35 protein-coding genes and 3 tRNA genes (1 of these 38 running past the window's edge) are annotated in these 48256 nt (G+C 71.0%); 25 read left to right on the forward strand and 13 right to left on the reverse strand.

Going from position 1 to position 48256, the window contains the following annotated elements; all coding sequences use genetic code 11:
• A protein-coding gene (locus tag ABZ622_RS15410) for a metal ABC transporter substrate-binding protein (RefSeq protein WP_360543212.1) crosses the window boundary here: on the reverse strand, window positions 1-16 show its start. 938 nt of this gene lie to the left of the window's left edge; the window shows 16 of its 954 coding nt (coding positions 1-16); it begins with the start codon at window positions 14-16; the stop codon falls past the left edge of the window.
• 206 nt (window positions 17-222) lie between these two features.
• On the opposite strand from ABZ622_RS15410, the gene ABZ622_RS15415 reads away from it, so the two are divergent.
• Both ABZ622_RS15415 and ABZ622_RS15420 read left to right on the forward strand, forming a co-directional pair.
• Window positions 223-1605: a glycine--tRNA ligase gene (locus ABZ622_RS15415; RefSeq protein ID WP_360543214.1), complete on the forward strand. Its 1383-nt coding sequence runs from the start codon at window positions 223-225 to the stop codon at window positions 1603-1605.
• Between the two features lie 481 nt (window positions 1606-2086).
• Entirely contained in the window at window positions 2087-2323 is a 237-nt protein-coding gene (locus tag ABZ622_RS15420) for a DUF6243 family protein (RefSeq protein ID WP_360543216.1), read from the forward strand.
• A gap of 89 nt (window positions 2324-2412) precedes the next feature.
• Here ABZ622_RS15420 and ABZ622_RS15425 read toward each other — a convergent pair whose 3' ends face one another.
• A complete protein-coding gene (locus tag ABZ622_RS15425) occupies window positions 2413-3834 on the reverse strand; it encodes an MFS transporter (RefSeq protein WP_360543293.1) in 1422 nt (473 codons plus the stop codon).
• Window positions 3835-3983: 149 nt separating this feature from the next.
• Between ABZ622_RS15425 and ABZ622_RS15430 the strand changes: the two genes are divergently transcribed.
• Window positions 3984-4901, forward strand: coding sequence for a helix-turn-helix domain-containing protein (locus tag ABZ622_RS15430; protein WP_360543218.1), 918 nt, complete (start codon window positions 3984-3986; stop codon window positions 4899-4901).
• Here ABZ622_RS15430 and ABZ622_RS15435 read toward each other — a convergent pair.
• Complete coding sequence (locus ABZ622_RS15435; protein ID WP_360543220.1) at window positions 4874-6358, reverse strand: MFS transporter; 1485 nt, start codon at window positions 6356-6358, stop codon at window positions 4874-4876. The genes ABZ622_RS15430 and ABZ622_RS15435 overlap by 28 nt on opposite strands.
• A 70-nt stretch (window positions 6359-6428) precedes the next feature.
• Between ABZ622_RS15435 and dusB the strand changes: the two genes are divergently transcribed.
• The 4 genes from dusB (at window position 6429) to ABZ622_RS15455 (ending at window position 13048) form a co-directional block, all read left to right on the forward strand.
• Window positions 6429-7577, forward strand: coding sequence for a tRNA dihydrouridine synthase DusB (dusB, locus tag ABZ622_RS15440; RefSeq protein ID WP_360543222.1), 1149 nt, complete (start codon window positions 6429-6431; stop codon window positions 7575-7577).
• A gap of 651 nt (window positions 7578-8228) precedes the next feature.
• On the forward strand, window positions 8229-10976 hold the full coding sequence (ppdK, locus tag ABZ622_RS15445; protein ID WP_360543224.1) for a pyruvate, phosphate dikinase: 2748 nt from the start codon (window positions 8229-8231) through the stop codon (window positions 10974-10976).
• 540 nt (window positions 10977-11516) lie between these two features.
• Window positions 11517-12491, forward strand: a complete 975-nt coding sequence (locus tag ABZ622_RS15450; RefSeq protein WP_360543226.1) for a helix-turn-helix domain-containing protein — start codon at window positions 11517-11519, stop codon at window positions 12489-12491.
• A 143-nt stretch (window positions 12492-12634) separates the two neighbouring features.
• A complete protein-coding gene (locus ABZ622_RS15455) occupies window positions 12635-13048 on the forward strand; it encodes a VOC family protein (protein ID WP_360543228.1) in 414 nt (137 codons plus the stop codon).
• A gap of 31 nt (window positions 13049-13079) precedes the next feature.
• Here the strand turns inward: ABZ622_RS15455 and ABZ622_RS15460 are convergent, their stop codons facing one another.
• Window positions 13080-14009 (reverse strand): oxidoreductase, encoded by a 930-nt coding sequence (locus ABZ622_RS15460; RefSeq protein WP_360543230.1) that lies wholly within the window; start codon window positions 14007-14009, stop codon window positions 13080-13082.
• A 183-nt stretch (window positions 14010-14192) separates the two neighbouring features.
• On the opposite strand from ABZ622_RS15460, the gene ABZ622_RS15465 reads away from it, so the two are divergent.
• The gene (locus ABZ622_RS15465; protein ID WP_360543232.1) at window positions 14193-14981 is read left to right on the forward strand and encodes a TSUP family transporter; all 789 of its coding nucleotides are present in this window, start codon (window positions 14193-14195) and stop codon (window positions 14979-14981) included.
• Window positions 14982-15005: 24 nt separating this feature from the next.
• Here the strand turns inward: ABZ622_RS15465 and ABZ622_RS15470 are convergent, their stop codons facing one another.
• A complete protein-coding gene (locus ABZ622_RS15470) occupies window positions 15006-15629 on the reverse strand; it encodes a class F sortase (protein ID WP_360543234.1) in 624 nt (207 codons plus the stop codon).
• A gap of 99 nt (window positions 15630-15728) precedes the next feature.
• Window positions 15729-16637 (reverse strand): hypothetical protein, encoded by a 909-nt coding sequence (locus ABZ622_RS15475; protein ID WP_360543299.1) that lies wholly within the window; start codon window positions 16635-16637, stop codon window positions 15729-15731.
• Window positions 16638-17259: 622 nt separating this feature from the next.
• Between ABZ622_RS15475 and ABZ622_RS15480 the strand changes: the two genes are divergently transcribed.
• The 4 genes from ABZ622_RS15480 (at window position 17260) to ABZ622_RS15495 (ending at window position 23076) form a co-directional block, all read left to right on the forward strand.
• Window positions 17260-18243, forward strand: coding sequence for an ABC transporter permease (locus ABZ622_RS15480; RefSeq protein ID WP_360543236.1), 984 nt, complete (start codon window positions 17260-17262; stop codon window positions 18241-18243).
• A gap of 1 nt (window position 18244) precedes the next feature.
• Window positions 18245-19249 (forward strand): ABC transporter permease, encoded by a 1005-nt coding sequence (locus ABZ622_RS15485; RefSeq protein WP_360543238.1) that lies wholly within the window; start codon window positions 18245-18247, stop codon window positions 19247-19249.
• Window positions 19246-21327, forward strand: coding sequence for an ABC transporter ATP-binding protein (locus ABZ622_RS15490; protein WP_360543240.1), 2082 nt, complete (start codon window positions 19246-19248; stop codon window positions 21325-21327). The genes ABZ622_RS15485 and ABZ622_RS15490 overlap by 4 nt, the downstream gene beginning before the upstream one ends.
• A 66-nt stretch (window positions 21328-21393) precedes the next feature.
• Window positions 21394-23076, forward strand: coding sequence for an ABC transporter family substrate-binding protein (locus ABZ622_RS15495; protein ID WP_360543242.1), 1683 nt, complete (start codon window positions 21394-21396; stop codon window positions 23074-23076).
• A 60-nt stretch (window positions 23077-23136) separates the two neighbouring features.
• On the opposite strand, the gene ABZ622_RS15500 is transcribed toward ABZ622_RS15495, so the two are convergent.
• On the reverse strand, window positions 23137-23937 hold the full coding sequence (locus tag ABZ622_RS15500) for an aminotransferase class IV family protein (protein WP_360543244.1): 801 nt from the start codon (window positions 23935-23937) through the stop codon (window positions 23137-23139).
• A gap of 91 nt (window positions 23938-24028) precedes the next feature.
• Window positions 24029-28267, reverse strand: coding sequence for a serine protease (locus tag ABZ622_RS15505; RefSeq protein ID WP_360543246.1), 4239 nt, complete (start codon window positions 28265-28267; stop codon window positions 24029-24031).
• Between the two features lie 235 nt (window positions 28268-28502).
• Here ABZ622_RS15505 and ABZ622_RS15510 point away from each other — a divergent pair, with 235 nt between their 5' ends.
• Entirely contained in the window at window positions 28503-29129 is a 627-nt protein-coding gene (locus ABZ622_RS15510) for an NAD(P)H-dependent oxidoreductase (RefSeq protein WP_360543248.1), read from the forward strand.
• Window positions 29130-29215: 86 nt separating this feature from the next.
• The gene (gene cutA, locus ABZ622_RS15515) at window positions 29216-29554 is read left to right on the forward strand and encodes a divalent-cation tolerance protein CutA (RefSeq protein ID WP_360543250.1); all 339 of its coding nucleotides are present in this window, start codon (window positions 29216-29218) and stop codon (window positions 29552-29554) included.
• 34 nt (window positions 29555-29588) lie between these two features.
• Here cutA and ABZ622_RS15520 read toward each other — a convergent pair whose 3' ends face one another.
• Window positions 29589-30299 carry an ElyC/SanA/YdcF family protein gene (locus ABZ622_RS15520; RefSeq protein ID WP_360543252.1) on the reverse strand — a complete coding sequence of 237 codons (711 nt, stop codon included), beginning with the start codon at window positions 30297-30299 and terminating at the stop codon, window positions 29589-29591.
• Between the two features lie 154 nt (window positions 30300-30453).
• On the opposite strand from ABZ622_RS15520, the gene ABZ622_RS15525 reads away from it, so the two are divergent.
• The 6 genes from ABZ622_RS15525 to ABZ622_RS15550 all read left to right on the forward strand — a co-directional run bounded on the left by ABZ622_RS15525 (window position 30454) and on the right by ABZ622_RS15550 (window position 37790).
• Window positions 30454-31266 (forward strand): Cof-type HAD-IIB family hydrolase, encoded by an 813-nt coding sequence (locus tag ABZ622_RS15525; protein ID WP_360543254.1) that lies wholly within the window; start codon window positions 30454-30456, stop codon window positions 31264-31266.
• 68 nt (window positions 31267-31334) lie between these two features.
• Window positions 31335-31526, forward strand: coding sequence for a hypothetical protein (locus tag ABZ622_RS15530; RefSeq protein WP_360543256.1), 192 nt, complete (start codon window positions 31335-31337; stop codon window positions 31524-31526).
• A gap of 137 nt (window positions 31527-31663) precedes the next feature.
• Window positions 31664-32992 carry a deoxyguanosinetriphosphate triphosphohydrolase gene (locus ABZ622_RS15535; RefSeq protein ID WP_360543295.1) on the forward strand — a complete coding sequence of 443 codons (1329 nt, stop codon included), beginning with the start codon at window positions 31664-31666 and terminating at the stop codon, window positions 32990-32992.
• 183 nt (window positions 32993-33175) lie between these two features.
• Window positions 33176-34435, forward strand: coding sequence for an FAD-dependent oxidoreductase (locus ABZ622_RS15540; RefSeq protein ID WP_360543258.1), 1260 nt, complete (start codon window positions 33176-33178; stop codon window positions 34433-34435).
• Between the two features lie 126 nt (window positions 34436-34561).
• Window positions 34562-36472, forward strand: coding sequence for a DNA primase (gene dnaG / locus ABZ622_RS15545; RefSeq protein ID WP_360543260.1), 1911 nt, complete (start codon window positions 34562-34564; stop codon window positions 36470-36472).
• 214 nt (window positions 36473-36686) lie between these two features.
• Window positions 36687-37790, forward strand: a complete 1104-nt coding sequence (locus ABZ622_RS15550; protein ID WP_360543262.1) for an RNA polymerase sigma factor — start codon at window positions 36687-36689, stop codon at window positions 37788-37790.
• Between the two features lie 62 nt (window positions 37791-37852).
• Here ABZ622_RS15550 and ABZ622_RS15555 read toward each other — a convergent pair whose 3' ends face one another.
• From ABZ622_RS15555 to ABZ622_RS15570, 4 genes are all read right to left on the reverse strand, one after another.
• Window positions 37853-39784: an ABC transporter ATP-binding protein gene (locus tag ABZ622_RS15555; RefSeq protein ID WP_360543264.1), complete on the reverse strand. Its 1932-nt coding sequence runs from the start codon at window positions 39782-39784 to the stop codon at window positions 37853-37855.
• Complete coding sequence (locus ABZ622_RS15560; RefSeq protein ID WP_360543266.1) at window positions 39784-41517, reverse strand: ABC transporter ATP-binding protein; 1734 nt, start codon at window positions 41515-41517, stop codon at window positions 39784-39786. The genes ABZ622_RS15555 and ABZ622_RS15560 overlap by 1 nt, the downstream gene beginning before the upstream one ends.
• Before the next feature lie 168 nt (window positions 41518-41685).
• A complete protein-coding gene (locus ABZ622_RS15565; RefSeq protein WP_360543268.1) occupies window positions 41686-43131 on the reverse strand; it encodes an FGGY family carbohydrate kinase in 1446 nt (481 codons plus the stop codon).
• A gap of 58 nt (window positions 43132-43189) precedes the next feature.
• On the reverse strand, window positions 43190-43489 hold the full coding sequence (locus ABZ622_RS15570; RefSeq protein ID WP_360543270.1) for a YtxH domain-containing protein: 300 nt from the start codon (window positions 43487-43489) through the stop codon (window positions 43190-43192).
• A gap of 204 nt (window positions 43490-43693) precedes the next feature.
• On the opposite strand from ABZ622_RS15570, the gene ABZ622_RS15575 reads away from it, so the two are divergent.
• From ABZ622_RS15575 to ABZ622_RS15595, 5 genes are all read left to right on the forward strand, one after another.
• Window positions 43694-43766: transfer RNA gene (locus ABZ622_RS15575), tRNA-Asn, on the forward strand.
• Window positions 43767-43771: 5 nt separating this feature from the next.
• Window positions 43772-43844, forward strand: a tRNA-Asn gene (locus ABZ622_RS15580).
• 233 nt (window positions 43845-44077) lie between these two features.
• A tRNA-Ile gene (locus ABZ622_RS15585) sits at window positions 44078-44151 on the forward strand.
• Between the two features lie 764 nt (window positions 44152-44915).
• The gene (locus tag ABZ622_RS15590) at window positions 44916-46712 is read left to right on the forward strand and encodes an ABC transporter ATP-binding protein (RefSeq protein WP_360543297.1); all 1797 of its coding nucleotides are present in this window, start codon (window positions 44916-44918) and stop codon (window positions 46710-46712) included.
• Between the two features lie 94 nt (window positions 46713-46806).
• Window positions 46807-48072, forward strand: a complete 1266-nt coding sequence (locus tag ABZ622_RS15595; protein WP_360543272.1) for an MFS transporter — start codon at window positions 46807-46809, stop codon at window positions 48070-48072.
• Window positions 48073-48256 lie beyond the last annotated feature (184 nt).

Raw genomic sequence — 48256 nt, forward strand, 5'->3', positions numbered from 1 at the left:
GGCGGCTGACGTTCATGACAGTCATTTTCAACAAAACTGGAAACGATTGTCAACAAGGCTTATGAGATGACTTTCGGGCCGACGGCGCCGATACCGATTTGATCCAAGGGCCGTGCCCGCCGGTAATCTGAGGCATTCGCCCGCCCGTCTCCGGATCACCACCCCCCCACTGAGGCGCTTCGCGCCGCCCCTGTCCCATTTCGTCGCAATGAAGAGAGCACCGTGGCCGCCGACAAGATCGACTCCATCGTCAGCCTGAGCAAGCGCCGTGGCTTCGTCTACCCGTGCAGTGAGATCTACGGCGGTCAGCGCGCCGCCTGGGACTACGGGCCGCTGGGTGTCGAGATGAAGGAGAACCTCAAGCGCCAGTGGTGGCGCTACATGGTCACCTCGCGCGAGGACGTGGTCGGTCTCGACTCGTCGGTCATCCTCGCCCCCGAGGTCTGGTCCGCCTCCGGCCACGTCGCCACGTTCACCGACCCGCTGACCGAGTGCACCTCCTGCCACAAGCGCTTCCGCGCCGACCACCTGGAGGAGGCGTACGAGGAGAAGCACGGTCACGCTCCCGCGAACGGCCTGACCGAGCTCAACTGCCCCAACTGCGGCAACAAGGGCACCTTCACCGAGCCCAAGCAGTTCTCGGGCCTGCTCTCCACCCACCTCGGCCCGACCCAGGACTCCGGCTCGGTCGCGTATCTGCGTCCCGAGACCGCCCAGGGCATCTTCACCAACTTCGGCCAGGTGCTGCAGACCTCGCGCAAGAAGCCGCCGTTCGGCATCGCCCAGATGGGCAAGTCGTTCCGGAACGAGATCACGCCGGGCAACTTCATCTTCCGCACCCGCGAGTTCGAGCAGATGGAGATGGAGTTCTTCGTCAAGCCGGGCGACGACGAGGAGTGGCAGCAGTACTGGATGGACCAGCGCTGGAGCTGGTACACGGGCCTCGGCATGCGCGAGGAGAACATGCGCTGGTACGAGCACCCGGCGGAGAAGCTCTCCCACTACTCCAAGCGCACCGCCGACATCGAGTACCGCTTCCGCTTCGGCGGCAGCGGGTGGGGTGAGCTGGAGGGCGTCGCCAACCGCACGGACTACGACCTCAAGGCGCACTCCAAGGCCTCGGGCACCGACCTGGTGTTCTTCGACCAGGAGGCCGGTGAGCGCTGGACCCCGTACGTCATCGAGCCGGCGGCCGGTGTCGGCCGCGCGATGCTCGCCTTCCTCCTCGACGCCTACATCGAGGACGAGGCGCCCAACGCCAAGGGCGTCATGGAGAAGCGCACCGTGATGCGTCTCGACCCGCGCCTGGCGCCGGTCAAGGTCGCCGTCCTGCCGCTGTCCCGCAACCCGCAGCTGTCGCCGAAGGCCAAGGGCCTCGCGGCCGACCTGCGCAAGAACTGGAACATCGAGTTCGACGACGCGGGCGCCATCGGCCGCCGCTACCGCCGTCAGGACGAGATCGGTACGCCGTTCTGCGTCACCGTCGACTTCGACACCCTCGACGACAACGCGGTGACCGTGCGCGAGCGCGACACCATGAAGCAGGAGCGCGTCTCCCTGGACCAGATCCAGGCCTACCTCGGCGCCCGTCTGCTCGGCTGCTGACGTATCGACCGCACCGACGAAGCCCCCGGTTCCCCGTACGGAACCGGGGGCTTCGTCGCTCGCACCGGGCACCCCCACCCAGGAGGTCCGATGCCGTCAATGACCAGCAGCAGGGTCACCCGATGGGACCGGAAGGGCCGGTGAACACACCGCCCATGTGCGGAAGCCGGGGGTGCGGCGGCGGCTGAGCCGCGACACCTGCGGCCGGGGCGAACGGGTGGGGTTCCTGCCCCGGCTCAAGGCCGGGGAGCACCTGGCCGAGGCCCGTCGGGCGACGGCCGACCCGTCCGCCCGAGCACCCGGCGCGGGCCCCGGGCCCAAAAGCCGGTGCGGGTGCGCGCCGGACCGGGGTACGGTTCCGGCATGTCTTCGTTCTTCCAGATCTACGAGTGAGAGCGCGGCGGGTTCGACCACCCGCCGCCCACCGGACCCCTTCCAGGTCGCCTGAGACCTCACTTCGCACTACGAACCGGAGAACGCCGTGGCCAAGAGCCGTAACAACCTTCTCGGTGTGGGCGGACAGCGCAAGAAGCTGTCCCGCGCCGATCAGCAGGGCGCGGGCGCCGCCCGCGACACCGACCGCAAGGCGGCGGCCGACCAGAAGCAGGAGCTGCTGCGCAGGATGCGCGAGCGTGCCCAGTCCGGCACCGCCCCCGAGGCGGCCCCGGCGGACGGCGCCGCGGACGCGTCCGGGCAGGACGCCCCGGCCCAGAGCTGACACCTCCTCACCACCCGTACGACCGTGGGCCCGGATCACCCCGTGATCCGGGCCCACGTCCGTGTCCGCGCCCCGTGTCCGCCCCGCGCTCACGCCACCCTGCGCGGCAGCCGCAGGCTCAGCAGCGTCGTCAGCACCACCGCGGCCAGCTGCACCAGCAGCGTCACGGCCAGCGCGTCCCGCATTCCGGCGCCCGGGACCAGGGCGAGGAACAGCGTGCCGAGCGTGGCGACCCCGAGGGCCAGCGCGGCCTGCTGGGTCGTCGTCATCACCCCGCCGCCCACCCCGGCCCGCGCGGCCGGTACGTCGGAGAGCACGATCCGGAACAGGACGGGCAGCTGGAGCCCCTGCCCGAACCCCGCGATCGCGACCCCCGGCAGCAGTCCCAGCGCCCCGAGACCGGACCACTCGCGCCACACGGTGATCGCCAGCACCAGCACCCCCGTCGCCTGGATCAGCCCGCCGGCCGTCACGACCCGGCTGCCGTACCGCAGGATCAGCCGCGGACCGGCCAGCGACGCCACGAAGAACGCCGCCGCCATCGGCGCCATCGACAGCCCGGCCGCGGCCGGACCCAGTGCCAGCCCCTGCTGGAGGGCCACCGCGATGACGAACATGAAGCCGCCGAAGCCGATCGAGAACGGCACCACCAGCGCCAGCCCGCGGCGCAGCGACTCCAGCCGCAGCAGACTCGGCGGCACCAGCGGGGTCAGCCCACGACGGTCGGCCCGCCGCTCCACCCGGTAGAAGGCGTAACCGGCGAACGGGAACAGGGCCAGCGAGACCCAGGTCCACACCGGCCAGCCCGCGGCCCGCCCCTCGGTCAGCGGGGCGAGCAGCGTCACCAGCGACACGGTCAGCAGCAGCGTGCCCGGTACGTCGACCGGCGCGGGCCGCTCGGAGCGGGTCTCCGGCACGACCCGGGCGGCCAGCACCAGCCCCACCGCCGCCACCGGAACGTTCACCAGGAACACCGACCGCCAGCCCGCGCTCTCGCCGAACACCGACGACAGCGGCGCGGCGGCGACGAGGACACCGCCGAGGATCTGGCCCGCGACCATGGAGAGCCCGGCCGTCGCCCCGTACAGGCCCATCGCACGGGCCCGCCGGTGGCCCGAGGTGGCCGCCTGGATGGTCGCGAGCACCTGCGGCAGCATCAGCGCGGCCGCGGCGCCCTGTGCCACCCGCGCCGCCACCAGCGTCCAGGCGTCCGGGGCGAGGCCGCAGGCGAGCGAGGTGACCCCGAAGGCGGCCATGCCCAGCAGGAAGAGCCGGCGCCGCCCGGCCATGTCGCCGAGCCGGCCGCCGAGGACGAGCAGCACGGCGTAGGAGAGGCCGTAGCCCGCGACGACCAGTTCGAGCAGGGCGGGGCCCGCGGCCAGATCGTGGTCGATCGTCGGCAGGGCGACGTTCACGATGAAGAAGTCGATGAGCGGCAGCGCCGCACCGAGCAGCACGGTGAACAGTCCGAGCGCGCCGAGCACCGGAGCGGGGTGGTCGTGCCGCACCACGGCGTCGGCGGTGGCGGATGGTTGCGTCCGTACAGTTGATTCACTCACGCCATCGAGAATCGCGGCCTTGTCAGCCTGGTACCAGAGTGTCTTTATCCTGGTACAAGGAGCACCTGGCAGAGCGCCGGGCAGTTCGGCAGGCTGGAGGCATGGCGACGATGGCGAGCGAACTGCCCGAGGTGCGCGTGGTACCCGGGGTTCCGCCGGCCCAGGGGCGCGGCGGGCCCTTCGAGCCCGATGTCCGGCGGCACGAACTCGCGGACTTCCTGCGCAGCCGCCGCGAGCGCATCACCCCCGAACAGGTCGGCCTGCCCCGGGGCCGCCGCAGGCGCACCCCCGGCCTGCGCCGCGAGGAGGTCGCCCAGCTCTCCGCCGTGGGCGTCACCTGGTACACCTGGCTGGAACAGGCCCGCGACATCCAGGTCTCGCCCCAGGTGCTCGACGCGCTGGCCCGCGCCCTGCTGCTCGACCGCAGCGAGCGCGGCCACCTCTTCTCGCTCGCCGGCGCCATCGACCCGTCACCTGACGCGGACTGCCCGAGCGTGACCCCGGGGCTGCGCGAGATGCTGCGGCAGCTGGACCCCATCCCGGCCTGCATCCAGAACAGCCGCTACGACATCCTCGCGTACAACCGGACCTACGGCAGACTGCTCTGCGACCTGGAGGCGGTCGCCCCCGAGGACCGCAACTGCATGATCCTCGCCTACACCAACGCGCAGTGGCGCTCCTCCGTCGTCGACCTCCCCGGGGTGCTCCGGCTGATGGCCGCCAAGTTCCGCGGGGCGATGGCCGAGCACCTGGCCGAGCCCGCCTGGAAGTCGCTCCTGGGGCGGCTGGAGGAGTCGTCCGCGGAGTTCCGGGAGATCTGGGCCCGGCACGAGGTGGTCGGCGCGGGCAGCCGGACGAAGGTCTTCCGCAACGCCCGCGTCGGACTGCTCCGCGTCGAACACACCGACCTGTGGCTCGGCCCGTCGCGCGGGCCGCGGATGGTGACGTACGCGCCCGCCGACGAGGAGACCAGGGAGCGCCTGGAGCGGCTTCAGGCCCTGGAGCCCGCCGACGCCTGATCCCCGGCCGGGACGTCCGCCGGCCGCTCCAGCCGCTCGGCCGTCCGGCGCGCCGTCTCCCGCGCCCAGCGCCCGCTGGTCAGCGCCCCCACCAGCAGGACGCACAGCCCGCACCCGGCGAGGATCCACCAGGCGGGCTTGCTCGCGTCCACGAAGGCCTCGGCGTAGGCGGCGCCGCGCGGCGACCCGGTGCCGGCCACCCCGGCCGCCAGCACCGCACCGATCACGGCGACCCCGAGCGTCCCGCCGATCTGCCGGCTGGTCGAGGCCACCGCGGCCGCCACCCCGGCCTGCGAGCGGGGCATCCCGGAGACGGCCGTGTTGGTGATCGGCGCGTTCACCATGCCGAAGCCGAGGCCGAACAGCACATAGCCGGTGAACAGCAGGACGTTGTCCGTCTCCGCGTCGAACGCGGCGAACAGCAGCCCGCACGCCGTCATGGCCACACCCGCCACGAGCAGCGAGAGCCGGGGGCCGCGGCTGCCGACGAGCCGCCCGGACAGCGGTGCGCAGACGAAGGTCAGGGCGGCCATCGGCAGCATGTACAGACCGGCGTGCAGCGCGCTCAGCCCGCGCACGTTCTGCAGGTACAGGGTGTTGAGGAAGAGGAACCCGCTCAGCGCGGCGAAGGCGCAGACCGCTATGACGGTGGCACCGCTGAACGGGGCGCTGTGGAAGAACCGCAGATCGATCAGGGGCTCGGCCCGCCGGGACTCGTACAGCAGCAGGCCGATGAGCGAGCACGCGGCGAGCGCCGCGAAGGCCAGGATGCGTGCCGAGGTCCACCCGGCCGAGGGCGCCTCGATGATCGCGTACGTCAGTGAACCGAGCAGCGCCATCACCAGCAGCTGCCCCACCGGGTCGGGGCGGCGCGGCTTCGGGGCGCGGGACTCGGGGACGTAGCGCCAGGTGAGCAGGAGCGCGGCGAGGCCGACCGGCAGATTGATCCAGAAGATCGACCGCCAGCCCACCGAGTCCACCAGCAGCCCGCCGACCACCGGTCCCGCCGCCATGGAGATGCCGACGACACCGCCCCACACCCCGATGGCGCGGGCCCGCTCGCGCGGGTCGGTGAAGGTGTTGGTGATGATCGACATCGCGACCGGGTTGAGCATCGAACCGCCCACCGCCTGCACCATCCGGAACGCCACCAGCGACTCCAGGTTCGGCGCCACGGAGCAGAGCAGCGAACCGAGGGTGAACAGGACGAGCCCGATCTTGAAGATCTTCCGGCGCCCGATCCGGTCGGCGGTGGAGCCCGCGAGCATCAGCAGCGAGGCCAGTACGAGGGTGTATGCGTCGATCGTCCACTGCATGCCCGCGACGGTGGCGTGCAGTTCCTTCTGCATGGAAGGGAGGGCGACATTGAGCACGGTGTTGTCGAGACTGACGATCAGCAGACTCATGCAGCAGATCGCCAGTACCAACTGCCGGCGGCGGTGGCTGAGCTCGGACATACATGGATAGTACGGTTAACTAACGAACTCCGCTGCCGGGGAGCCGTGCTCCGTACGCGACAATGGAGCAATGACCACGCTCGCCCCCTCGCTCCCGCTGCTCCGGATCGGCCCGCACACCGTGCAGCCGCCGGTGGTGCTCGCCCCCATGGCCGGCATCACCAACGCCCCGTTCCGCACCCTGTGCCGGGAGTTCTCCGGCGGCAAGGGGCTGTTCGTCAGTGAGATGATCACCACGCGGGCGCTGGTCGAGCGCAACGAGAAGACCATGCAGCTGGTCCACTTCGACGCGAGCGAGACCCCGCGCTCGATCCAGCTGTACGGAGTGGACCCGGTCACCGTCGGCAAGGCCGTCCGCATGATCGTCGACGAGAACCTCGCCGACCACATCGACCTGAACTTCGGCTGCCCGGTCCCCAAGGTGACCCGCAAGGGCGGTGGCTCGGCGCTCCCGTACAAGCGGCCGCTGCTGCGCGCGATCCTCAATCAGGCGGTCTCCAACGCGGGTGATCTGCCGGTCACCATCAAGATGCGCAAGGGCATCGACGACGACCACATGACCTACCTGGACGCGGGCCGGATCGCGGTCGAGGAGGGCGTCACGGCCGTCGCCCTGCACGGCAGGACGGCCGCCCAGCACTACGGCGGCACCGCCGACTGGGACGCCATCGCGCGCCTGAAGGAGCACGTCCCGGAGATTCCGGTCCTCGGCAACGGCGACATCTGGTGCGCGGACGACGCCCGCCGGATGATGCGCGAGACCGGCTGCGACGGTGTGGTCGTGGGCCGGGGCTGCCTGGGCCGTCCCTGGCTCTTCGGCGACCTGGTGAGCGAGTTCGAGGGCAGCGGGACGCGGCAGGCGCCGGGGCTCCGCGAGGTCGCCGACGTGATGCTGCGGCACGCGACGCTGCTGGGGGAGTGGATCGGCGACGAGGCACGCGGCGTGATCGATTTCCGCAAGCACGTGGCCTGGTACCTCAAGGGCTTCTCGGTCGGCTCGGAGATGCGCAAGAGGCTCGCGGTCACCTCCTCGCTGGAGGAGCTCGGCGGACAGCTGCGGGAGCTGGACCTGGACCAGCCGTGGCCGGACGGCGCGGACGGGCCGCGCGGGCGCACCTCGGGCAACAACCGCGTGGTGCTGCCGGACGGCTGGCTGAAGGACCCGTACGACTGCGCGGGCGTGAGCCCGGACGCGGAGCTGGACACCTCCGGCGGCTGAGAGCCTGCCGGGTGGCCGCCCGGTCAGAGGCCACCCGGCAGACTCTGAGGGGATCCGCCCGGTCTTCGGGGCAGCTCTCGGGCACGCGGCGCTACAGGCACCGCGTGCCTCTTCTTTTGCCTCGCTCATGTGAGCGCAGCATTCGGCCGGAATCGGTGGTGGTTCGGTCGGGACACGACTCGAACGAGCCGGAAACGGTCATCGCGCGGCGACTCCACCCCTCCCTGATTCCGTACTGGTGATCACCGAGTGACGGATAGTTGCTGAACGGGCGTCCGGATGGTGACATCTGAGCGCCAACCGTAGAGTGATTCTCGCCACCCTGAGAGTCGACGCGCTCAGATGAGCGCAATTTTGCGAGCTGCATTTCTCAAATGATGGCACTGGGTGCCAAGGGCCTCCACTTTGATCGATCGACGCTTCCACTGCATAGCGTCACCAGAATGGCGGGTATTGATGGCTCTCGGTGTTTTTGCGTTCAAGAAGTGAATGAATGTTGCCGATCGGGCTACGGATCGCGTCACTTTCGATCTGCTGGCGGACGGGTGGTTGAGGCCTCATGACGCGCAAGTGGACGTACCCAGACACCTTCGATCTGGGTATGTTCCTCGCCGTCAGGGCAGCCACCGCGTCCTCGAGGAGTCGAGACCCGTGTCGGAAAACAAAGATCCCCACGTAGCCACCCCGGAATCCCCGGAGCTCAAGGGCGAGAAGTTCGTTTATGACTTCACCGAGGGCAACAAGGATCTGAAGGACCTCCTCGGAGGCAAGGGCGCGAACCTCGCCGAGATGACCAACCTCGGGCTTCCCGTCCCTCCGGGATTCACCATCACCACCGAGGCGTGCAAGGTCTACCTGGACAGCGGCGAGGAGCCGACCGCGCTCCGCGCCGAGGTCAGCGCACATCTCGACGCCCTCGAAGCGCGGATGGGCAAGAAGCTCGGCCAGGCCGACGATCCGCTGCTGGTCTCGGTCCGCTCCGGCGCGAAGTTCTCGATGCCCGGCATGATGGACACGGTCCTCAACATCGGCCTCTCCGACGAGTCCGTGGTCGGTCTCACCGCCCAGGCCGGCGACGAGCGGTTCGCGTGGGACTCCTACCGCCGCCTCATCCAGATGTTCGGCAAGACCGTCCTCGGCGTCGACGGCGAGCTCTTCGAGGAGGCGCTGGAGGCGGCGAAGGAGGCCAAGGGCGTCACCGTCGACGTCGACCTCGACGCGGCCGACCTGAAGAAGCTGGTCAAGCAGTTCAAGAAGATCGTCGCGCGGGACGCCGGACGCGACTTCCCGCAGGACCCGCGCGAGCAGATGGACCTGGCCATAAAGGCCGTCTTCGACTCGTGGAACACCGACCGGGCCAAGCTCTACCGCCGCCAGGAGCGCATCCCCGGCGACCTGGGCACGGCCGTCAACGTCTGCTCGATGGTCTTCGGCAACCTCGGCCCCGACTCCGGCACGGGCGTCGCGTTCACCCGCGACCCGGCCAGCGGCCACCAGGGCGTGTACGGCGACTACCTGCAGAACGCGCAGGGCGAGGACGTCGTCGCCGGTATCCGCAACACGGTGCCGCTCGCCGAGCTGGAGTCGATCGACAAGAAGTCGTACGACCAGCTGATGCAGATCATGGAGACGCTGGAGACCCACTACAAGGATCTCTGCGACATCGAGTTCACCATCGAGCGCGGCCAGCTGTGGATGCTCCAGACCCGGGTCGGCAAGCGCACCGCCGGTGCCGCCTTCCGGATCGCGACCCAGCTCGTCGACCAGGGACTCATCGACGAGGCCGAGGCGCTCCAGCGGGTCAACGGCGCGCAGCTCGCGCAGCTGATGTTCCCGCGCTTCGACGACGACGCGAAGACCGAGCTGCTGGGCCGCGGCATCGCGGCGTCCCCGGGCGCCGCGGTCGGCAAGGCCGTCTTCGACTCGTACACCGCGGTCAAGTGGTCCCGGTCCGGCGAGAAGGTCATCCTGATCCGCCGCGAGACCAACCCCGACGACCTCGACGGCATGATCGCGGCCGAGGGCATCCTGACCTCGCGCGGCGGCAAGACCTCGCACGCCGCCGTCGTCGCCCGCGGCATGGGCAAGACCTGTGTCTGCGGCGCCGAGGACCTGGAGGTCGACACCAAGCGCCGCCGGATGACGGTGGGCGGCCGGGTCATCGAGGAGGGCGACGTCGTCTCCATCGACGGCTCCACCGGCAAGGTGTACCTCGGTGAGGTCCCCGTCGTGCCGTCGCCGGTCGTCGAGTACTTCGAGGGCCGGATGCACGCCGGCGCCGACGACGCCGACGAGCTGGTCGCCGCCGTGCACCGGATCATGGCGTACGCGGACCGGGTACGCCGGCTGCGGGTGCGGGCCAACGCCGACAACGCCGAGGACGCGCTGCGGGCCCGCCGTTTCGGTGCCCAGGGCATCGGCCTGTGCCGCACCGAGCACATGTTCCTCGGCGAGCGCCGCGAGATGGTCGAGAAGCTGATCCTCGCGGACACCGACGCCGAGCGCGAGACCGCGCTGGAGGAACTGCTCCCGCTCCAGAAGGCCGACTTCATCGAGCTGTTCGAGGCGATGGACGGACTGCCCGTCACCGTACGGCTGCTCGACCCGCCGCTGCACGAGTTCCTGCCCGACATCACCGAGCTCTCGGTACGGGTCGCGCTCGCCGAGTCCCGCAAGGACGCCAACGAGAACGACCTGCGCCTGCTCCAGGCCGTGCACAAGCTGCACGAGCAGAACCCGATGCTGGGCCTGCGCGGGGTGCGCCTCGGGCTCGTCATCCCCGGCCTGTTCGCCATGCAGGTACGGGCGATCGCCGAGGCCGCGGCCGAGCGCAAGAACGCCAAGGGCGACCCGCGCGCGGAGATCATGATTCCGCTCGTCGGCACGGTCCAGGAGCTGGAGATCGTCCGCGAGGAGGCCGACCAGGTCATCGCCGAGGTCGAGGCCGCCACCGGCACCCGGCTGAAGCTCACCATCGGCACGATGATCGAGCTGCCGCGCGCCGCGCTGACCGCGGGCCAGATCGCCGAGGCCGCGCAGTTCTTCTCCTTCGGCACGAACGACCTGACCCAGACGGTCTGGGGCTTCTCCCGCGACGACGTGGAGGCGTCCTTCTTCACCGCGTACCTGGAGAAGGGCATCTTCGGGGTGTCGCCGTTCGAGACGATCGACAAGGACGGCGTCGGCTCGCTGGTCCGCAGCGCCGTCGCGGCCGGCCGGGCCACCCGCCCGGACCTGAAGCTCGGCGTCTGCGGCGAGCACGGCGGAGACCCGGAGTCGGTGCACTTCTTCCACGAGGTGGGTCTGGACTACGTCTCCTGCTCCCCGTTCCGCATCCCTGTCGCCCGGCTCGAAGCGGGCCGTGCGGCGGCGGGCTCGACCGGCAGCGACAGCCGCTGACCGGGCACCCGACTCCGTGACTCCCTGACTCCCTGACCCTTTGACCCGGAGCGCCGTCGGCCGGGCGCGACCCTCACCGGCCGACGGCAACTCCGGAACACCCGAGGACGGCGGCACCCTGTGCGGGGGTGCCGCCGTTCCGTCCTGTTCTGGGGAAAATCGTTGTGCGGCGTTGTGCCTTTTCTTTGCGCATTACGCATCTTCGCGCATTACGCAAAGTTCGTTCAATACGCAAAGAGCCGGGCCGGGAACGGACCGGGATGCGGTCCATGGATCCCCATCCATGGACCGCACCCGGGTTACCCCCGTCGGGCACGGAGCCGCACCGGCATCCACCGCCGCCGGGCCAGCAAAACCCCCCACGGCCTTCACTCGCCCTTCCGGTGGTGCCGGATTCGTACCCGACGTCGTACAGCTTTTCGGGTGACGCCGTGCGGGTGCGAGGCGTTTCACCTCTGGCCGAAACCCCGTGGTGACGTGCTGTTACGGATCACCTACCCTGGGGTGGGGGTGATTGCAGGTGCAACAGGTGGGGGACCGGTGCTGCGTATCCATATGTCCGGAGTGGACCTTTCCAAGCTGCGGATGGCCACCCGGCCCGACGCGCTGTGGGAAACCGCTCTGAGTTTCCACCGGCTGCGGGACCGGCGCGGTTCCGCGGTGTTCGGGAAATGGCGTACGGAAACCCGGCCTCGGTTGAATGGTGAAGTACGTCTGCTGTCCGCCGTGATTCCACCGCGCGGCTATTTCCCGGATTTCCTGACGCCTTCTCAGGAAAGCGGCGAGCCGTACGGCATCGACGCGGGAATGCAGGCATTGCGCGAGACCCCGCCCGGCCGGGTCCGGGCCGAACTCGCCCTGCTCGGCGCCGAACGCCGCGACGTGTACGGCTCCCCGGACGGCCGTACCGAAGCGCCGGGCCGGCTCGTCGACGCGCTGCGCGCCTACCACCGCGCCGCCATCGAGCCCTACTGGCCGCACATCCGGGCCAGCGTCGAGGCCGACCGCGCCGTCCGCGGCCGCGCCCTCCTGGACGGCGGCGCGCACGAACTGCTCGCCTCCCTCCCGCCGATGATCCGCTGGCGGCCCCCCGTGCTGGAGGCGGACTACCCCGTCGACCGGGAGGTCCGCCTGGACGGGCGGGGACTGCTGCTCCAGCCGTCCTTCTTCTGCCGCGTCACCCCGGTCGTCTACCGCGACCCGAGACTCCCGCCGGTCCTCGTCTACCCGGTCACCCACTCCCGCGCCCCGGTCTTCGCCGGACCGGGCCCCTGGCTCGGCCGGCTCCTCGGCAACACCCGCTCGACGGTCCTGAGCGCCATCGGCAACGGCTGCACGACCAGCGAGCTCGCACTGCGGGCCGGGGTGTCCCTCGCCTCGGCGAGCCAGCACGCCTGTGTGCTGCGCGAGGCGGGCCTGATACACACCCTGCGCCACGGCGGCTCGGTCCTGCACACACTGACGCCGCTGGGCGGCTCGCTGCTCCGGGGCGGCGCCCCGCTCGCCCTGTCCTGAGAGCGGGGGGCCGGGTGGCCGGGACCGGGCGGCGAGGGGAGGCTGGGGGCGGCGAAAGTTCTTTCGCCGACGGCGATGAGTTCCCGCAGGCCGCGCCGTCTACCTCTCGTACACGTTCGAACAACAGAGAGAGCGAAGCGACCATGCCTCAGATGATCTTCGTCAACCTGCCGGTCAAGGACCTCGAAGCGACCAAGGACTTCTTCGGCAAGCTGGGCTTCTCGTGCAACCCGCAGTTCTCCGACGAGAAAGCGGCGTGCCTCGTCATCAGCGACACCATCTTCGCGATGCTCCTCACCGAGCCGCGCTTCAAGGACTTCACCAAGAAGGAGATCGCCGACTCCGCGAAGTCCACCGAGGTGATCCTCGCCCTGAGCGCCGAGAGCAGGGAGAAGGTGGACGAGCTGGTCGACGCCGCCCTCGCCTCCGGCGGATCGCCCGCCAACGAGCCGATGGACTACGGCCACATGTACGGCCGTTCCTTCCAGGACCCGAACCACCACATCTGGGAGGTCGTGTGGATGGACCCGGCCGCCTTCGAGGGTCAGCAGGGCTGAGCCGGCCGGTCACCCGGCCGGCGGCCGGGCCTCAGGGGGTGAGGCTCGGATACGTCACCCCGGTGAGCTGCTCGGACGCCATCCAGAGCCGCTCGCTCGTGATGTCGTCCCGCGTCCAGCCCGCCCGCCAGGACGGCGCGGGCGCACCGCGCCAGCCCAGCAGCCCCGGACCGGTGAACGAATCGGGGCGCACGCCGGGCGCGGTGGCCGCGTACAGCGTGGGCAGCGCACCGGCCGACGCGGGCTGGGCGACGATCCGGTTGCCCAGACCGAAGAGCCGCTCCACCGCCCTGCGGTTCTCCAGCCGGGCGGCGGCGGACTGAAGGTTGGTCGCCGCGTATCCCGGGTGCGCGGCGGCGGCCACCAGCCGGGAGCCGGCCTTCGTGAGCCGCCCGGCCAGCTCGTGGACGAAGAGCAGATTGGCGGTCTTCGAGCGGCCGTAGGCGATCCAGCGACGGTAGTTCCGCTCGCCGTTGAGATCCCCCATGTCGATGTCGGACAGCGCGTGCAATCCGCTGGAGACGGTCACCACCCGCGCCCCGGGGGTGTCGAGGAGGCGGGGGAGCAGCAGCCCGGTCAGGGCGAAGTGCCCCAGGTGATTGACGCCGAACTGCCTCTCGAAGCCGTCGGCCGTCGTCCCGTACGGGAGGGCCATCACGCCCGCGTTGTTGATCAGCAGGTCGATCCGGTCGGGCGCACGGTTCGCGGCGAACTCGCGCACCGAGCCCAGATCGGCCAGATCCAGCGGTACGAACGCCACGTCCGCGCCGGTCACGGCCTTCCGGATCCGGGACTCGGCCTCCCTGCCGCGCGTCTCGTCCCGGCAGGCGAGCAGGACCCGTGCCCCGTGCCGGGCCAGCTCCCGCGCGGTGTGCAGGCCGAGGCCGCTGTTGGCTCCGGTGACCACGGCCGTGCGGCCGCTCTGGTCCGGGATGTCGTTGGCGCTCCAGCCGTGGCTCATGGGCCCAGCGTACGACCGCGATGTGCGGCCCGGACCTGCCGGACCGGTCCGGATCCGCGCCCGGTCGCGCCCGGCGGCGCAGGGGCGCACCGAGGGGCGTGAACCTCAGGAGTCGCTCAACTTTTCCGTGATCCGGCCGCAGGGGTTGGACGGCGTGCGGATCGCGTCCATAAGGTCATGATCATGCCGGACATAGCGCTCACCACCCTGATCGTCCTCTGTCTCGCCGCGGCCGCGGCGGGCTGGATCGACGCGGTGGTCGGCGGCGGCGGACTCCTTCTGCTGCCCGCGCTGCTCCTGGGCCTGCCGCACGTCCCGGCCGCGCAGGTGCTGGGCACCAACAAGGCGGTCGCGATCGTCGGTACGTCGGGCGCGGCCGTGACATACGTACGCAAGGCGCCGGTGAAGGTCGGGACCGCGCTGCGGATCGGGCTCGCGGCGCTGGCCGGATCGATGGCCGGCGCGTTCTTCGCCGCCGGGATCAGCAGCGAGGTGCTGCGGCCGGTGATCATGGTGGTGCTGCTGGCCGTCGCGGCGTTCGTGATGCTGCGGCCCTCGTTCGGCAAGGACACCGGCGACGGTACGCGGCAGCGGATCACCCGGGCCCGCACCGTCACCGCGATCGTGCTGGTCGGCGGCGGCATCGGCTTCTACGACGGGCTGTTCGGCCCCGGCACGGGCACGTTCCTGGTGCTGGCGCTGACCGCGGTGCTCCACCTCGACCTGGTGACGGCGTCCGCCACCGCGAAGATCGTCAATGTCTGCACCAACGCCGGCGCGCTGGCGATGTTCGCCCACCAGGGCAGCGTGCTGTGGCAACTGGCCGCGCTGATGGCGGTGTTCAACCTGGCGGGCGGGCTCGTCGGGGCGCGGATGGCGCTCCGCAAGGGCAGCGAGTTCGTCCGCGGGGTGCTGCTGGTCGTGGTGTTCTCGCTGGTCGCGAAGCTGGCCTTCGACCAGTGGACGGCCTGAACGGCCCACGGGCGGCGGCCGTGTTCACCGCACGGAGGTCAGGTGCGCGTACGCCACCACATTGCCCTCGTACCCCGTCTCCTTCGAGAAGCCGCCGCCACAGGTGATCAGCCGCAGCGAGGCGAAGGACGCGGCGCCGTACACCCGCCGGTCGGGGAAGTCGTCGTTCTCGTAGACCTCGATCGCGTCCAGGGAGAAGACGGCGGTACGGCCGTCCTGGCGGACCACCTCGACCGTGCTGCCCTTCCGCAGGGCGCCCAGGTCGTAGAAGACCGACCGCCCCTGCGCGTTGTCCACATGGCCGGCCACGATCGCGCTGCCCCTGGAGCCCGGGGGAGTGCCGTCCCGGTACCAGCCGACGACGTTGCGGTTGCCGGCCGGGGGCACGTCGAGACTGCCGTCCGGCCCCAGGCCCAGGCGCATCATCGGGGCGTCCACCCGGATGCTCGGGATGCGGATGCGTACGGGGGCCGAGGGCTTCAGCGGGTCGGCGACCGGGGACCCCGGCTGCGGTACCGGGCCGTCGGCGAAGGCCTGGGCGGCGGCCGGCCGGGGCGGGACCAGCTGGGTGCCGGCGCCGTTGCGGATCAGCCAGACACCGGCCAGCGCCGCGATGACCAGCAGCCAGCCCTTGGCCTTCTCGGACACGGTCGTCCTCCGGGTGACGGAACGGGGACGGTCCCGTCCCGGTGGCACGCGGCCACCGGGACGGAGACCAGGCGGGACGGAGACGTGAATCCGTCTCCGTCAGCCGGCTTTCTGCGTGCCGCTCGCCCGGCGACGCAGGAGCCAGGCTCCGCCGACGGCGGTCGCGGCGAGAACGCCGGCGCCCGCCGCGATCTGGGTGGTGTCGGGCCGGACGCTGCCGCCGACTCCGGTTTTGACGTGCCCGGTGGGACCGGTGGGGCCCGAGGGGCGGTGGCCGGACGACGAGCTGTCGTACCCGGACGAGGACGAGCTGTCATGGCCCGACGAGGAGGAACTGTCGTGCCCGGACGACGAACTGTCATGTCCGGACGACGAGCCGTCCTGCTTGCCCGAGCCCTCCTCGGAGGGGTTCCAGCTCTCGCGCCCGCCCGAGCTGTCCTGCCCGGACGAGGACGAGTCTCCGCGCCCGGACGACGAGCCGTCGCCCCGGTCGGAGCCCTCGCCCCGGTCCGTGTCCTCGTCCCCGGGCGGGGTGTCGCGCGCGCCCGGTATGTCGAGGCCGGAGAAGGCGTCGAGCCCGCCCGCCGAGTCGAGCAGCGAGGGCGCGTCGAGCCCGGAGAGCTTGTCGAGGCTGAACGGGGTGTCCGTACCGGCCCCGGACTCGGTCCCCGACCCGGCGCTGTCGCCAGATGCCCCGTCCTCCGCGGCCTCGTCGCCGGTGGTCCGTGCTCCGAGGCCGTCGGTGGTCCGCGACGCGAGGCCGTCGGTGGTCTGCGACGCGAGGCCGTCGGTGGTCTGCGACGCGAGGCCGTCGGTGGTCCGCGACGCGAGACCGTCGGTGTTCCGTGCTCCGAGGCCGTCGGTGGTCCGCGACGCGGCGTCGGCCGAGCTGATCCGCTGTGCGCCGGCCTCGTCCGCGTACGCGGTGGGGCAAGCGGTGAGGAAGCCGAGCGTGGCTATGGTCACCGCGGATGCGGCGGTACCGGTCACTAGGCGGACAGGACGCATGGGGGTTTCCTCCGGCGATGGCGCGAGTAGGTGTGTCCTGCCCCCGAGCTAACGGGCGGGCCGCCACCCATGCCTGCTGACACCGAGTCAGCTTTCACTCGAACGGACCGGCGCGGCCTCCTTGCCAAGGGGTGATCGCGCAGGTCACAGCGGTGATCGAGGCCGGTGGTGTCGGTCTCGCGGCACCCGGTGCCGATCGGGTGATGGATCGCGAGTGGAAAGTGGCGTACGTCACATGCATGACCTCGCGGGTGCCGGGCACACGTCTGTCACCCCCCACGGGACGGTGCACGAGGCCGCCCCCGGCCGCCGCCCTCACCGGGCCCACCCCCCCCCTGGACCCGGTGAGGGCGGATTCGCGCCGAGAGGGGGCGGGGCGGAGCGGAGGGCACCCGTCCATACGCGCTCCGTCACTTTTGTTGGCCGAATACTGCGGCAGTATTTCGGCCTCGTGGCGAGAACGATCAAGGGCTGGCGCCGGCCCGCAGGTGCGGACCAGGCTGGAACCCGCACATTCGTGCTCACGCTCCGTACCCAGAAAGTCCCCGCCGCAGATGCACACGTCCCCCAGACCCGGCACCTTCGAGGTGCGCCTCCCACATGCGGGGAGGAGGTGCCGGGCATGGTGCGCCATGTGATCCGCAAGGCGACCGGCTGGCTCCTGATGATCGTGGTCGCGACCAACGCCACGTACTTCCTGGCCAGTTGGTTCCTGGACCCGCGGTCGAACTTCAAGGAGCTGCGCCCGGTCCGCAGCGAGGCCCAGATCGACCGGGCCCTCGCCCCGTACAACCTGAGCCCGCAGGAGCCGCTGGTCCACCGGTGGTGGGACTGGTTCACCTCGGTGGTGCTCCACTTCGACTGGGGCAGGTCCCCCACCGGCGTCTCCGTCAACGGCGAGATCGGCTACCGGGCGCTCGTCAGCGGCGAACTGGTCATCATCGCGACCGTCCTGTCCGTGGTCATCGGCGTCACGCTGGCCGTCTTCACCGCGTCGCGGCAGTACGGCTGGGCCGACCGGATCTCGCAGGCCGTGTCCATCGCGGTGTTCAACATCCCGACCTCCGTCGCCGCGCTCGCCGTGGTCTTCGTCGCCATCTGGCTGAACCAGAACGCCGGGCTGCACTTCCTCTACGTCGCCGGTGAGAACTCGCCGGGCGTCGAGGGGCTGTTCCCGACGATCGGCGACCGCCTGCTGCATCTGATCCTGCCGACCCTGAGCCTGACGCTGATGGGTTACGTCGGCTACCACCTGACACAGCGTTCGCTGCTGTTGGACACGATCAACGCGGACTTCGTACGCACCGCCCAGGCCACCGGGCTCACCCGGTCCAGGGCGATCCGCAGGCACGCCCTGCGCGCCGCGCTCATTCCGACGGCCACCTCCGTGGCGTTCAGCATCCCGGCCATGTTCACCGGCGCCGTCATCACCGAGACGATCTTCGGCTGGAACGGCATGGGCCGCTACTTCATCCAGACCATCGCCAAGAACGACGTGCACGGCACGGTCGCCACCGCGGCCTTCGCCGCCACGCTGACCGCGATCGGCGCGATCCTCGCGGATGTCGCCACCGTCTTCCTGGACCCCCGAGTGAGGGTGAACTGACGTGGCCACGGACATGACGACCGACACCGCGTCCGGTGCGACGCCGACGGATCCTCCCGCACGGCAGGCGGATCCTCCCGCACGGCAGGCGGACCCCACCGCGCGGCAGGCGGATCCCCTCGCGCGGCAGGCGGACACGCCCCATCTCGGCCTCGGCCGGCTCTACCTGCGGCGCTTCCTGCGCAACCGGCTCGCCGTCGTCGGGGTGGTGATCTTCGTGCTGCTGGTGCTGTTCAGCCTGTTCGGCGGGCTGTTCACCTCCTACGCGTACTCCGACGCCGACTTCGCCGCGCTCACCCAACCACCGAGCGCCACCCACTGGTTCGGCACCAACCAGGGCGGCAACGACGTCTACGCCTCGGCGGTGCACGGACTCCGCCGCTCCCTGGCGATCGCCGTGAGCGTCTCCGCGCTGACCATCGTCGTCGCCGCGGTCATCGGCTCCAGCGCCGCGTACTTCGGGGGCCGGGTGGAGAAGGCGACGCTCGGCGTCATCCACTTCCTGCTGGTCGTCCCCTCGTTCCTCATCCTCGCCCTGGTCTCGCACCGCCTCGCCGGGGACTGGCGGGTCCTGATCGTCGTGCTCACGGTGTTCGGCTGGATGTCCACCGCGCGGGTCATCTGGTCCGTCTCGACCTCGCTGCGGGAGCGGGACTACGTGACGGCCGCCGAGTTCATGGGCATCAGCGCACCGCGCATCATCCTGCGCCACATCATCCCCAACCTCGGCTCGCTGCTGATCGTCAACCTGACGCTCGGCGTCGTCGCGACCGTGCTCAGCGAAACCGCCCTGTCCTTCCTCGGGTTCGGCGTCCAGACCCCGGACGTCTCCCTCGGCACGATGCTCGCGGACGGTGCGAGCACCGTCACGAGCGCCCCGTGGCTCTTCGCCTTCCCCGCGGGTCTGGTCGTGCTGCTCACCATGTCGATGACCTTCGTCGGCGACGGGCTGCGCGACGCCCTCGACCCCACGTCCGTGACCGGTACGGCAGGAGGCCGACGATGACCCTCACCACCCTGGCCGGATCCCCGGCGGCCACCGGCGCCACCCCCGTGCTCTCGGTGCGGGACCTGCGGGTCACCTTCCCCTCGGAGGCCGGCCCCGTCGAGGCGGTGCGCGGCGTCGGCTTCGACCTCCTGCCGGGCCGGACCCTCGGCATCGTCGGCGAGTCCGGCTCGGGCAAGTCGGCCACCGCGATGGCCGTGATGGGCCTGCTGCCGCCCGCCGCCGAACTGCGGGGCCGGGTGCTGCTCGGCGGACAGGACCTGATCGGCCTCGGCGACAAGGAACTCTCCGCGGTACGCGGCAACTCCATCGGCATGGTCTTCCAGGACCCGCTGTCCGCGCTCACACCGATCTTCTCCGTGGGCCGGCTGCTCTCCGACGCCCTGCGCGTCCACCAGGACCTCACGAAGCGGGCGGCCTGGGAACAGGCCGTCGAACTGCTCGATCTCGTCGGCATACCCGACCCGCGGGGCCGGGCCAGGTCGTTTCCGCACGAGTTCTCCGGCGGCATGCGCCAGCGCGTCGTCATCGCCATGGCGATCGCCAACAAGCCGTCCGTCCTCGTCGCCGACGAGCCCACCACCGCCCTCGACGTCACCGTGCAGGCCCAGATCCTGGACGTCCTGAAGCTGGCGCAGAAGGAGACCGGGGCCGGCCTCGTCCTGATCACCCACGACCTCGGGGTCGTGGCCGGCCACGCGGACGACATCGCCGTCATGTACGCGGGCCGGTTCGTGGAACGGGCGGGCGTCGACGAGCTGTTCCGCCGCCCGGTCATGCCGTACACCGCGAGGCTGCTGGCCGCCGTGCCCACCGTGGACAGCGGGGTCCACCGCCCCCTGGTCCCGATCGGCGGGGAGCCGCCCGCCCTCGTGGACCTGCCCGGCGGCTGCCCCTTCGCGAGCCGCTGCGCCGTCGCGAAGGACGCCTGCCGGGCCGACGAGCCCGAGCTGCGCGAGATCACCGGACACGGGCACGTGGCCTGCCTGCGCGCGGACGAGATCGCCGACGGAACCCTGGACCCGGCCGGGGAGACCGGGCCGGGCGACCGGCCGGGCGGCTCCGGGTCCACCGCGACCGGCGATGTGGTGCTCCGGGTCGAGGACCTGGTCAAGACCTTCCCGGTCACCAAGGGCGCCCTCCTCAAGCGCCGGGTCGGCACCCTGCACGCCGTCAACCGGGTGAGCTTCGAGCTGCGCGCCGGGGAGACCCTGGGGCTGGTGGGCGAATCGGGCAGCGGCAAGACCACGACACTGCTGGAGGTCCTGAGGCTGAAGCAGCCCGAGGGCGGCCGGATCGAGATCGCCGGCACCGACGTCGCGACGGTCGGCTCCGCCGCGCGGGTACGGGAGTTGCGGCGGGACGTACAGATCGTCATGCAGGACCCGCTGGGGGCCCTGAACCCCCGGCTGCCGGTCTTCCAGCTGCTCGCCGAACCTCTCCGGGCCATCGGGCAGGACCGCGAGTCGATCCGCTCCCGGTTCCACGAACTGCTCACGCTGGTCGGCCTGGACGCCTCGGTGAGCGGCCGCTTCCCGGCCGCGCTCTCCGGCGGCCAGCGCCAGCGGGTCGGCATCGCCAGGGCCCTGGCGACCGAGCCGAAACTGCTCGCCCTCGACGAGCCGCTCTCGGCCCTCGACGTATCGGTGCAGGCCGGGGTGATCAACCTGCTGGCCCGGCTCAAGCGCGAACTCGGCCTCGCCTACCTGGTGGTCGCCCACGACCTGGCCGTGGTCCGGTACATCTCCGACCGCGTCGCGGTGATGTACCTCGGGCACATCGTCGAGACCGGGGACACCGAGACGATCTTCGCCGACCCGAAGCACCCCTACACCCGGGCGCTGCTCTCGGCGATCCCGGTGCCCGACCCGCGGCGCGAACGCGCCCGCGAACGGGTCGTGCTCCGGGGCGAGCAGCCGAGCGCCACCCGGCCGCCGGCCGGCTGCGTCTTCGTCGACCGCTGCCCCCTGTACCGCCTCGCCGACGAGGAGGTGCGCCGGCGCTGTCGCACGGAGCGCCCCGAGCCGACGGCGGTGGCCGGACGCCCCGGCCACCAGTACGCCTGCCACACCGTCTGAGCCCCGCCGCCCCTCGTACACGCCGACTCTCCCGACCCCACCGAACCCAGAAGGAACCCTTCCGCCATGCGCGCAAGACTGGCCCTGCCCATCGCACTCGTCGCCGCCGTCTCGGTCGCCGCCACCGCCTGTGACGCCTCGTCCGGGAAGAACGGGGCCGACGCGGCGGACAAGGACGCCCCCAGGGCCGCGTCGGCCGCGGCCGACTACAACCCGGTGCCGTACGACCGGATCAAGGACGGCGGCACGTACACCACCGCCGGGACCTTCGACGACCAGGGCAACCCGTTCAACGTCAACGCCACCCTGACCGCGTCCCGGGTCTGGGCCTGGTACAACGCCGACGCGATCACGTACTCGCCCACCGGCGAGGTGCAGTACAACCCGGACTACTACAGCGATGTGAAGGTCGCCGTCGAGGGAGGCAGGCAGACGGTCACGCTGACCATCAACGAGAAGGCAGCCTTCAACGACGGCACTCCGATCGACTGGACCGCGATCGAGGCCACCTGGAAGGCCAACAACGGCTCCGACAAGGCGTACGACACCTCCTCCACCGACGGCTACGACCAGATCACCTCGGTCCACAAGGGCGCGAACGCCAAGCAGGCCGTCATCGAGTTCAAGGGCGTCAACGCCTCCTGGACGACCCTGTTCACCACCTTCCTGCACCCGAAGGCGGCCACCGTCGCCAACTTCAACAAGGCGTACGTCAAGAAGGCCCACCCGGAGTGGGGCGCCGGCCCGTACACGGTCGGCCAGTGGGACACCCACTCCGGCGGCATCACCTTCGTCCGCAACCCGAAGTGGTGGGGCAGGAAGGGCAAGCTCGACAAGCGCGTGTACGTCAACCTGGAGTCGACCGCGGCGGTCAACGCCTTCAAGAACGGCCAGCTCGACTACACCTCGGCCGTCGACGCGGAGAGCCTGAAGCAGGTCAAGGGGCTCAAGGACACCGAGATCCGCAGGGGCGGCAGCCCCTTCGAGTACTCCCTCTACTTCAACACCAAGTCGGCGAACCTCGCGGACACGGCCGTCCGCAAGGCCGTCCAGGAGAGCATCGACCGCTCCCAGATCGCGAAGATCCAGTTCCAGGGGCTCGACTACAAGGAGCCGCTGCCCGGTTCGGCGGTGCTGTACAGCTTCCAGAAGGGCTACCGGGACAATGTCTCCGCCGTCCTGAAGTACTCACCCGACGAGGCGAAGAAGACGCTCGACGCGGCGGGCTGGAAGCCCGGCAGCGACGGCATCCGGGTCAAGGACGGCAAGAAGCTGGAGGTCGGCTACACGATCCTCGGCGACCAGCCGCTGGACAAGGCCGTCGCCGGTGCCTTCACCGCGATGCTGAAGCCGGTCGGCGTGAAGGTCGTCACCAAGAAGGCCGACGAGGCGGACTTCTCGAAGATCCTCAGCGAGCGCAGGTTCGACCTCTTCCTGTCCGGCAACCGCTCCATGGACCCGTTCGGCGCCCGCTACCTGTGCGACTTCTACTGCTCGGACCGTGACTCCAACATCACCGGCGCCGGTACGCCGGCCCTGGACAAGGAGATCCGCGCGACCACCGCGATCCCGGACCTCGGCGAGCAGGTGAAGGCGGTCAACGAGGTCGAGCGGAAGGCCCTCCGGCAGTACGCCTTCCTGCCGCTGTTCAGCGGCCCCTCGACGTACAGCGTGAAGAAGGGCCTCGCCAACGTCGGCGCCACCATCTTCCACAGCCCGCTCCCGGAGACCATCGGCTGGGAGAAGTAACCCGCACACGCGCGGGCCCCGGCCCCGGTACGGTCGCCGACCGCACCGGGGCCGGGCGCGTCAGACCATGTCCCACCGGGCGCCCGCGTACGCCTGCCCGATCCGCTTCATCAGCTCCTCGTCCACCGTGAACCGGGTGTCGTCGATCCGCCCGACCGGCGCGATGCCCTGCGAGTTGGTGAGGAACGCCGAGCGGAACGCGCCCAGCCCGTCCAGGGTCACCGGACGCCGTACGGACTCCGGCCCCACGCCCGGCAGTCCCCGCTCCAACAGCGCCATGGTGATGCCGATCAGGCACGGCGCGTCGGGCCAGACCACCGAAGTGCCGTCCCAGAAGCCGACGTTGGTGATCGCGCCCTCCGTCACCGTGCCGTCCGGCAGGGTCAGCAGGGCCTCGTCGAACCCGGCGCGGGCGGCCGCTCGCGCGTGGTACATCTGGCCGAAGTCGCCGGGCCGCTTGATGTGCGGCACGGTACGGGCGTACGGGACGGACATCAGGGCGTGCGGTTCGGCGGACTTGCGGGCCGGTCCGCGCACCGTGACCATGACGGTCGTCTCCCTGTCACCCGGCGGCTGATAGCCGTGCACCCGGACCGAGGCGTCCCGCACCCCGGCGCCCTCCAGCGCGTGCCGGATCAGTGCGCGGACCCGGTCCCCGTCGAGCGGGCGCTCGAACAACTCCCGGTTCGCGCCGTCCAGCCGGGCCAGATGCAGATCGAGGCCGCGTACCTTTCCGTCCCTGACCTGCATGGCCGTGAAATGGCCATAGCCGAGGAAGGCCGGAATCCGCAGGTCCGCCTCGGTGGCCGGACGGCCGTCGAACTCGGCGTACGGGAAGGGCTGGTGCGGGGGAGTCGTCATGCCTCCACCGTAGGCCCGGTGAAGCGCGGGGCGACGGCCCAGGGCTCGGCGGGCGGCGCCGGTCAGGACGGTTCCTGGTGCGCGTACCTGGTCAGGAGCACGGCGGCTCGTCGGGTGTGCCGTTCGGCAGCAGCTTGCGTTCGGCGGCGGTGAAGTCCCGCCCGGCGGCGTCGCAGAGCGCCCGGAACTGGGCCTCGGGCCGCAGGTCGAAGCTCTGCTTCACGCCCTTCGACTCGACGGTCAGACGGTGCCCGTCGAGGTGGAGCAAGCCCGGTGGTATCGGCATCGACACGTTGTTACTGCTCTCTTCCGGGTCGATGAAGTGGAGGCGCTTGTCGCGAAAAGCGACAACACGCCCGTCCGCTGTCAGGCCGGCGAGCTGGTCCTCCGTCTTCCACGGCACGGGTGCGGCGACCGGCTTCGCGCTCGACACGTTCCAGACCTGCGCCCGGGTATCGGTGTTGACGACCGCGAGGTGCGTGCCCGCCGGGTCGAAGACGAACGATGCGGGGTACCGGGCGCCGGGCGGCGCCGTGGTGACGGGCATCCTGCGCAGTGTGGTCACGAGTCGGGAGCCGTGCAGGTCCCACAGCAGGACCGCGTTGCGCCCGATGGTGGAACCGAACGTCGCCGTCGCGACCTGACCGGGGTGCTTCGGCCTTGCGGCGAGCTGAATGTCTCCGAAGTGGACGTCCCCGCTGTCGCCGTCACTCGTGTTCCGGTGGATCGAGAAGGGGCGCGTCGTCACCTTCCCGGTAGCGGCGTCCACTCGTGCCAGCCGGGCGTCGGCGGAGACGACGGCGATCTCGCTGCCGCCGACGCCGGCCACGGCCTTGACCTGGTCGAAGTCCGGCAGCGCGTCGTTCAGGAGGGTGGGCCGTGACCCGGCGCCGTCCATCGGGTAGGAACGGAGGGACCGGCCGTCCTCTCCCCACACCGCCAGCCGCCGGGAGTCGGCGGTCCATGCCGCTGCCCAGCCCTGAGGCCGGGCCGGTCCGGAAAGGCGGAAGGACCGAATCCGCTCGCGGCGGGAAGTGTCCAGGACATTGATCCGACCGCCCGCCACACGGGCCAGGAGCCTTCCGTCCGGAGACAGAGTCTCCACGCTTTCGTCCGGATAACCGGACCGGAAGCGCTCGCCGCCGACCGGTTCGGCCCGTGTCTCCAACAGGGTCGACCCCAGGACCGCCAGGACCGTCGGCCCTTTTCCCTCCCCCGGGACGATGGCGATCTCCGGCCAGTTCCCGAAGCCGGCACTGGGAATGCGCGTGTAGTACGTGCGGCTGCCGCGTACATCGAGCAGAAGGAGCTCCACGTACTCCAGCTCCGCACCCGTGCCCGGTTCGACGGTCACCATGTCGTAGGTGTAACGCTCGGTGGCATCGGACTGGAAAGAGCTGGGCGCCTCGTACGTACGCCCTGGTGCCCGGCCGAGTTCCAGTGCCTTTCCGGGCCTGTCCTTGTCGGGGGCGACGAGGTTTCCGCCCTCCCGGAACCTCGCATACCCCGAAGTGGTCACGCTCCTGGAATACAGCAGACGTCCGGACGAGAGGTCCCGCACGTCCACGGTTCCCTCGCCCTCCCCGGAAGCGGGAACGACCGCCACGGAGTTCGCGTCGGAGGTGAACGCCACGTCGCCCAGGCTCTTCTCCAGCGCGATCCGGTGGGTCGCCACGGGCCCGTCGTCGAGGCCGGTCCCCCATACGTCCACGAGGGCCTTGCTGCACCGGTTCCCGGCGGTGACGCACCCTTGGGCGGGGATGATCCCCAGGAGGAGCCGCCTGCTGTCGCTGCTGAAGTCCAGTCTCGTGTCCATGCCTCCGCGGAGTCTGTAGGGGCTGCTCGTCAGGGCCACGGGGCGCTTCGCGTCGTCCCCGTCCATCCTCCACAGGCGGACGTCCCCCGTGGGGACGGCGGCTGCGACGAAGCGCCCGTCGGGGCTCATCGCAACCCGCACTTCGCCCTCGGGGATGTTGCCGAGTTCCTGCGCGCGGCGCTTCTCGCCCGGAGCGCCGGTGACCACGGTCAGCGTCGACTGATTGCCCGACACCTCCGATTCCACCACCAGCGCCCGGCCGTCGTCGCTCGCGGCCAGACTGTCGATCCTGCCGCGCCACAGGGACGGATAGGAGCCCGTGACGTACTGCCCCCGCACGTACTGGTTCGTCAACGCCTGCCGGGCCTGCGGCGTGTCCGCCGCGTGCCACGCCGCCAGGGCCAACTGCAGCGCCGTGCCCGGATCGTTGGGCGGGCGCTCCTCCGACGCCTGGGCGAGGAGACCGGCCGCCTGGGTGCGCAGCTGGTCCTCTGCCCGCCGGAGGCCCTGATACGTGGTGAACGCCAGGACGACCGCGAGGACGGTCAGCGTGGCCAGCACCGCCACGGCGGCCTGCCGCAGACGGGTGCCGCGACGCGCGTGCCGCCTGCTGAGGTGGACGTACTCCCGCTCGGCCGCCGAGATGTCGTCCGGGTCGGAATGCCCGGCCAGTCTGCGTTCCGCCTCGGCGAGGTCCGTGCCGCTGAGGAGACGGGCGGACTCGCGCTGCTGGGACTGCCAGCGGACCAGATCGGCGCGCACCTGTTCCTGCCAGAGACGGAAGTCGCGGGACTCGGTGAGCCAGCGCCGGAGGCGGGGCCAGTGGACGGTCAGGGCCTCGTGCGCCAGGTCGACGATCTCCTCGTGCTCACCGCTGCCCGGCGCGTGGGAGAGGACGACGAGCTTGTCCGGTGCGAGCCTGCGCGCGAGCGCGACGAGTTCCGGGGCGAGACCGGTCGTACGGGTGGGTCTGCGGGTGAAGGCGTCCCCGTCACCCGGGCGGGCGAGCTGGACGAAGAGCCGCCGGGCGAGGCCCCGTTCGGAACCCGACAGCTTCTCGTAGGCCTGGTCGGCGGAGCCGACGAGCGCGCCCGCGACACCGCCCAGTTCGTCGTAGGCCGCGTGCGTGAGCATGGCCCGGCTGCGCCGCCGCCACAGCTCGGTCAGCGCGAACTGGACCAGCGGCATACGGCCGGGCTCGTCGCCCGCGTCCGCGACGATCCGCTCCGGCAGGCCCGCTTCGAACCACAGCCCGGGGACGGCGTCGACCGGTGCGGTCACCGCCTGCCCGAGGTCCTCGGCGGTGAGCGGCGCGAGGAACCGCACGGCATCGCCGACGAGGTCGGAGGTGTCCGCCGTGATCAGCGCGTCGAGGGACCCGGGGCGCGCCGTCGCGACGACCCGCAGGCCCCCGCCCGCCAGGTCGCCCAGCAGACCGAACAGCGTACGGCCGGCGTCGGGTCCGGCGCTCACGTACTCCTCCAGCTGGTCCACGAAGAGAACGTGGCCGGCGGCACCCCCGCTGCGGGCCAGCACCCGGTCGCGCAATTCGGCGGCGAAGTCGCGGTTCGCCTCAAGGAGGTCCGCCAACTCCTCGGCCCCCGCGAGGCGTTCGACCTCGCCCAGCTCCGGCTCCAGCACCCCGGCCAGCGCTCGCGCGACGACTGCGGCCGGGCGCACCCCCGGCACGGGCCGCAGCTCCGTCACCCCTGCCCCGGCCGCCCGCAGCCGGGGCAGCACCCCGGCACTCACGAGCGACGACTTGCCGCACCCCGACGGCCCGGCCACCAGTGTCACGGAACGCCCGCGGACGGCGGCGAGCAGCCGTTCGGTGTCGGCGTCCCGGCCGTGGAAGAACTCGGCGTCGTCCTCGGCGAAGGCGGTCAGCCCCTGGAACGGGCAACGCGGCACCAGCGTCGCCTCGTCGACCAGATCGGCCGAGGGCAGCAGATACGCGGTGCGCTCTTCCAGGTGGGCGGCGACCGTCATGCCGACGACGCCGTTCTGCCTGTCGTCCCAGACCGGCGCCCCGCTGAAGCCCTGCACGATGCGCGGACCGGGCTCGCTGGTCTCCATCTGCACCCAGCCGGACCCCAGCCTGGCGCGCAGGGTCCCGTGGGCCCAGCTGCCATGCCCCGCGCCGGCCGGGAAGCCCATGGTCCGGAAGGGGTGTTCCCACACGCCCGTCCCGTCGACCAGCGGTGCGGGCCGGGTGCCCTCGACCGGCTCGTCGAGCCGCAGCAGTGCGACATCGGCACCGCCCGTGCGCCAGGACTCCACGGTCGCGCGCACCCGGGGGCGTCCGGTGACCAGGGGGAAATCGACCTCCACGGCCCGGTCGGGCGGCTCCTCGGGCCCGGCTCCCGGCAACCCGAGCGCTCTGGCGACGACATGCGCACAGGTGCACAACACGTCCCCGGCAACCAGGAATCCGGCCCCGATCACCTTTCCGTCGTCCGCGTACACCCGCGCCTGCGACGCCTCCAGGACGTCGCTTCCCCGTAACACAGCCATGGACAGCCCCCCCGCGGATCCCTGACGGCGATATGTCGTACTCGTCATGCCGTACTCGTCGAACCGGCGTCTCCGAGGCATCACGGTACGCACAAGTACCGCGCAGAACCCGCGATTCGGCGGACTGCCGTCCGAGCGGGCCAACCCGGCCACGGGGGCCGGGGTCCGGGGATCCCGTGGACCCCGGCTCGGACGGGGTTGACCTCAACCATGGTTGACATACGAGTCTCTCCGCATGGACCTCACCACAGCACCTTCATCCACCGCACCCACGACCGGCTCCACCGCCCCCCTGAAGGTCGCGGTCATCGTCGCCAGCAACCGCGAGGGGCGGTTCGCCCCCGTCGTCTCCGGCTGGTTCCTCTCCCACACCGCGAACCACCCCGACATCGAGACCGACGTGATCGACATCGCCGAACTCGGCCTCCCGGTCGCGCTCTCCTTCCGGCCCGACGCCGACGCCCGGGACCGGCTCGCGGCCGTCGCGTCCAGACTGGCGGCGGCCGACGCCTTCGTCGTCGTCACCCCCGAGTACAACCACTCGTACCCGGCCCCGCTGAAGAACCTCATCGACTGGCACCGCGACGAGTGGCAGGCCAAACCCGTCGCCTTCGTCTCGTACGGCGGGGTCTCCGGCGGACTGCGCGCCGTCGAGCACCTGCGGCAGGTCTTCGCGGAGCTGCACACCGTGGGCATCCGCGAAACGGTGTCCTTCCACAACGCGGGCGCGCTCTTCGACGACGAGGGCAGGCACCAGGATCCGGCGGGCTGCGACGCGGCGGCCAAGGTGCTGCTCGACCAGCTGGTCTGGTGGGGGCACGCCCTGCGCGACGCCAAGGCGGTCCGCCCGTACGGCGCCTGACCCGGGAACGCTGCGCCGCGCCGCGGCATCCCCGACAATCGACGGGTACCGGGACACCCCGCAACCCGACCCCGCAGGAGCCGAAGGTGACGACGCCGGCATGGCTGACCGTACTGACCACGACGGACAGTGAGGAGAAGGCCCATGCGCTGGCGCAGGGCGCGGTGGAGGCGCGGCTCGCCGCCTGCGTACAGATCTCCGCGCCCGTCACCTCGGTCTACCGCTGGCAGAACGCCATCGAGACCACCGAGGAGTGGCAGCTGATGTTCAAGACGACAGCGGAGCGGTACGCCGAACTGGAAGCCCATCTGGAGGCGGCGCACGACTACGAGACCCCGGAGATCATCGCGATCCCGGTGGTACGGGGCAGCGCCCGCTACCTGGCCTGGGTCTCGGCCGAGACCGCCCCGGTCACGTCCCTGTAGCCCCTGTGGCCCCGGAGGTCCGGGGCCACAGGGCCTACCGCTCCTGCGCCGCCAACGCCTCCCCGATTCCCGGCTCCCGGGGCCCCAGGAAGTGCGGATCGGGCTTGAACAAGGCGTCCAGCGCCGCCTTCCCCGCCGCGAACACCTCCCGCGTCCCGCCGTAGTACCAGGTCGCGTCGTGCTTGGCGTCCACGCCCACCCCGTACGCGTCGATTCCCGCGGACCGGCAGAGCGCGATCGCCCGGCGGATGTGGAACCCCTGGCTGACCAGCACCGCGCGGTCGACCCCGAAGATCTTCTTGGCCCGAACACAGGAGTCCCAGGTGTCGAACCCGGCGAAGTCGCTCACGATCCGCTCGTCCGGCACCCTGTGCTCCCGGAGATAGGTGCGCATGGCATCCGGCTCGTCGTACTCCTTCCGGCTGTTGTCCCCGGTCACGAGCACGACCTTCACCTTCCCGTCCCGGTACAGCTCGGCGGCGGCCTTCAGCCGGTTGGCGAGATACGGCGACGGCCTGCCCTGCCAGAGCCCCGCCCCGAACACCATGACCACCTGCTGCGCGGGCGCGTCCGCGGTCGTCCTGACCCGGGCGTCGGCGACGGAGTACATCCAGGTCATGGGCGCCAGCCCGGCCACGCACGCGAGCATCACCGCCTGCACGGCCCGCCGCTGCCCGCGCCGCGTCCACGGCCGCCGCGGCCGCAACCGCCCGAGCAACTGCCGTCCCGGCCACTTCACCCGCATGGGAGCCCCCTCTTTCCGTACCGTGCTCGGTCGTCCCACTTGATCGGACGATCCGGAGACCGAAAGAGTTCTCGGACGGACGGGACGAATGCCGCACGCCCCACCGGACCGGGGCGCGCGCACCGCCGCGCGGGCCGCCCCTTAGCATCGCCCAATGCTGCGTCCACGACTGATCGCCTCCGATCTCGACGGCACCCTCCTGCGCAACGACGGCACCCTCTCGCCCCGCACCCTGCGCGCCCTGCGCACCGCCGAGAGCGCCGGCGCGGAGATCGTCCTCGTCACCGCCCGGCCGCCCAGGTTCGTCGACCGGCTCGCCGACGCCGCGGGCTTCGGGGGGACGGCGGTGTGCAGCAACGGGGCGATGGTGTACGACATCGGGACGCGCACCGTCGTCTCCTCCCGCGCCCTGCCGCTCACCACCGCCCGCCGCGTGGCCACCGCGCTCGCCGCCGCCGTGCCCGGGATCGGCTTCGCCCTGGAGACCGGCGACCACATCCTGTACGAGCCGGCCTACCGCCTGCGGCTCTCCGAGGACACCGGCGCCGAGCTGCCCGTACCGTCGCTCACGGAGCTCTGGCTGGCCGACGCCCCGGTCACCAAGCTCCTCGCCTGGTCGGACCGGCTCGACGCGGACGCGCTGCTGGCCGCCGCCGAGGCGGGGGCCGTCGACGGGGTGCAGCTCACCCACTCCGGCGGGCGCGGGCTGCTGGAGATCAGCGCGTCCGGGGTCACCAAGGCCGGCACCCTGTCGGTGCTGTGCGCCGGGCGGGGCATCGACGCCGCGGAGGTCGTCGCCTTCGGCGACATGCCCAACGACCTGAGCGTCCTCGAATGGGCAGGCGCCGGTTACGCGATGGGCAACGCCCACCCGAGCGTGCTGGCCGCGATAGCGACGCACACCCTCAGCAACGAGGAGGACGGGGTCGCGGACGTCATCGAACGGCTCTTCGGACCCGCCCGCTGAACCCGGCGGCACGCAGCCCGTCACCCGCCCGCAACGGCGCCGCAACCTCCCTCCCGCACCATCGAGCCATGACGCAGCCGGCACCGGCACCAGCCCAGGAGTCCCTGCCCCTCGACAGCACGGCGCAACTGCTGACCCGTATCACCGCACAGCTCGGCACCCAGCTCTGCCTGGTCACCCGGAACGGAACCCGCAGGTCCGCACCGGCGGACGCCCGGCTCCAGGACGGCGCCCGGGGCGTATCCGCGGAAAAAACCTGATGAACGGACATCTCGGGGCGGCCGCCTGAGCCTTCTTGTCGGTCCGGCCGTTTACTGTCGGACCCATGGACGGCATGGACGGCATGGACGGTACGCAGGTCACACCGGGCACACCGGGCACGCACGGCACTCACGGCATGCACGGCACGCGGGTCACACCGGGCACGCACGGCACGCAGGACCACGGCACCGGCCCCTACGGCCCGGCCGACGCCGAGCGCTGGGACACCGAGCCGGACAAACGGCCGGGCCGCACCGCGTTCCAGCGCGACCGTGCCCGGGTGCTGCACTCCGCCGCGCTGCGCCGGCTCGCCGGGAAGACCCAGGTCGTCACCCCGGGCACCCGCAGCCACGCCTGGGACGCCAGCCCCCGGACCAGGCTCACCCACTCCCTCGAATGCGCCCAGGTCGGCCGGGAGCTCGGGGCCGCGCTCGGCTGCGACCCGGACCTCGTCGAGACGGCCTGCCTCGCCCACGACCTGGGCCACCCGCCGTTCGGGCACAACGGCGAGCAGGCGCTCAACGACTTCGCCTCGGACTGCGGTGGCTTCGAGGGCAACGCCCAGTCGCTGCGGCTGCTGACCAGAATCGAACCGAAGCGCTTCGTCCCCGACACCCGCACCGGCGAGCTGGTCAGTGTCGGGCTCAACCTGACCCGTGCCGCCCTGGACGCCGCCACCAAGTACCCGTGGCCGCGCGGCGCACACCCCACCGACCCCGGCTCGCCGAAATTCGGGGTGTACGAGGACGACCTGCCGGTCTTCGAATGGGCCCGCGAGGGGGCACCGAAGGACCGCAAGTGCTTCGAGGCCCAGGTCATGGACTGGTCCGACGACGTCGCCTACTCCGTGCACGACTTCGAGGACGGGCTGCACGCCGGGCACATCGACCCCGACCGCCTCCACGCCGAACCGGAGCGGAACGCGATCTGGGCGGTCGCCATCGGCCGCTACGTCCCGGCGGACACCGAGCCCCAGGAGCTGGCCGACGCGCTGGACCGGCTCATCGCCCAGGACTGGTGGCCGCACGGCTACGACGGCTCCGCCGTCGCCCAGGCCCGGCTGAAGGACGCGACGAGCCAGCTGATCGGCCGGTTCTGCCTCGCCGCCGAGAGCAGCACCCGGCAGGCCCACGGGACGGGCCGCCTGGGCCGGTACGCCGCCGAGCTGGTCGTGCCCCGCGAGGCCCGCAACGAATGCGCCGTCCTCAAGGCGGTCGCCGACCGGTACGTCATGCAGCGCGCCGAGCAGGAGGCGATCCGCGCCGACCAGCGGATCGTCATCGCCGAGCTGGCCGCCGCCCTCACCGCGCGCGCCCCGGAGGGGCTGGAGCCGCAGTTCCGGGCCATGTTCGACGCCGCCCGCGACGACAGGGCCCGCAAGCGGGTGCTGGTCGACCAGATCGCCGCCCTGACCGACGCCTCGGCCCGCTCGCTGCACGCCACGCTCGCGAACCGCCTCGGCTGACCGTTGATCCGGCCCGTTTCCGCCCCGTCTGCGAGCCGTGCCCCACGCCGGGGTCCGCGCCGCGCAGACTGGACCCGGCCACTGGGCGTGACCTGATCGGGGTACACCCTCTTTCGCCATCATGCTGTGTGCGGGACGCTCGCAGTTGGCGGCGCCGCTAAGCAAGCACCGAGGAGGCATCAAGTGGTCGACGCACATCGGACGTTCGTCATCGTCGGAGGAGGACTGGCGGGAGCGAAGGCAGCCGAGACGCTCCGGGCGGAGGGTTTCAGCGGCCGGGTGATCCTGCTCGGCGACGAACGCGACCATCCGTACGAACGGCCTCCGCTCTCCAAGGGCTATCTCTCCGGCAAGGAGGACCGGGACAGCGTCTTCGTCCACGAGACCGCCTGGTACGCGGGCGCCGACATCGAACTGCACCTGGGACAGCCGGTCACCGCACTCGACCGGGAGGCCCGCTCCGTACGGCTCGGCGACGGCACCGTCGTCCACTACGACAAACTGCTGCTCGCCACCGGGGCAGAGCCGCGCCGCCTCCCCGTACCGGGCACCGAGCTGGCCGGTGTCCACCATCTGCGCCGCCTCGCCCACGCCGACCGGCTGCGCAACGTACTGGCCGCACTCGGCCGGGACAACGGCCATCTGGTGATCGCCGGGGCCGGCTGGATCGGCCTGGAGGTCGCGGCGGCGGCCCGCGGCTACGGCGCCGAGGTCACCGTCGTGGAACCGGAGCCGACCCCGCTGCACCAGGTCGTCGGCCCCGAACTCGGCCAGATCTTCACCGACCTGCACAGCGACCACGGGGTCCGCTTCCACTTCGGCCTCCGCCTCACCGAGATCATCGGCCAGGACGGCCTGGTGCTCGCCGTCCGCACCGACGACGGCGAGGAGCACCCCGCCCACGACGTGCTCGCCGCGATCGGCGCCGCGCCCCGCACCGCCCTCGCCGAGACCGCCGGGCTCGCCATGGCCCCCCGCGCGGACGGCGGCGGCATCGCCGTCGACGCCTCGCTGCGCACCAGCGACCCGCACATCTTCGCGGCCGGTGACGTCGCCAACGTGGCCCACCCGCTGCTCGGCACCCGGCTGCGCGTGGAGCACTGGGCGAACGCGCTGAACAGCGGCCCGGCCGCGGCCCGCGCCATGCTCGGCCAGGACGTCAGCTACGACCGGGTGCCGTACTTCTTCTCCGACCAGTACGACCTCGGCCTCGAATACTCGGGCTGGGCGCCGCCGGGCAGCTACGACCAGGTGGTCATCCGGGGCGACGCCGGGAAGCGGGAGTTCATCGCCTTCTGGCTGAAGGACCGCCGGGTGCTGGCCGGGATGAACGTCAACGTGTGGGACGTCACCGAGACCGTGCAGGGGCTGATCCGGTCCGGCCGGCAGGTCGACCCGGACGCGCTGGCGGACCCGTCCGTACCGCTGGAATCCCTGGGCTGAGCGCGGCCCGGCCGTCCCGCCGGGGCTCCCGGACGGGACGGCCGGCCGGTCCGCACCGCACCGGCGGTTCCACGGATCACATCGGCGCGCTCCACGGCTGTCCTACCCCACCCGTAGACTTCACCCGTGGCAGGCAGGATCAATGACGACGACGTGAAGGCGGTACGGGACGCGGTCCCGATCGACGCCGTCGTTTCCGAGTATCTCCAGCTGCGCAACGCGGGCGGTGGCAACCTCAAGGGACTCTGCCCCTTCCACGACGAGAAGTCCCCCTCCTTCCAGGTGAGCCCGAGCAAGGGCCTCTTCCACTGCTTCGGCTGCCAGGAGGGCGGCGACACGATCGCCTTCGTGCAGAAGATCGACCATCTGACGTTCGCGGAGGTCGTCGAGCGGCTCGCCGCCAAGGCCGGCATCACCCTGCGGTACGAGGAGGGCGGGTACAACCCCTCCCACCAGCGCGGCGAACGCATCAGGCTGGTCGAGGCGCACAAGGCGGCCGCCCGGTTCTACATCGAGCAGCTGGACGGCCCGGAGGCCGAGATCGGCCGGAAGTTCCTCGCGGAGCGCGGCTTCGACCAGGCGGCCGCCGCCCACTTCGGCGTCGGCTACAGCCCGGCCGGCTGGGACCACCTCACCCGGTATCTGCGCGGCCAGGGCTTCAGCGACAAGGAGCTGATCGCCTCCGGCCTCTCCCAGGACGGCAGGCGCGGCCCCATCGACCGCTTCCGTGGCCGGCTGATGTGGCCCATCAGCGACACCTCCGGCGACGTCGTCGGCTTCGGCGCCCGCAAGCTGCGCGACGACGACAACGGACCGAAGTACCTCAACACCCCCGAGACCGCGATCTACAAGAAGTCCCAGGTGCTGTACGGCATCGACCTGGCGAAGAAGGACATCGCGAAGGCCAGCCGGGCCGTGGTCGTCGAGGGCTACACCGACGTCATGGCCTGCCATCTCGCCGGGATCACCACCGCCATCGCCACCTGCGGCACCGCCTTCGGCGGAGACCACATCAAGATCCTGCGCCGCCTCCTGATGGACAACGGCAGCGCCCGGGTGATCTTCACCTTCGACGGTGACGCGGCCGGGCAGAAGGCCGCCCTGCGCGCCTTCGAGGACGACCAGAAGTTCGCCGCCGAGACATACATCGCGATCGCCCCGGACGGCATGGACCCCTGCGACCTGCGCCTGGTCAAGGGCGACGAGGCGGTCCGCGACCTGGTCGAACCCCGCACCCCGCTCTTCGAGTTCGCGCTCCGCCAGATCGTCGGCCGGTACGACCTGGAGACCCCGGCCGGACGCGGCGCCGCGCTCGACGAGGCGGCCCCCGTCGTCGCCCGGATCAAGAACAGCTCCTCGCAGCACGAGGTCGCCGTCCAGCTGGCCGGCATGCTCGGCATCCTGGACACCCAGTTCGTCGTCAAGCGGGTCGGCCAGCTCGCCCGCTGGGCCCGTGAGCGGGGCGACCAGCGGGGCCCCGGCCAGGCTTCCGGCCGGGGCGGCCCCCGGCAGCAGCAGGTGCAGGCGACCCCCGCCGCCCCCTCCGGCCCCGCGCTCAACCTCCGCAGCCCCGCCCACCGCACCGAGCGCGAGCTGCTCAAGCTCGCCCTGCAGAAGCCCGCCTTGGTCTCCCCGGCCTTCGACGCCTACGGGGCCGACGAGTTCACCGCCCCGCCGTACGCCGCCGTCCGGCAGTGCATCGCGGAGGCCGGCGGCGCCGAGCTGGGCGTCCCCGAGACCCGTGAATACCTGGTCCAGGTCCTGGACGCGGCGCCCAACGACACGGTGCGCAATCTGGTCACCGAGCTGGCGGTCGAGGTCTTCCACGGCAAGACCATCGACGAGACCTACGCGGGCATGCAGCTCGTCCAGGTCCGGCTGCGCGCCGTGGACCGCCGGATCGGCGACGTACAGGGCAGCCTCGCCCGCCTCGGCAGCAATGTCGCCCCGGACCACCTGGCGGCGGCACAGAACGAGGTCTGGGTCCTCCAGCAGTACGCCCAGTCCCTGCGCAACAACGGCGCCGACGCGCTCTGACGCGCTCTGCCGCCTCGCCCCGGCGGCGGGAGCGCCCCCGCGTAACCGGCCGGTCACGGACCGGGCTCAGAAAGTCCCCGCACGCCCCTCGTGGCAGCGATGTGTCTTACCCCACACTGGGGTGCGGTGCCTGAGACATCGGAGCGCGGCCGGCCCATCGAACGGTGGTCCTCCATCCCCGCGGTCCGGCAGCGATCACCTGGAGGTCGCCCCCGTGCAGACCCGGACCCTGACCAAAACCGAGCACGTCTCGGCCGTCCCCGCGCAAAACCGGGCCGTGCACCATCCGGAGGCCGAGGCCGAGCCGCCGATACCCAACGATCCGCCCGACCCGCCCGAGGTGCTCATGGAGGAGCCGCCGCAGGCGCCGGAGCCGTCCGGGGCACGGAGCCGCCCGGAAACCGCCGGTCCGTCCTCCGACCTCTTCCGCCAGTACCTGCGGGAGATCGGCCGGATCCCCCTGCTCAGCGCCGCCGACGAGGTGGAACTCGCCCGCCGCGTCGAGGCCGGGCTCTTCGCCGAGGAACGGCTCGCGAGCACCCCGGACCCGGACACCCGGCTGGCCGTCGATCTCGACCGGCTGGTGGTCATGGGGAGGATGGCCAAGCGCCGCCTCATCGAGGCCAACCTCCGCCTCGTCGTCTCCGTCGCCAAACGCTACATCGGGCGCGGGCTGACCATGCTCGACCTGGTCCAGGAGGGAAACCTCGGGCTGATCAGGGCCGTGGAGAAATTCGACTACGCCCGGGGCTACAAGTTCTCCACGTACGCGACCTGGTGGATCCGCCAGGCCATGTCCCGCGCCCTCGCCGACCAGGCGCGGACCATACGGGTCCCGGTCCATGTCGTCGAGCTGATCAACCGCGTCGTACGCGTCCAGCGCCGGATGCTCCAGGAACGCGGCTACGAGCCGACGGCCGAGGAGGTCGCCGGCCAGCTCGACCTCACCCCGGAACGGGTCGGCGAAGTCCTGCGGCTCGCCCAGGAACCCGTATCGCTGCACGCCCCGGTCGGCGAGGAGGACGATGTCGCCCTCGGCGACCTGATCGAGGACGGCGACGCCGCGTCCCCGGTGGAGTCCGCCGCGTTCCTGCTGCTGCGCGAGCACCTGGAGGCGGTGCTCTCCACCCTGGGCGAGCGCGAACGCAAGGTGGTCCAGCTGCGCTACGGGCTGGACGACGGGCGGCCCCGCACCCTGGAGGAGATCGGCAGGATCTTCGGCGTGACGCGCGAACGCATCCGCCAGATCGAGTCCAAGACCCTCAGCAAACTCCGCGACCACGCCTTCGCCGACCAGCTCCGCGGCTACCTCGACTGACGCGCGAGGGCCCGCACCGCCGGGCGGCGGCACGGGCCCTCGCGTCCGAACGGGCGCCGCTTCTAGTCGACTTCGGCGACCGCCTGCGCGAACTGCGCCGAATACAGCCGGGCATAGACGCCCTCGGCGGCCAACAGCTCCTCGTGGGTGCCCTGTTCGACGATCGAGCCGTTCTCCATCACCAGGATGACGTCGGCGTCCCGGATGGTGGAGAGCCGGTGCGCGATCACAAAGCTCGTACGGCCGTGGGCCAGCCGCGCCATCGCCTTCTGGATCAGCACCTCGGTACGGGTGTCGACGGAGCTCGTCGCCTCGTCGAGCACCAGGATCACCGGGTCGGACAGGAACGCCCGCGCGATGGTGATCAGCTGCTTCTCGCCCGCGCTGACACCGGATCCCTCGTCGTCGATCACCGTGTCGTAACCGTCCGGCAGGGTGCGGATGAACCGGTCGGCGTGGGCCGCCCGCGCGGCCTCCTCGATCTCCTCGCGGGTGACCTCGCGCGACGCCCCGTACGCGATGTTGTCCGCGATCGAACCGCCGAACAGCCAGGTGTCCTGGAGGACCATGCCGATGCCCTGCCGCAGGTCGTCACGGGACATCCTCGTCACGTCGACCCCGTCCAGCGTGATCCGGCCGCCCGTCACCTCGTAGAACCGCATCAGCAGGTTGACCAGCGTGGTCTTGCCGGCCCCGGTCGGGCCGACGATCGCGACCGTGTGACCCGGCTCGACGTTCAGCGACAGGTCCTCGATGAGCGGCTTCTCCGGGTCGTAACGGAACGACACCTTCTCCAGCGAGACGCTGCCCCGCAGCTCCTTCGGGCGCTCCCGCTCCTCGGGCGCGGGGTCGGCACCCTGCTCCTCGGCGTCCAGCAGTTCGAAGATCCGCTCGGCCGAGGCGACGCCCGACTGCACCAGGTTCGCCATTGAGGCGACCTGGGTCAGCGGCATCGAGAACTGCCGCGAGTACTGGATGAACGCCTGCACATCACCGATCGACAGCGCGCCGGAGGCGACCCGCAGACCACCCACGACGGCGATCAGCACATAGTTCAGGTTGGAGACGAACATCATCAGCGGCTGCATGACCCCGCTGTTGAACTGCGCCTTGAACCCGGCCTCGTACAGCGCCTCGTTCTGCTCGGCGAAGTCCCGCGCGGACTCCTCCTGCCGGCCGAAGACCTTCACCAGGGTGTGCCCGGTGTACATCTCCTCGATGTGGGCGTTGAGCTTGCCCGTCACCTTCCACTGCTGCACGAACTGCGGCTGCGAGCGCTTGCCGACCTTCGTGGCCACGACCGCCGAGAGCGGCACCGTCACCAGCGCGACCAGCGCCAGCAGCGGCGAGACCCAGAACATCATGATCAGCACGCCGACGATGGTGAGCAGCGAGTTGATGAGCTGGCCCATCGTCTGCTGCATCGTCTGCGAGATGTTGTCGATGTCGTTGGTCGCCCGGCTGAGCACCTCGCCGCGCTTGGCACGGTCGAAGTACGACAGCGGCAGCCGCGACAGCTTCGTCTGGATGTCCTCGCGCAGCTGGAACACGACCCGGTTGATGATCCGGATCGACAGCCGGGTCGACACCAGCATCAGCAGACCGGCGCCGACATAGACCGCCAGCGCCACCAGCAGCACATCGCCCACCGCACCGAAGTCGATGCCGTCGCCGGGGACGAAGTCCACCTTGGAGAGCATGTCGGCCAGGCCGCTGTTGCTGTTGCGCAGGCCCTCGACGGCCTGCTCCTTGGTCGTCCCCTCGGGCATCTTCCGGCCGACGACACCGGCGAAGACCAGGTCGGTCGCCCGGCCGAGGATCTTCGGCCCGACCACCGACAGGCCGACGCTGAGCGCACAGGCCAGCAGCATCACGTACAGCGAGGTCTTCTCCGTCGCGAAGCGCTTCAGCAGCCGCTTCGAGGACCCCTTGAAGTCCATGGACCGGTCGGTCGGCGCCCCGCCCGCCATCATGCGTCCGCCAGGCCCGGCCATTACGCGGCCTCCGCTTCCGTCAGCTGGGAGAGCACGATCTCCCGGTACGTTTCATTGCCGTCCATCAGTTCGTGATGGGTACCGGAGCCGACGACCCGGCCCTCGTCCAGCACCAGGATCCGGTCCGCGTCGCGGATGGTGGACACCCGCTGCGCCACGATCACCACGGTCGCCTCGGCCGTCTCCCGCGAGAGCGCCCCGCGCAGCGCGGCGTCGGTGGCGTAGTCGAGCGCGGAGAACGAGTCGTCGAAGAGATAGATCTCCGGGCGCTGCACCAGCGTCCTGGCGATGGCCAGCCGTTGCCGCTGCCCGCCCGACACATTGGTGCCGCCCTGCGAGATCGGCGCGTCCAGACCGTGCTCCAGCGCCGTGACGAACTCCTTGGCCTGCGCGACCTCCAGCGCGTGCCACAGCTCCTCGTCCGTCGCGTCCGGGTTTCCGTACCGCAGATTGGTCGCGACCGTCCCGGAGAACAGATACGGCTTCTGCGGAACGAGCCCCACGGTCCTCGCCAGCAGCGCCGCCTCCAGCGTCCGCACATCCGTGCCGTCGACCAGCACCTGACCGTCCGTCACGTCGAACAGCCGCGGTACAAGACCGAGCAGCGTCGACTTCCCGCTGCCCGTCGACCCGATGATCGCGGTGGTCTCGCCGGGGCGGGCCACCAGATCCACCGACCGCAGCACCGGCTCCTCGGCGCCCGGGTAGCGGAAGTCCGCGCCGCGCACCTCCAGATGGCCGTGGGCGCGCAGCTCACGGACCGGCTTGACGGGCGGGACCACGCTGGACTCGGTCTCCAGGACCTCCTGGATGCGCTCGGCGCAGACCTCGGCGCGCGGCACCATCATGAACATGAAGGTCGCCATCATCACGGACATGACGATCTGCATCAGATAGGCGAGGAACGCGGTCAGCGCCCCGATCTCCATGCCGCCGCTGTCGATGCGGTGGGCACCGAACCAGATCACCGCGATCGAGGAGACGTTCACGACCGTCATCACGGTGGGGAACATCAGCGCCATCAGCCGGCCCGTGGACAGCGCCACGTCCGTCAGCTCGGTGTTGGAGCCGCGGAACCGCTTCTCCTCGTAGCCGTCCCGGACGAAGGCGCGGATGACGCGGTTGCCGGTGATCTGCTCGCGCAGCACCCGGTTCACCGTGTCGACCCGCTCCTGCATCGTGCGGAACAGCGGGCGCATCCGCTTCACGATCAGGCTCACCGCGATGCCGAGCACCGGCACCACCGCGAGCAGCACCGCGGACAGCGGTACGTCCTGGCCGAGCGCCATGACGATGCCGCCGACGCACATGATCGGGGCCGACACCATCAGCGTGAACGTCATCAGCACCAGCATCTGGACCTGCTGGACGTCATTGGTCGTACGGGTGATCAGCGAGGGTGCCCCGAAGCGCCCGACCTCACGCGCCGAGAACGACTGCACCCGGTCGAAGATCGACGCCCGGACATCGCGGCCGAGAGCGGACGCGGTACGGGCGCCGATGTGGACGGCCCCCATGTTGCAGACCACCTGGGCGATGCTGACGGCGATCATGATGCCGCCGAATTCGAGGATGTAGCCCGTGTCCCCCTGGACGACACCGTTGTCGATGATGTCGGCGTTCAGGGTGGGCAGGTAGAGGCTGGCGCAGGTCTGCAACAGCTGGAGAAGGACCAGCAGCAGGATGGGTTTTCTGTACGGACCGAGATAGGCCCGCAGGAGTTTTATGAGCACGCGTGTCTCTCGGAGTCGGCAGCAGGCAGGAGTCGACCCATTTTCCGGCACCGGGGGGCGGGACCGCGAGCGTTTTTACTCAAGACCAGGTCAAAAAACGGACCGAGTACACAAGTGGAGGGGTTCATGTCGCTCCGTGTACTCGGCCCGTTCGCACGGGCGGACGGCTCAGTGTGCCGGGCCGAACGCCTCCGGGTGGATCTGGTCCCGCGTTGCCGTGTACTGCTGGCGCACCGCCCGCCCGACGGCCGGCTCCTCGCCCGGCTCCAGCACCTGCGCCGCGGCGCCCTGCCAGGCCGGGGGCGTGAGCGGATCGCCGGTCCCCTGCGAGACCGCCAGCGCCCAGGCCGCCTGCCGGGCCGCGCCCAGCGCCGCGTACTCGGCGGGCTGCGGCACGACCACCTGCGTACCGAAGAGCGCGGGCGCCAGCCCCTGTACGGCGGGCAGTTCGGCCGCCGCCCCCAGCAGGAACACCCGGCGCACCTCGACGCCCCGGCCGCGCAGCACGTCGAGCGCGTCGGCCAGCGAGCACAGCATCCCCTCGAACGCCGCCCGCGCCAGGTGCTCCGGCTTCATCGACTCGCGCCGCAGCCCGCAGAGCGTCCCCGCGGCGTGCGGCAGCCGCGGCGTCCGCTCGCCCTCCAGATACGGCAGCAGCACCAGCCCGGACGCCCCCGGCGTGGACTTCAGCGCCAGCGCGGAGAGCTCCTCCAGCCCCTCGACGCCGAGCATCTCGGCGGTCCCGCGCAGCGCCCGTACCGCGTTGGACGTGTACACCACCGGCAGATGCATCCCGGTCGCGTCCGCGAACGAAGTGATCATCCCGTCCGGATCGGACAGCGCCTCGTGGTGCACCGCCATGACCGAACCCGACGCGCCCAGCGAGACCACCGCGTCGCCGACCCCGACCCCGAGCCCGAACGCCGCCGCCATCGTCTCGCCGGTCCCCGCGGAGATCAGTAGCCCCTCGGGCGTCGTCCCAGCCGCGTCCGAGGGGCCGAGCACCTCGGGCAGCGCCGCCTGGTGCCCGAGCGCGAGCTCCACCAGGTCGGGCCGGTAGGAACCGGTGCCCGCCGACCAGTACCCGGTGCCGGACGCGGCACCCCGGTCGGTGGTCCGCCGGGCCGGGCGCCCCAGCAACTGCCACACCAGCCAGTCGTGCGGCTGAAGCGCCGCGGCCACCCGCTGGGCCGCCTCCGGCTCGGTCCGTGCCAGCCAGCGCAGCTTCGCCACCGGCTGCGCGGCCTGCGGCACCGCCCCGACCGCCTCGGCCCAGGCCTGCCGCCCGCCGAGCCCGTCGACCAGATCGGCAGCGGCGGCCTGCGCCCGCTTGTCGTTGCCGAGCAGCGCCGGGCGTACGAGATTGCCCTGGTGGTCCAGCGGCACCAGGCCGTGCTGCTGGGCGGAGACGCCGATGGCCTGCACCCCTTCGAGCAGCCCGCCGCCGGCGGCCTCGCCGAGCGAGAGCAGCCATGCCTGCGGGTCGACCTCGGTGGCCTTCGCCTCGACGGGGTGCGCGGCGAACCCCCGGCGCAGCACTGCGCCGGTGTCCGTATCGCAGACGACGATGTGCGTGAAGGCGGAAGAACTGTCCAAGCCGGCGACTATCCCCATGCCCAAGATTCTGCCGCACCGCCGGACCTCTTCCGTACCGGTGGAGCGGCCTCCGCGCCTAGGTGTTGCTGGTGCCCCAGTCGTCCTCGCCGTTCCGGCCGCGGTCCCGCAGCGAGCGCACCCGGTCGGCCACCCCGGCCGGAACCCTCTCGCCGACCTTGTCGCTCACCACGTGGTACGCCTTGCCGGCCAGGTCACGGCCGCTCTGCGCGGCGGACTCGGCGGTATTGCGCACGGCCGGGTTCTCGGCGAACCGGCGTGCGGACTTCTTCATCTGCTCGTAGCGCTCGCGCCCGGCCCGTGTCCCGATCACGTATCCGAGGGCCAGTCCGGCGATGAACGTGAGCCGGTACCGCATGGCTGCCACCCTTCTTTGCTCAGCGCGACGCTCGGTGCGGCGCTCACTTCGACGTGTGCTGCCCGCCTACCCGCGGGCACCGGAGATCACCCCGGGGATACCGATTGGCAAAGCACCCCCCTGCTTGCGCTAATGTATGTGTCGCAGCGAACGCGCGCCGCCCGGCAGCAGCCAGGTAGGTAGGGTTCGATGCATACGCAGCAATCCCCTGTAGCTCAATTGGCAGAGCAGCCGGCTGTTAACCGGCAGGTTACTGGTTCGAGTCCAGTCGGGGGAGCGCGATCCCCTGTAGCTCAATTGGCAGAGCATTCGGCTGTTAACCGGAGGGTTACTGGTTCGAGTCCAGTCGGGGGAGCGGAACGGAAGAGGACCCCGAGGGGTCCTTTTTCGTGTGTCTGCCGACGGTCGCCACCGTGGTGCGTGTGGGGTGCAAGTGACTCTTTCGCGTGTACTTCGCTCCATCCGGAACCGGACGGCCGGCGGTGCGGTCTTCATGGTCAGGCGAAGCCGACCATCCGGAGCGAGAGATCGTATGACCGGCTATGCTGCGGCAGACGGCGCGCACACTTGTGCGCGCCACGCCGAAAAGGGGCGGTAGCTCAGCCGGTTAGAGCAGCGGACTCATAATCCGTCGGCCGTGGGTTCGAGTCCCACCCGCCCCACTGCCGATGTTCCGGCAGAAACGTTATGACCTGCGTATACGTAGGTATCAGGGCCCTCACGGATTCCGTGGGGGCCCTCACCATAGCCCCGTCACGGGATCAAGTGGCCACGCGTCGGCCCGGCGGGTCGTGCCGGTGGGGTCCGCTCGCGGGTCCGCCCGTTCCTTGTCGATGCGTCATGCCCGGAGAGTCACCTACGACAACGCTCCGAAGGATTGGGGTATTTCGGCACTTTTATCCTTGATTACCGCTTCTACGACTTGTTGGTCACAGGGGTCGGACGTAGTGTCGAAAGTGCCGCAGCAAGAGCAAGGAGCGGCGCAGTGAACTCCTCCAGAGGAGGCGAAGATGAAGGTTCGTAGCATCTTCGACCACAGGGACGGCGGTCGCGGCGGACACGGTGACCGTGGCGGTTACGGCGGACGCGGATACGGAGACCGTGGATACGGCGACCGTGGTTACGGTGGACGCGGGTACGGCGGCTACTTCGACGACTACGGCTATGGCCGTCGTGGACGTCGCTGGGGTTGCTGACACCCTTCACTCCCGATCCCTGACATCAATTCGAGGCAGGCTCGCGCACCGCGCGGGTCCGCCTCGTTGTTGTTTGGGCCCCTTCCCATGGCCACGGTCCATGGTCCGAGCACGTCTGTGATGTGATTCCCATGCGCTTTCACAGCCCGCTCCGGCGTTCTCCCCGTGACGAGGAGCTGCCCGAGGACCCGGTGACGGATGTCCCGATCCGCACCGAACCCGTCAGCATCATGGCGTCCTTCCGGCGCTTCTGGCCCTTGACCAGAGGCGACCGGCGCTGGCTCGTCGTCATCTTCCTGTGCGCCGTCCTGGCCGCCCTCGCCGAGACCATCACCGTCCTGCTGTTCGCCAAACTCACCGACACCGCCCTGCAGAGCGGCGACGTCAGCGCCTTCTGGAAGCCCGCCGGCCAGTGGCTCGCCGTGGCGGTGGCCGGTGCCGTGGTGGGGTACCTGGGCAGTTCGCTCGCGGTCTGGACCGCCGAGCGCTTCGTGCTGCGGCTGCGGGCCCGCGTCTTCGGCCATCTCCAGACACTCCCGCCGCACTTCTTCCAGCGCAATCGCCGCGGCGACCTGGTGGAGCGGCTGACCGGTGACGTGGAGGCCATCGAGGCGCTCGTGGTCTCCGGCATCGTCGGGGCGGCGTCGGCCCTTTTCGGCACCATCTTCTATGCCGGCGCGGCCCTGTTGCTGCGCTGGGACCTGGCCCTGGCCACCTTCGTCATGGTTCCGGTCCTGCTGGTCGTCACCCGCGGTTTCGCCAAGCCGCTGCGCGCGGTGTCCCGGCGCGGCCGGGCGGCGGACGGCGCCATCACCGCCGTGGTCGAGGAGACCCTCGTCAACGTCGTCATGACCCAGGCGTACAACAGGCAGCAGGACGAGGAGGCCCGGCTCAGCAGCAAGGCGAGGCTCCGGTTGCGGACCGCGGTGAAGGCCGTCCGCCTCACCGAGTTCTACGAGCAGTTCATCGAAGTCCTCGAAACGTTGTGCGTCCTCACGATCATCGGCCTGGGGGCGTGGGAGATCTCGGCCGGCCGGATGACCCTCGGACAGCTGCTGGCCTTCGCCGCCTTCATCGGCTACCTCTACCCGCCGATCCGTTCGCTGGGCCAGCTCGGACTGACGGCCACCGCCGCGACCGCGGGCGCCGAACGACTGCTGGAGATCCTCGACGCGGAGCCCTCCGTCACCGACCCGGGCGACTCGGTTCCGGCGCCGGAGCGCAGCCGGGCGCTCGGCGAGGTGGAGGCGCGCCAGGTGTTCTTCCACTACCCCGGCAGCAGCGAGATGGTGCTCCGGGACCTCTCGTTCACCGCAAGCCCCGGGGAACTGCTGGTCATCACCGGCCCCAGCGGTGCGGGCAAGTCGACGCTGGCGGCGCTGCTGCTCAGGTTCTACGACCCGGAGACCGGCAGCGTCCTGCTGGACGGCGTCTCCGTGGACCGGATGCCGCTGCCCCATCTCCGCCGCAACATCACGCTGCTGCCGCAGGACACGCTCGTCCTGCACGACACCATCGAGAAGAACATCGGCTGCGGACGCCCCGACGCGAGCCACGACGACGTCGAGCAGGCCGCGCGGGCGGCCGACGCCCACGCGTTCGTCGAAGCTCTGCCGGAGGGATATGACACCGTCATATCCACCGGCACCTCCCGGCTCTCCGGCGGCCAGTTGCAGCGCATCGCCATCGCCCGCGCCATGCTGCGCGACGCACCCGTGCTCCTCCTGGACGAGCCCACCACCGGACTGGACCGGCTGGCCGCGGAACGCATCCTGGAGCCCCTGCGACGGCTGGCCCGCGGCCGCACCACCATCGTGATCACCCACGACCTGGCCCTGGCCGCGGACGCCGACCGCATCCTCGTACTGGACGAGGGGCGGCTGGTGGAGTCCGGCACGCACGCGCAACTCCTCGGCCGGAGCGGCCTGTACGCCACGCTCTTCGAGCGCAGCTCCCGGCCGCACAACGGGACCGCGTACGAGTCCGCCCACAAGTCTGCCCGGCCGTCAGGAATCCACTGGAAGTAGCCGGTCGGCGGCACGGAGCACGAACGGCACCGCCGAGGCGGCCGGTTCCCGATGGTGACCGGGCTGCCGGGGACCCCGGTGGTTAACATCCGCTGTGACCGAAACGACCGAAGGACCCGCTCCGCGCACCCGAATACTCGCCGATCTGACGCCGCTGCGGACCTCCCCCGACTACCGGCGGCTCTGGTTCGGGAACACGGTCTCCTGGGTCGGGCAGGGGATGACGGCGCTCGCCGTGTCGCTCCAGGTCTACGACATCACCGGATCCGCCTTCTCGGTCGGGCTCATCGGATTCTGCTCGTTCCTGCCGCTGGTCGTCTTCGGGCTGTACGGCGGTGCCGTCGCCGACACCATCGACCGTCGCAAGCTGGGCCTGGCCAGTTCCGCCGGGTCGTTCGTGCTCTCCGTCGCCCTGGTCGTCATCGCCGTCGCGGGCGTGGAGCAGGTGGGGCTGCTGTACGCGATCGTCGGCCTCCAGGCGGCCTGCTTCGCGGTCAACTCACCGGCCCGCAGCTCGATGATCGCCCGGCTGCTGCCGGCCGAACAGCTGCCCGCCGCCAACGCCCTCAGCTCCATGACCAGCACCACCGGAACGCTGGTCGGGCCGATGCTCGGCGGGCTCGTCGTCGGCTGGTGGGGCTACCGGGCCGCGTACACCGTCGACGCCGTCACCTTCACCGCCTCGCTCTACGCGATGTGGCGGCTGCCCGCCATGCTGCCGGAGCGGGAGGAGGGCGCGAGGGACAAGCGGGCGTCCGTCGCGGACGGGCTGCGCTTCCTGGGGACCAGGCCCAATCTCCGGATGACCTTCTTCACCGATCTGTGCGCCATGGTGCTGGCCCACCCCCGGGCACTCTTCCCGGTCGTCGCCGTCCTCTGGTACGGCGGTGACGCGAAGACCACCGGACTGCTGGTCGCCGCCCCGGCGTTCGGTGCGCTGCTCGGCGGGGTCTTCTCCGGATGGCTGGGACGCGTCCGGCGCCACGGACTCGCCGTGCTGATCGCCGTCGCCTGCTGGGGCACCGCCATCGCGGTCTTCGGCCTGACCCGGCAGCTCTGGCTCGGGCTGGTCTTCCTGGCGCTCGCCGGGTGCGCGGACACCACCTCGATGGTCTTCCGCAACACCATGCTCCAGGCGGCCGTGCCGGACGAGATGCGCGGACGGCTCCAGGGCGTGTTCATCGTCGTCGTGGCGGGCGGGCCGAGGCTCGGCGACTTCGTGGCGGGATCGGTCGCCGACCTGGCCTCGCCCGGCCTGGCGGTGACCGGGGGCGGGATCGCCTGTGTCGTCGCGGTGGCCCTGCTGGGGCTGCGGTGGCGGGGGTTCGCCCGGTACGACGCAAAGGATCCGCAACCGTGACGGTCCCGCCCGTGACGGCCCCGCTCCTGCCCGCGCCTCATTGACCGCGACGCCCTGCTGCCGCCCGCGCCTCACCGGCCCCGGCGCCGCCCCCGTTATCTTTTTCGCGGTCCTGCAAGAGGGCCGCTGGCCTCCGGGCCCGGCATGACTGTGTCCCCCTGTCGAAGGAATGACCTGGGGGGTG

This window comes from Streptomyces sp. NPDC007164 (assembly GCF_040634135.1).
In the GTDB taxonomy this organism is placed as follows: Bacteria; Actinomycetota; Actinomycetes; order Streptomycetales; family Streptomycetaceae; genus Streptomyces; species Streptomyces sanglieri.

Coding starts and splice junctions, on each gene's coding strand:
- ABZ622_RS15430 (WP_360543218.1), top strand. CDS start 3,984: ATGGCGACGATGGCGAGCGAACTGCCCGAGGTGCGCGTGGTACCCGGG.
- ABZ622_RS15435 (WP_360543220.1), bottom strand. CDS start 6,358: ATGTCCGAGCTCAGCCACCGCCGCCGGCAGTTGGTACTGGCGATCTGC.
- dusB (WP_360543222.1), top strand. CDS start 6,429: ATGACCACGCTCGCCCCCTCGCTCCCGCTGCTCCGGATCGGCCCGCAC.
- ABZ622_RS15455 (WP_360543228.1), top strand. CDS start 12,635: ATGCCTCAGATGATCTTCGTCAACCTGCCGGTCAAGGACCTCGAAGCG.
- ABZ622_RS15460 (WP_360543230.1), bottom strand. CDS start 14,009: ATGAGCCACGGCTGGAGCGCCAACGACATCCCGGACCAGAGCGGCCGC.
- ABZ622_RS15465 (WP_360543232.1), top strand. CDS start 14,193: ATGCCGGACATAGCGCTCACCACCCTGATCGTCCTCTGTCTCGCCGCG.
- ABZ622_RS15475 (WP_360543299.1), bottom strand. CDS start 16,637: ATGCGTCCTGTCCGCCTAGTGACCGGTACCGCCGCATCCGCGGTGACC.
- ABZ622_RS15480 (WP_360543236.1), top strand. CDS start 17,260: ATGGTGCGCCATGTGATCCGCAAGGCGACCGGCTGGCTCCTGATGATC.
- ABZ622_RS15490 (WP_360543240.1), top strand. CDS start 19,246: ATGACCCTCACCACCCTGGCCGGATCCCCGGCGGCCACCGGCGCCACC.
- ABZ622_RS15495 (WP_360543242.1), top strand. CDS start 21,394: ATGCGCGCAAGACTGGCCCTGCCCATCGCACTCGTCGCCGCCGTCTCG.
- ABZ622_RS15500 (WP_360543244.1), bottom strand. CDS start 23,937: ATGACGACTCCCCCGCACCAGCCCTTCCCGTACGCCGAGTTCGACGGC.
- ABZ622_RS15505 (WP_360543246.1), bottom strand. CDS start 28,267: ATGGCTGTGTTACGGGGAAGCGACGTCCTGGAGGCGTCGCAGGCGCGG.
- ABZ622_RS15510 (WP_360543248.1), top strand. CDS start 28,503: ATGGACCTCACCACAGCACCTTCATCCACCGCACCCACGACCGGCTCC.
- ABZ622_RS15520 (WP_360543252.1), bottom strand. CDS start 30,299: ATGCGGGTGAAGTGGCCGGGACGGCAGTTGCTCGGGCGGTTGCGGCCG.
- ABZ622_RS15525 (WP_360543254.1), top strand. CDS start 30,454: ATGCTGCGTCCACGACTGATCGCCTCCGATCTCGACGGCACCCTCCTG.
- ABZ622_RS15530 (WP_360543256.1), top strand. CDS start 31,335: ATGACGCAGCCGGCACCGGCACCAGCCCAGGAGTCCCTGCCCCTCGAC.
- ABZ622_RS15535 (WP_360543295.1), top strand. CDS start 31,664: ATGCACGGCACGCGGGTCACACCGGGCACGCACGGCACGCAGGACCAC.
- ABZ622_RS15555 (WP_360543264.1), bottom strand. CDS start 39,784: ATGGCCGGGCCTGGCGGACGCATGATGGCGGGCGGGGCGCCGACCGAC.
- ABZ622_RS15565 (WP_360543268.1), bottom strand. CDS start 43,131: ATGGGGATAGTCGCCGGCTTGGACAGTTCTTCCGCCTTCACGCACATC.
- ABZ622_RS15570 (WP_360543270.1), bottom strand. CDS start 43,489: ATGCGGTACCGGCTCACGTTCATCGCCGGACTGGCCCTCGGATACGTG.
- ABZ622_RS15590 (WP_360543297.1), top strand. CDS start 44,916: ATGGCGTCCTTCCGGCGCTTCTGGCCCTTGACCAGAGGCGACCGGCGC.